The organism is Agaribacter flavus, assembly GCF_042646125.1.
Taxonomy (GTDB): domain Bacteria; phylum Pseudomonadota; class Gammaproteobacteria; order Enterobacterales; family Alteromonadaceae; genus Glaciecola; species Glaciecola flavus.
The window spans coordinates 115344-173014 of sequence record NZ_JBHRSW010000018.1 but is presented as its reverse complement, the minus strand read 5'-3'; the positions used below and the strand labels follow the sequence as shown (position 1 = coordinate 173014).

Here is a 57671-nt window from a genome sequence, read left to right as displayed (position 1 = left end):
AACAAGGGGGGAAAAGATCAGGGACCACCTGATTTAGATGATGTGCTTAAGAATATTTTCGGTAAATTTGGTAAAGGCGGAAATAGTGGCTCATCAAATGGTTTAAGCGGCAAAGGACTTGGATTTGCCGTTATCGTCGCGCTTGTTGTTTATGCCTTAAGCGGTTTTTATACGATAAAAGAAGCAGAGCGAGGCGTATTGTTGCGCTTTGGTGAATACAACGGTCTAGCAAACCCAGGTCTTCAGTGGAAGTTTACGTTTATTGACCAAGTTATACCCGTAAACATTCAGGCAATTAACTCTCTTCCTTCAAGAGGCGCCATGCTTACCGAAGACGAAAACATGGTCGGCGTTGAAATGGAAGTCCAGTATCGTGTTATTGACCCGCAACAATGGGTATTTGCGGTTGTCGACCCTGAAAAAAGCTTGAATCAAGCTTTCGACAGTGCCATCCGGTATGTGATTGGTCACTCAAAAATGGACGATATTCTGACTGGCGGTAGAGAGATAATTCGAGCTAGAGTACTAGAAGAGCTGCAAAGTATTGTTTCACCCTACGAGATGGGTGTTTCGGTCATCGACCTTAACTTTACTAATGCGCGCCCACCAGAAGAAGTACGCGACGCGTTTGACGACGCGATTGCGGCGCAAGAGGACCAAGAGCGGTTTATTCGAGAAGCCGAAGCTTATGCGAAAGCCAGAGAGCCTGAAGCGCGCGGTGTTGTCAATCGTATGAATGAGGAAGCCCAAGCCTACAAGGAGCGCGTTATTCTTGAAGCACAGGGTGAGGTGGCTAGGTTTGAAGCACTGTTACCTCAGTATGCAGCAGCACCCGATGTAACACGACAAAGAATATATCTCGAAACAATGGAGCAGGTCTTTAGTAATACCAGTAAAGTGATGGTCGACACTGAAGGCAATGGCAACATGATGTATTTGCCACTGGATAGAATTATGCAGCAACAGGCACCAGTGAGAGACAATCAAGTGCGGATTGACCCAAACCAGTTTCAAGGTATCGCTAACGGTTTGAGTTCGAATCGCAGACAAGATTCATCTCGTAATACGTCTTCAAGACAAGGGAGAAACTAAACTGTGAAACCAATTTATGCGATTTTTATAGCCGTTTTGCTTGTACTTGGTTACAACTCTCTATTTGTTGTCTCAGAGGGCACGCGTGCCATTGTGATTACCTTTGGAAAGGTAAAAATGGACGAGACAGAAACCCCTGTTGTTTATGATCCCGGTTTACACGGTAAGATACCTTTTTTCGCTCGTGTACAACGCTTAGATGCGCGTATTCAAACCTTGGATGAACGCGCTGACCGATTTGTTACGAGTGAAAAAGAAGATCTGATTGTTGATTCGTACGTCAAATGGCGGATCACCGATTTTGCACGTTATTATCTGTCCACTGGCGGCAATATATTACAAGCAGAAACCCTACTTAAACAAAAAGTCACTAACGGTCTACGTTCTGAATTTGGTACGCGCACTATACAACAGATTGTATCTGGTGAGCGCAGTGAATTGATGGACGATGCTTTAACACAGACGGCAGACAGTTCTGATGAGTTAGGTGTAGAAATCATTGATGTTCGTGTAAAACAAATTAACCTACCTGTCGAAATCAGTAATTCAATTTTTGATCGGATGCGTGCAGAGCGTGCTGCAGCTGCAAGAGAATACCGTTCAAAAGGTCAGGAGCAGGGTGAAATTATTCGAGCCAATATTGATGCAAAGGTGACCATCATGTTAGCCGACGCAGAACGTAATGCACGTCAACTGCGCGGTGAAGGTGATGCCTTAGCGGCGGAAATATATGCACAGACGTACAACAAAAGCCCAGAGTTTTACAGTTTCTTGCGAAGTATGGATGCCTATCGTCAAAGCTTCAATAGTAAGTCTGACATATTGGTTATCGAGCCAGATAGTGATTTCTTCAAATACATGAATCAAAGTTCAGGCGCTAAATAAGCAATACTCCACGTTTTGTATTGTAGAAGCCCAATATAGATATACAGCCTCTATATTGGGTTTTTTATTTGTGCTAAAAATTGCTTGATAGCTTTTGGTTTGCCATACATAAAACCCTGAGCAATATGGCATTTTTGCTCGGTTAAACAAGACTGCTGTTCTTTTGTTTCTACACCTTCTGCTATGACCGTCAAATTAAGACTTTTTGCCATTGCAATGATTGCGCTGACAATGGCTTTGTCGTCCTCGTTTTCATTAATACCTTCAATAAAAGACCGATCTATTTTAAGCGTGTCGATAGGTAAGTGTTTTAAGTAGGACAACGAACAATAACCTGTTCCAAAATCGTCTACTGAGATGCGAATACCAATATCGCGAATCTCCTGAAGGAACATTTTTACTTTGTTGTAATTGTTAATAAGTACGCCTTCTGTCACTTCTAATTCGAGTAGAGTGGGTTGTATTTCATATTTTTCTATTTGCTGCCTGAAAAAGTTGATTAAATGCAAGTCATAGATTTGTTTGGGGGAAAAATTGATTGAAATAGGTAACTGTATCCCTTGTTTTGAGAATTCTGCTTGAATACTGCATACTTCTGCGAACACCCAGCGACCAATTATATTTATTAGATCGCTGCGTTCTGCGATCGGAATAAATTCGACGGGTGAAATGAGTTCGTCATCTAGTCGCCACCTTAATAACGCTTCTGCTTTTATCACCTGTTGATCGTTGAGGTCGCAGATAGCTTGTAAATGCACTTCAAGCTGCTGTTTTTCAATTGCGCTCTTGAGCTCATTTTCAAGGAATAGTCGTCTTTGTGAGTCTGTTCTGAGCTTTTCTGAGTAGATGATCACATCTTTTGATATCGATTCTTTGGCCTTGTTTAAGGCAAGCTCTGCACAACTGATTAACTCTTCTGCGTTAATTGCATTTAAGGGGAAATGGGATATACCGATTTTTACTGGGAGGACGCATTTTCTGTTGCTTTTAGTAAACAAACTTTGCTTTGCCATAGCACATATTTCGTCAGACAACCTTAGTATTGCGTGTTCTGTCTCTTGAGCCGTTTGGTTTTTCGCATGTTTCCTTAGAATCATGAATTCGTCCGCACCCACACGAGTCATAAAATCATTCTTAGAAAGTAGAGAAGATATGCGTTTAACCACTTGATTCAACAAGTCATCACCCTCTAAATAGCCATATAGCTCGTTTATGCTGCGAAAGCTAACAATATCGATACTAAGCAAACTCACTGCTTGACGCTCATTGACTTGTTTTTGCAACTCTTGCCAAAAATACTGTCTATTAGGCAAACCTGTGAGAGTATCGTGTAAGGTAAGTTCTTCGTTAGTCTGCAATAAGTACTTAAGACGTGTGATGTCACTAATCGTAAAAATCCAATACGACACTTTGCCAGCATCAGAAAATACAGGGTTAAGGTTTACTTTTAACCATTTGTGTGGCGAAGGAGGGCCATGCCAGTATAGTTCTCCAGACCATTCTCTTAATTGAGAAAAAACGTCTTGAATGTCGTGATGTTGTCGCTCAAATAGAGACTTTAATATACCCAATATTTTATGCGGGTTTTTGTCTTTTGTGCTATCAAAGATCTGCCAGACCATGGGATTGAGTTCGATTGGCTCAAGGCGATCGTCAGTAATTATGACACCAATATCGGCGTGTTTGATTGCGTGAATGAGAGGTAAGCCTATACCGGAGTCTGAACTTTGAATAAGAATTGAGCGAACCCGTTCACTCAGGTAATCGTGTCGCTCTACGACTTCATCATTCGAAATGAGCAGCTCTCTTGCAATCTGCAATGTTTCTCGCTGTTGGCTGTAATAGTCGGCAACATTGGTGAGAACTAATAAAGGCTGTTCGTCAATTTTGGCTGCAATAGCTTCTAAATGTAGTTCGCCATTTTCGGTTGATTCAGTCCAGATCCCACTGCGTATTTGACCGCCTTCGCAGTGTTCCCAAAATGCATTTGCATCAATGATAAAGTCATCAAGAAAAACCGACTGATTATCCACACTGAATTCACTGTAGTTGTGTATATTATGGAACAGACTATCGATCCAGTCTGTGCTGCCTTCTAACAAGCAAAAAATGTCGTCGTCCAAGCGTTTTAGAACGATGCAATCAATCAGTCCCAGCGTGTGAATGAGTGAAGTGTACATGGTCATCCCTGACTAACAAGTTTGCCGATGAATTCAAACATGGCCTGTACACCGTTGCCAGTCTTAGCACTAGTTTTAAATATTTTCGCAAAGCAGTGTTGGTTTTCCGTTAAAATCGCCTCATTCCAATTTATAGACGCGTTTAAGTCTTCTTTGTTAACGGCGAGTACAACGGGGCTGTCAGTATGCTCTTGGGTAGAGTTGTAGAGTTCAATTGCCTCGCTCAGCGTGTTAAAGCGGCTAATATCAGCGACTATAATTAGCCCTGAACAGCCTCGCAAATAGCGCGGATTAAAACCGCTGTACCGATCAACGCCTTCTATGTCCCATAACAGTAACTGTACAGGGCTAAAGCCAGCGTTGACTATTTTTTTGTCTACTTTTACGCCAATAGAGGTCAAGTATTTTTCGGAAAAAATGCCCTCGATAAATTGCTTTATGAGACTTGTTTTTCCAACGCCGCTCGATCCTAAAATACAAATTTTTTTTTGTAGCATACTTTTATTTACACACGTCGAATTCCATTTGGTTACTTTGTATAAGTAAGGTAAAGCTCCCTCTCTGGCGCGTTTACCTTCTAAACCTCGTAAACAGCCTCTAATACATTATCGAAAAAATAGCCTTCCTTGCGCTCGAACTCAGTCTATCACTTTCGATTTGTCCCGCAGCAAACGCTTGTAAGTAACGCTCATCAATTCCTTGTTGCATAAGCATAGTCTTCACGTTTTCTGCTCGTTCAATACTCAATATTTGATTTCGAGTTTGTGTGCCTTGGGTATCGCTGGTACCCAAAATTAATAATAGCGGAGTTTTATTCATTCGTTCAGTAATAATTTTGATTTTGTTCAACTTTTGTGCAATCAAACTGATCTTGGTCAATTCAGAAGGGCTTACTTCACTCTTGTTTATACTGAATTCGATTTGTATCGAAGAGATTTCGCCAATTAGTTGACCGAGAACTTTTTCTGTTACTTCGGCATTTGTTTTTTGAGCGAAAGTAGTGATTTGTCGTTTAATTGAAAAAAGATCTTCACTTAAGGTCGTTAACTCTACACCCGGTATATTTTGAAGCGAGGTTTCAAACTCAATAAACTGGTGTAAGCTCAGTGCGTTTTGTTTTTCGGGTAACAGCGACAATTTACCGTTTTCAAATAGGATATTAGGGAAGCGCTCACTCAGCGCTGCTACTTTTCGATAGATCACGGTTTTCGAGAATGAAATTGTCGGTCGCTCGGCGATATGAAGCCAATCCTGCTCAATTGATGTTTGCTTTAACCAGTCAGTCAATGAAATCGCCGACGGGTCTCGGAGCACGGTAAGATGGATATTATGTATGCCTTTTATCTCAAGCTGTTTTAACTCTATCCCATTCACTCCCGTCAACATTTGCTGTAATTGTGTGCTTGCAGAAGCGGTTTGCCAATACAAAAATCCCCACCACCCGACAAGTAGGGCAACGCCAGCAATTGCAGTCGAGGCGAGCCATGTACTTTTTTCTTTTTCAGCTCGTTTTTGTTCAGACATTAAGCAGGAGAATAAGGCGCTGTCTGTGTCACTGAAAGCCTGTGTATCGCCGTCAAAACTCGTCAATTTATCAGCGTGTAGTTTGTGTATATGCTCAAGGGTTGTTTGTAGCTGATGTTTAGCGGCTGGGGAAAGAAGCCCTGTCACCGAGACAACAATTAAGGCCGACGGTCCCTGTTTTAGATACAATGAAAACTCTTTCGTTTTAATTTCTGACAGTGTTTGCTCTTCATTGGAAAGATGATCTGAAAATGAATCTGCAACAAAGTCATTGATTGCTGTCAACATTGAGGACACAAGAACTGAATTATCATCGGCGACACCTTCAGCTGATACTGAATTTAGCAGTATTCCTGTTTCCTTGTGGATTAACAGTACTTGGTGAATCTTAAATATATGGGTTTTGGCAATGATGTACTTGGCGAACGACATACCAGAACGCCAAGCTTCATAGCGCCACTTCAAACCCTTTGGCGACAAAGAGTGTTCTATTAGCTCATTTGTCTTGTCAATAAACTCTCGTAGACTTGAGGCTATATACTTCCTTGCTAATTCCCCTACTAAGGGAAAAACGTAGTCAACAATTTCCTTTCTCTGTTGCTTAAAGGATTGTTGAATTGAGCGCTCAACCACAGGCATTAATACTTGGGATACACTCTTGTCCAGCTTCTCTCTGTCGTTAATGGCCTCGGCAACGACTTCACTGACCATTTGTCGTGCATTCCGTTGGATTTCAGCTCGCTGTTCATTGAGCGGTGTGCTCAATAATAACTCGCGCAACTTGTCGAGATCCTCTTTGGCACGTTGGACGGCATCAACTTTTTTGTTTTCTGAAACTAATTGCTCAGATGGTTCGCTCGGCATGACCTCTACTACCTAGTCGTCCGCATCTAAATTGGTGGCGACGTCAGTTAGCAATTGTGCCAAGGTCTTGCGATCGGTTTTACTATTTGACAGATTATCTGATACAGCGTCGAGTTTTGTCATTAACTGCTCGACGGCCTGTTGCAAGTCTGCTTGTAGCTTGTTTACTTCACTATCTAGGCGTTCATGGAGCTTTTGCGTATCGTCTTGACTGGCGCTCTCAGCTATTTCAATTTGTGCACTCAGGCTTTCAGTGATCTCAAGAAGTTTATGTTGATTGTTTTCTTGAGTGTTGTCTGTTTCACTGAGTTTGTTGAGTAAATGTGTTTGATTTTCGGCAATGGTTTTTTGTATTTCCGTATACTGTTTAGATATATCCGATTGCAATTGCTGCATTTCGGCAGAAAAGCGTTGATTGAGGTTTTCAATCTTATCCTCTAATTCTTGTTTGGCAGCACCAAAAACAATCATTCTCAGTTGTTCTAGTTCGCCAAGCACTTCGTTAGATGCCTGAGTTGTCGCTTTTGTAGCCATATCACAATCCTTGCTTTTGAAATGCCGTGCTAAAACTTTTGACAATGAGCTTGTGTCGTCACGGCAAGGTTTTGCTCGTTAACTATCACATTAGGTCAGTTAGTATAATCTCTCCGCATACTATTTGTACAATAAAGCTGGGGTCTATTGCACTTTTCTGTACAATTTTTCTGCAAATATCACCAACCCCCAATTATTTATGAAAACCCAGATAAATTTGGTTAGTATAATTTTCTGGGTCAGCTAAGTTTCCCATAAACAGACCCTATTCTAACTATAAAAGACAGGATCAGCGTGTGACGACAGATTCGCAAACTAAAAAAAATAAAATTGAACTTGAACAAACTGGGTGGTTTTCAAAATTTCTCTCTACCGTCGAGTGGCTTGGAAATTTACTTCCGCATCCCATTACACTTTTTGCTTCACTCGCGCTTTTCATTGTTTTGCTAAGCGGTGTACTTGGGTATTTTGATATTTCAGTGCTTGACCCCCGCCCTGAAGGCGCAAAAGGTAGAGCGGAAGATGGTGTGATTTCTGTTGTCTCGCTTTTAAATGCAGAAGGCCTGCAGAGAATAGTGACTGGTTTAGTCACCAACTTTACAGGCTTTGCACCATTGGGCACGGTCTTGGTCGCACTACTTGGCGTCTCAGTTGCCGAGCATTCTGGTTTGCTGAGCACAATGATGCGAGCAATGGTAATGAATGCATCTAAAACCGGTGTTACGGTTGTGGTCGTGTTTGCCGGTGTGATTTCAAATACTGCTTCAGAGCTTGGTTATGTGGTCTTAGTGCCTTTAGCCGCGATGATATTTCACTCTCTAGGGCGTCATCCTCTAGCTGGTCTTGCTGCCGCTTTCGCGGGTGTATCCGCTGGCTACAGTGCTAATTTATTCATTGGTACGGTGGATCCCCTTTTGTCTGGTATTACTCAGGATGCGGCGAGAATAATCGACCCAGATTACGTGGTCGGCCCAGAGGTCAATTGGTTTTTTATGGCTATTAGTACTTTTGCAGTGGCGATTATGGGCGCAGTGGTGACAGCTAAAATAGTTGAACCAAGATTGGGGGAGTACGACCCAAAAGAAGCCGCTATCGATTTGGGAGAACAAAAAATCGACGCGCCAACAGCATTGGAAATTCGCGCAATGAAATGGGCTGGTGTGTCCTTTGTCATTTTGTGCGCCTTGCTTGCTTTAACGGTGGTACCAGAAAATGGCATCTTACGACATCCAGAAACAGGAAAAGTGGCGGGAAGCCCATTTTTAAAAGGTATTGTCGCTTTCATATTTATCACTTTTGCCGTGCCTGGTTTTGTGTACGGGCGGATAGCGGGTACGATGAAAAACGACCGAGACGTTATTGACGCGATGTCCAAAAGTATGGGGTCAATGGGTTTGTACATTGTTTTGGTGTTTTTTGCTGCGCAATTTGTCGCATTTTTTAAATGGACAAACTTAGGCACTGTGTTAGCGGTTAAAGGCGCTGCTTTTTTGCAAGCAACAGGACTTGATGGCCCCGAAGTCTTTGCGTTGTTTATCATCATGTGCGGCATTGTCAATTTGTCTTTGGGCAGTGCTTCGGCACAATGGGCGGTGACGGCACCCATTTTTGTCCCTATGCTGATGCTGATTGGTTACGCCCCAGAAACTATTCAAGCGGCTTATCGCATCGGTGATTCTGTTACCAATGTTATCTCACCGATGATGAGTTATTTTGGTTTAATCTTGGCTGTCGCTGCGCGCTATAAAAAAGATATAGGTATGGGAACCTTAATTGCCACGATGCTACCTTATTCGATGGTGTTTATTGTTGGTTGGACAATATTGTTCTACCTATGGGTTTTTCTGTTTGGTTTGCCAGTAGGGCCGGGCGCCGCCACATACTATGCACCATAAGTGAAAAACATTTTTTCTGCGCTTATGGTCTTCATAGGGTCATTGTTTCGTAGTTAAATCATTGCAATACAATTGGATAAGTATGAAGTACCGTTCTCAAGAAAATTTTACTCACGCACAGGCTGATAAAGTAGGTGTGTTAATAACTAATTTGGGCACACCAGAAGCGCCAACAAAGCAAGCGCTGCGCCCCTATTTAAAACAGTTTTTGTCTGACCCACGTGTGGTCGAAGTACCCAAGTTAATTTGGTGGTTTGTATTAAATGGTATCATTTTAAATATTCGTCCAAAGCGCTCAGCTCATGCTTATAGCACGGTGTGGACTGAAGATGGCTCGCCTTTACTCACGCATACCAAAGCACAAGCTACGGGGATAGCATCGCGTATTAAGCTTTTATATGGTGACAGCGTGGTTGTTGATTTTGCAATGCGATATGGACAGCCTTCGATTGAAAATGCCATAGATAGTATGCTTTCTGGCGGTGTCCGAAAGCTGTTTGTTTTGCCCTTGTACCCGCAATATTGTGCCTCAACTTCAGGCTCGACGTTTGATGCAGTGGCAAACGATTTTTTACGCCGCAGGTGGTTACCTGAGCTGCGTTTCTTAAACCAATATCACGATGAACAGGCGTATATTGAATGTGTTGCGGCAAAAATAAAAGCGCATTGGGACGAGCATGGTAGAGCGGATAAGCTGATTTTTTCATATCACGGCATACCAAAGCGTTATTTAGTTAACGGTGACCCTTATCATTGCCAGTGCCACAAGACTTCACGTTTGATCGCGACGTATTTAGATTTGGGCAAGAATGATTATATGACGACGTTTCAGTCGCGCTTTGGCCGAGAAGAGTGGCTGAAGCCCTATACTGATGAAACGCTTAAGCAATTGCCAAGTAGCGGCGTAAAGTCGATTCAAGTCGTTTGTCCAGGATTTTCATCGGATTGTTTGGAAACCATAGAAGAAATAGGCGTAGAAAATAGAGATTATTTTTTACAGGCGGGCGGTGAGCGATATGAATATATTGAGGCACTTAACAGTGACGACAATCATTTGGATATGCTGACAAGTATTATTCAAGCACAAATAGGTGATTGGGTAACGGTAATCAATAAAGGCAATCAAGATAAGCACAATAGCAACGCACGCGCCAAACTCTTAGGGGCAAAAAAGTGACTAGTAAGCCGAGCACAGGTCACAAAGTGCAGCTCGATAAACCGCAAGATCAAGCATCTGTGAATGATGAGCTGCAAGAGGGACAAACGACCTCAGAAGTAGACAATATCAAAAGCGATTTCGAACCTGATGATAGTTTTCGTGCACCTGATGCCCTACTAAAAGCACAAGCTCTTGCAAATCTGCTTGATACAGCAGTAAGGGTGCCTTTCATTGGCATTCGTGTAGGCTTGGACTTTTTGATCGGTTTGATTCCAGGTATTGGCGATACTTTGATGTTACTAGCATCTTTACGCATAGTGTATTTAGGCAAAAAAATGAATCTACCTAAACCGCTAATGGCAAAGATGATTCGAAACGCCGTTATAGACTATGGCTTGGGTTTTATTCCTATTGTAGGTGATATTATCGATTTGTTTTTTAAAGCCAATCAGCGCAACGTAAGGATAATGGAACAATATTGGGTAGCAGAGAACAAGGACATCATTGACGCGATTGCCAAACGCAAATACGAAGAGTGGGAAAAATCAACGCAAAACAATAGGATGTAGTCCATCGCTATTAGTTAGGGTCAACAGACCCTCATCATTCATAAGGTTCGTGATGTTAGATAAGAGTGAAATAAAAAAAATAGATAAGGTTGATGCATCTGTCTCACCGGAGCAGATAGCGCGATTTGACGCGTTGGCCGAAGAATGGTGGAGCCCAAAAGGGAAGTATAAGCTGGCGCTTGATTTTAATGAGGCTCGTGTCGATTATTTTGTTGACAAAATTGCGCGTCACTTTGGACAGCACCCCGATAAAATAAGCGGTTTAGAGGGGCTGCGTATCCTCGATTTAGGGTGCGGTGGTGGTTTAGTGAGTGAAGCGCTCGCTAAACGCGGTGCGATGGTAGTGGGTATTGATGCCAGTGAATTAAGTGTGCAAGTGGCCAAACAGCATGCGATAAAGTCAGGTTTAGATATTGACTACCGAAATGTGCTTGCAAAAGACTTGATTGACGACGGAGAAATGTTCGATGTAGTGATTAACGCAGAAGTGATTGAACACGTATCAGACCAGAAAGGCTTAGTAAAACACTGCTCACAACTCACTCGAGAAAATGGGGTGGTGGTGCTTGCCACACTCAATCGAACTATAAAATCTTTCATATTTGGCATTATTGGTGCTGAGTATATTATGCGTTATCTACCCGCAGGTACGCATAGCTGGGGCTTGTTTGTGACTCCCTTGGAGCTAAATAGTTGGGCATCCTTAAGCCGTCTTCAGCTGATTGAGGAAAAAGGCATGAAGTACAATCCGTTTGTGAAGCAATGGAAGTTGAGCAAGGATCTCAAAGTTAACTACGTACAAGTTTACAAAAAACGTGCTAAATAACCTTAACTCCGGATAACTTAACATCCATCTAAATGTCGCTATGCGCTAGAGACTTGGTTTCTGCCTTGGGTTTTTGAACTGTATAGCGCTCTATCCACTCTCTTGAATATGCTATCAGGTGTGTCTTCTTGAATAAATTGGCTCACTCCAAAACTTACGGTAAATGACGGTAAAGTTTGGCTATCAATTTTTTCTATTAAACGGCGCAGTTTTTCGGCTACCTGTTTAGCTTGGTTAAGATCTAAATCTCTCACAAGTATCGCAAACTCTTCACCACCCAATCGAAATAGTGGATCGGTTTTTCTTATGTTTTGTTGAATTAGAAAAGTCAGGTATTTAAGCACTTTGTCACCGACATCATGGCCGTGAGTGTCATTAATTTTTTTGAAATGATCCACATCAAATAGTATGAGACTGACCGGCAGGTCTTGTTTTGCGTGCTCAATTTCCTGAACTAACGCATCTTCCCAATTGTGGCGATTAAAAGCACCTGTTAGTTTATCGGTAGTGGCGAGCTTGATTAGTTGATTTTCGAACTCGTATCGATTTGACCTCTGCTCATCATACTTTTGCATAAGTTGATGGATATCATTTGCTAACTCAGAAAGCTCGTCATTGCTGGTAGATAGCGGTGTTTCAGTCGTGTCGATAGGAGATTGGTTGACGATAGAGCGTTGGAGTGTTTCGATCTGACCATGAATATGTCCCATGCGTTGTCTAAACGAATGGATGATATACGCAGTTATATGTACGCCGATAAACAGCGCACTCAGCCCGAGTGCCGCATTAACGAACAAAAATTCTCTTTCGTGTTTTTCTGTGTTTTTAGCAATTTCTTCGGTTAGGCTTTCTACTCGTTTTAACAATGTGATTGTTTGTGTATCTAGCGCAGCGTTATGTTTTTCTAGATCCATCCAGTATTCATCCCTCAAGTCTATAGACTTAGCCACGCTGGAAAATACATGTTCTACTTTGTCTTGAAATTTATCATGGGCATTTTTGTATACTTGTATTTCACTCAATGCTTGTTGGTGCTCCGCTACTTTACTTGTGATGAGTGTTTGTGCGATGCCCTCTTTAATGATTGTTGAGGCGCTAGCTAACTGCTCATTCAGTGCCGTATTCAAACGGATAAATTCTTTTTGCAAAGGCTCGAAGGAAGCAGATTTGTCAAGTTTGATATGTAACTGCCTGATGAGTAAGTGTTGCTGGAGTTGAAGTATCTCAATTTCTGCAATTACTTCAGTAAGCGGTATATCAATTTCTGCAACTTCCCGCATTTCTTTGTTGATTGCGAGAAGTTTAATAATCGAATAAACAATGACGACGAGGATGAAAGATAGCAATATTGTCGACAGGCTACCTATTTTTCGGGTGAGTGATTCAGAAAGCCATTGAAAAGATAAACGCATGAATGTGTTTTTCCAGTTTGGGAGTAATTACAAAAAACAACTCGGCTGAACTTAGCCTTTATGATGCATCAATATATCGGCCAATATAATTGGATGTTGAGAGTAACGATACTCAATTTAGTGATTGCGCATGGATTACATGAGCGCATGTCGCGACTATGCAAAGCCAGTTGTAGTAAGTACTTGTCTATAAACAAGAAAGCGATATGATGAACATATGAGTCATAGCTTGTGAGAAGTCCTTAAATGAAAAACAAATTAAGTTGTTACCTAATGGTAATCAAGAGTTGCGTGTTGCTCTCACTTACTGCTTGCACAGGTGTCACTGATCAATCTGCAAGAGATCGTATTGCAGAAAAAGAGGATTTAACGAGCAAAAACATCACTCAACAAAGGGCATGGCCAGACCTAATCAATCTTGCCGACTTTATTGAAGACAAAGCTGACCGCACTGCGGGTACACAACTTGAGCGGCAGATGGCTGCTTGGATCGCAGAACAATGGACGCGCCAAGGTCACAAGGTGGAGCATTTACCTTTTAACTTCGAGCTAGAAGAGCAAGCCTTGCGTTCACAAAATTTGTATATCGACATCCAAGGTCAAAGTGATGAAATAATCGTTGTTGGCGCTCATTACGATGCGGTAGGTATCGACACTGGTTCGCACGGGCTTATCGATAACGGATCGGGTGTCGCGGCTTTGATTAGCCTAGGAGAATTGCTAAAAGACAAAACTCTGCCTTTTACCGTTCGATTGTTGGCGTTTGGTGCAGAAGAACGGGGTCTTTTAGGCGCTAAAAACTATGTACAGCGCAAGGACGTCAAAATGCATAAAACGATCGGTATGATTAATTTGGACACTATTATTGGTGGCGACAAACTTTATGTACATAGTGCACACTCTACACCTTACACTTGTGATTTTGTTACAGAGCCCACCTACGCGCACGGTGTAAAGCTGAGAGACGCGATTAAAAAAGTATCTGTTGAGCTATATCCTAGCTCGCCGCACTTGCTGCATCCGGCTGTGGCTGGTTACCCCGAAGGAGAAACAGGCTCATGGTCAGATCACTCTCCCTTTGCTTGCAGTGGAATTGATATCGCTTACCTTGAAGCAACTAATTTTGCTATCAACGGCAAAAATGGTTTCGACGGTTACTCCCAAGTCGCTGATGAGAAGTATTGGGATTGCTTTGATGAAAACAATTCAACTGCCTGCAATCGAGAGCGAGAAAAAGCTTGGGGTGAAATTTGGCATACTAAGTTTGATCGGCGTAGTGCATTGTTTCCGCATATGCAGGTAAGGCTCCAAAAACAGCAAGAACAAAATGTGCATACACTTTATGTTTTTCTCCGCAATGTACCTAAATATATGGAAGGAAAGTAATGAAAGCAGTCGGTTATTTGTCATCCTTACCACTCGATGCACAAGGTGCATTGGTCGATATAGAGTTACCTCGCCCCGTCCCCAGTGGGCGTGACTTACTGGTGAAAATATCGGCTATATCGGTCAACCCCGTCGATTGTAAAGTACGCAAACGGGCACAAGGCGAAAACGGCAATTACAAAGTGTTGGGGTGGGATGCAGTAGGGGAAGTAGTTGAAGTTGGCGACGAGGCGCAATTATTTAAAGTGGGTGATGTTGTGTACTACGCGGGTGACATCACTAGGCAAGGCTGCAATAGCGAGTATCATTTGGTTGACGAAAGGATCGTCGGGCTAAAACCGAATAGCTTGTCAAATGCTGAAGCGGCAGCCATACCCCTAACCGCTATTACTGCTTGGGAGCTATTGTTTGAGCGCTTACAACTTGCCGAAGGTGACTTATCAGCTAAGGATACTTTACTGATTACGGGAGCAGCCGGAGGCGTCGGCTCACTGCTAATACAGTTGGCTAAACATTTAACTCAGGCAACGATTATCGCTACTGCATCGCGACCGCAATCCCAAGCTTGGGTTAAAAGTTTAGGCGCAGACTATGTCGTTGATCACGCCAAAGCATTAGCTCCTCAGCTTGAGGCTTTTGGCTTAACAAATGTGACACATGTGGCTAGCTTAAATGCGACTGATAGCTATTTTGAACAATTTGTAGCCTTGCTCGCTCCTTTCGGGAAGCTTGCGTTGATAGATGATCCAAGTGCGATACCAATAAACAGTTTAAAACAAAAAAGTATATCTCTGCACTGGGAACTCATGTTTACCCGCTCCATGTTCAAAACCGACGATATGATCTCGCAACATCATCTGCTGAATAAGGTTTCTGCACTGATAGATAGTGGCGCGATAAAAACAACGATGGGCAAAAACCTTGGGGCTATAAACGCCAAAAACTTAATTGCCGCGCAGCGCGAACTTGAGGAAGGAAAAGCAATCGGTAAGATTGTGTTGGAGGGGTTTTAGTTGGCAGTGCCTGTGCGTACTAATTTTTCCCTAAGTGGAAATGTTGCCAAATTGAATGTTGATTGTCACTATCATTGAGTATGCCCAGTTGAGGCTGAACCTCCAAATATAATCGCACCTTGCTCACGCTATTGAGTTGTACTACTTAAGTTTTCGCTATCGTCGCCGTTAACCAATCTAAGTTCTACCAAGTTGAAAAAAGAGTGGCTGATGATTGTGAGTAAGAGCCTTGCCCGACTGTCCGCAGTGAGTTTTATTATTATTGCTTTTTGCAATACTGCACGTGCAGAAGAAGTCTTGATAACTTTAAAAGACGCAAATGGTCAAGTAGTGAAAAACACGGTTGTTACTGTGTTTGGGCAGGATCTCACGGCCATGCCAGCCGAAGCAGAGCCGACAATAAAACAAGAAAACAAGCAGTTTACGCCCCATATCAAAATCGTTCCGATTGGTGCAGAAGTCAATTTCCCTAACCTAGATAGTGTTCAGCATCACGTATACAGTTTTTCTGAGGCAAAAACATTTGAGCTTGCTCTCTATGATAACTCAAGTAAGTCTACTGTTGTGTTTGACACGGGCGGAATAGTCGAAATGGGGTGTAATGTACACGATTGGATGCTCGGTTACGTGTACGTAACTGACGCACCGGTATACGGCAAAACAGACGACGATGGCCAGCTACGACTTTCTTTGCCATTGGGGAGTTACAGCTTAAAAACCTGGCATCCTCGACTTAAAAATGAAGATATTGACCGAGTGATCGATTTGTCTGTCAAGGAACCTTCGCAGGAAGTAGTGGTAATGTTGAAAAATGAGTTATTACCTGACGAGTTGAAATACGAAGAAGATTACGATTTTGACGATTACGAATGAGTGGCTGGCAAGTGGTGAGTAAATGGACAGAGTGAAATTTAGTAAAATTCTCGCGGCTAGCTTCAATACATTTTTATTCACGCTGGTTACCGCGATTGTAGTACCCCAGAAAAGCTATGCGGCAGGAATAAGTGGGCGGATTGAAGCCGCAATAATTAATTCTGATGACCCCGTCACTTGGCAAAAGAATGGAACAGGTATACTGCGTGCAGAAGATAACGGAGTAAACATTACCCAAACTTTCCTGAAATATCAAAGCAAGGCGTGGAATGGCTGGTCCTTCAAAAGTGTTTTAAACGCCTATGCTGATGGTGAAAAAAACGTAGGGATAACCCAAGCATATGTTACTTATAAACCCTTGTCCGCATCTAAGATAAAGCACAAAGCACGCATTGGATTCTTTTATCCTGAATTTTCTGTGGAAAATACCGCTGCTGGCTGGTTGTCGCCTTATTTTTTTACACAATCAGCCATCAATAGTTGGTACGGAGAAGAACTACGTACAGCAGGTGCTGAATTCAGTTGGTACTCACTCGGTCGACAGCGTAAAAGTCCATGGACTTGGGAATTTATTGCCGCGGCGTACAAGGGCAATGACACATTAGCGACTATTCTTCCGTGGCGAGGTTTTGCGTTTCACGATAGACAAAGTCTGCATCACGATAGAATATTGTTTGCGCCAATTCCCGGTGTCATTAGCGAAGAAGGTGTAAATGGCCCCGCGTGGACAGAACCCTTTAAGGAGCTAGATGGGCGAGTAGGATTCTACCTTGGTGCTCATTTTAAGTATTTGCGCAAAACAGATATCCGATATTATTTCTACGATAATCAAGCTGACCCCAATGTGGTCAATGAGCAGCGTTTGTACGGCTGGCGAACGAAATTTCATAGCCTAGCTTTACAACACAATCTAAATAAAGAACTGCGGGTGTTTTTTCAGCTATTAGATGGTTCAACCGATATGGGAAAACGCGTGGTATCTGCCGACTTCTCTTCATATTTCATTGGGTTTTCTTGGCGCCCTCCAGCATACAGGAGTCATCGTTTATCGGCTCGTTATGACTGGTTTGACGTAGATGAAACAGACAATGTTCGGATCGATCCCAACAACAGTGATGGTCAGGCGCTAACGCTGGCTTGGCGATACTCCCTCAGCAAACGCATTGAAATAGGTCTTGAATGGCATCTTAATCAAAGTGATGTCGAAAATAGAGTATTTTTTGGACAAGAACAAGAGCAAACCCAAACGCAGAGTATGGTGGTAGTCAGCCACCTATTCTAAAAGGTAGGTACTTATTCAAATTTTTTAGACGTTTTTGTTGCGATCAGTTTTTCGTGATGCTGCGTAGAATTAGATTATTAGTCAAAGCGGAGCTATTCTATTTTGGGAACAAGCAAACAAATGGTCATCCCTTGTGGATTTCAAAAATGGTTTGCTGGCAAGGAATGGGTAATACGGCGTCATCAGAAAGAAATGCTTGCGCGTTTTGCCAACCGAGAGTCCTGCTTACTCATTGCGCCTACAGGCGCAGGTAAAACGCTTTCAGGTTTTTTACCCAGTCTCATAGATTTGTCTGAACGAGACAAACAGACTAAAAAGTCACTCCACACATTGTATATCTCTCCTCTCAAAGCCCTGACCCACGACATTGAGCGAAATTTACGTCAGCCAATTTCTGAAATCGGTCTAGACATTGAAGTTGCCTCGCGAACAGGGGATACCTCTGCTTACCAGAGACAAAAGCAAAGAAAAAGTCCACCTGACATATTATTGACAACGCCAGAATCGCTCATGTTGATGCTGTCATACGCTGATGCACCGAATATTTTTTCTGGGCTGAAATGCATAATTTTGGATGAAGTACATAGTTTTGCGAACACAAAGCGGGGAGATTTTACCGCTTTGGCAATGGCACGCTTACATGCTTTAAACCCGCATGCTATTCGCTTTGGTTTGTCCGCTACCGTTGCCTATCCAGACGATTTGGCAAAGTGGTTAGGTGTAACGGGTAAACCTTGCAAATTGATAGTGGTAAGCAATAAAGTTAAGCCTGAACTGACCATTCTACGAAGTAAAAGTCGCATGCCCTTTGGGGGATTTACAGCTAAATATGCGATAAAAGAAATATATGCAGAGATTGAAAAGGCAGACACGAGTTTAGTTTTTGTTAATACACGTGCCCAAGCAGAATTGATTTTTCAGTTGTTATGGGAAGAAAATGTCAGTGCTCTACCCATCGCTATTTATCACGGAGCCTTATCAAAAGAACAAAGAATAAAAGCTGAAAGCTTAATGGCAAAAAATCAGCTTAAAGCCATAGTGGCTACCTCAGCACTAGAATTGGGAATTGACTGGGGTAATGTTGATTTGGTCATTCAAGTCGGAGCTCCAAAAGGGATTTGTCGCTTGTTACAGCGTATCGGTCGGTCAAATCACACACTTGACAAGCCATCCAGAGCAATACTTGTACCAGCTAACAGATTTGAGGCATTGGAGTGCCTTTGTGCAATTGACGCAATCAACAATGAAAAGCTAGACGGCGAAAAAGCCCTGGATGGGTCGCTAGACATCATTCCGCAATTTATTCTAAATTGTTTGTGCAGTCAAAAAGCCACTCAAGAAGAAATTTACCAGCAAATACGTAATGCACCTCCCTATCAACACTTGGAAAGAGAAAGCTTTCAAAAGCTATGGGAGTATACTGAAGACGGTGGATATGCATTAAAAGCTTACGATAGATATAAGCGAATTCAGTTGATATTACCTAATTTATACGAGCCTGCTAATAAACGTGTTATTGCCCGTCATCGCCAGAACATCGGGACTATTGTAGAGGCTGGCCGGATGCGTGTTAAGCGCTTGAGGCGAAAACACCAAGGCAAGATAATTGGTGAGGTAGAGGAGTATTTTGCGCAACAACTTGTCAAAGGAGACACCTTCTACTTTGCTGGGGAGGTTTTGCAATTTGAATGTATCAAAGATTTGATAGTTGAGGCTAGATCAGGAAAGGCGAAAGAGCCTAAGATTCCTAGTTATGTTGGGGGGCAAATGCCTTTGTCTACAGACTTAGGTGAAGCTGTTCGACATTTGTTAAATACCCCTGAACAATGGCAGCGACTACCAGCAACTGTGCGTGAATGGCTCGCTCTACAACAGGCTTATTCCGTGTTGCCTTGTTCGAATAAAGTACTTATTGAACAGTTCTCGTATCGGCAGGCAGAGTATACTTTGTATTACACGTTTGAAGGACGAAAAGCCAACCAAACTCTAGGCATGTTGATTACTAAACGCATGGAAAAAATGGGATTAAAACCTTTGAGTTTTTCAGTCACTGACTACGGCTTATCGATTGCTAGTATTCAACCAGTCCTACACAAACACATCGCAAAAGTTTTTGCGCCAGATATATTGGGTGATGAATTAGAAAATTGGATGTTAGAAGCCGCTATGTTAAAGCGAGCTTTTCGGCAAGTTGCCATTGTAAGCGGGCTTATTGAACAACAATATCACAGCAGCAAAAAAACAATAAAGCAGGTGACTTTCTCTAGTGACCTGCTCTACGACACATTGAAAAAATATGACCCGGATCACGTATTGTTGAAAGTCACTCGGCAAGAGGCAGAACGAGAACTACTAGACCTTACTCGTACTGCCAATCTCCTCATTCGCTTTGAGCGGGCATATACCTTCAAAAGTCTATCTAAACCCTCTCCACTTGCTATTCCTATTGTATTGGGTGTGCGTAGTGAACGTATTTCAGGCAATGGGCAGCAGGCATTACTTGAGCAAGCCAACTTGTACAAAGAAGCAGAAGATATGATGCAAGACATACGACAACTACTAGAAAATAGTGAGGTACAGTGATTGACGCTAAAGAACTAGAGCTGAAAATCAAGCAGAACAAGGCGATCCCAGTAAAGTTTTGTGGTCAACATCTGATATTGGACAGTGATGGCATCATTTTTTGGCCTGCATGCAATACACTAATAATTTCCGATTTACATCTTGAGAAAGGCAGTTTTCTCAATCAGTTTGGCAACACTCTACCGACTATTGATACACACGACACACTCGTGAGAATGCAAGTTGCGATCGAAAGATACAAGCCTGCTTGTGTGATTTGTTTGGGCGATAGCTTTCATGACCGAAATGCTGTTAAGCGCATGCATGAAAATGACCTAAATTTTCTGAACAGCACGATTTCAGGGCTTAAAAAATGGATTTGGATATTGGGGAATCATGACCCAGTTATTCCAGATAATATACTTGGTTTGCGTATGAAACGTACTACCTTATTTTCAATTGAGTTGTGTCATGAGCCCAGTGATATTTGTATACCAAAGTCGCATGAAGGACAAATTTTCGGGCACTTTCATCCAAAGATATCGACATATATTTCGCGACAGAAATTCACTGGTAAGTCCTTTTTACTGGACAAAAATCTTCTATTGATGCCTGCTTTCGGCAGTTATACAGGTGGTTTGTCAGTTGACGATAAAGCGATAGCAACACTATTTTGTAAACAATCAACAAAAACGTACTTGCTATACGACAAAAAACTCATTATGTTATAAAAATATATACTAATGTATAGTAGACAGTCCTAAATGTCTGTTTTAGTTTAGATTCTATAGTGCCGCTGTGTCACGACAACGGTTTACCAACTTGGCTCGTAAGGTATTACGAGTCATACAAATAATAATTAAATTGGTGTCCAAAATGAGGCTTGTTGTAAACATAGTATTTTTTATACTATCGGTGCCCTTCGCGCTAGCCTCAGACGACCTCGTCATTCACACTACACCGGTTAATCCCCAACATGCTGATTTACATCAAATACTAGTCAAATCATATCAGTCACTCGATGTGCCAGTAGTCTTTACGACGCTCCCTTATACCCGGGGCGCGATTAGTGCAAACTATGGTGTGATCGATGGCCTTGATTTGCGGCTCGAATCTCATGCAAAAGAGTACAAAAATCTTGTTAAAGTTAACTACCCCGTTTATATAAGCAATATCGTGTTGGTGGTAGATAAACAGCAATGTATCTCTTGCTCAACATCTAAGATTTCGTCTATTGCTAGCGTGAGTGGTTACAATTTTCAGTCTCATTTTGATAGTGAGGTATTGCTAAACTCAAAATCTGTGGAGTTTGCAGATCACGGTAAATTGTTTAAGTTTTTTGATGGCGAGAGGGTAGAAGGCATTGTGGTCGGAGATATCTTTTTACCACAAAAGTATTTGGATAATCCTCGATACCAGGTTTATCGTTTGGGTAGTCAGAAAGTGTTTCACTATTTAAATGAAAAGCACCGTGAACTGGCAAAAAAATTAGCCTCAAATTTTAAACGCTTAAATGAGCTTATCCCTGCCGGTTCTGCGACTAGCAGAAGCAATACCCCTAAAGCACAAACTGCAGGTATGACTTTTAGCGGCAATATTTCGCTAGATCATAGTCAAGAGTTGAGTCAGTAACGCTGAGTTAAAGCAACAGCCCCTAGCTACCCCAGCGCTTGTTTATTTCATTGTAAGCGTCTATGCGTCGGTCTCTAAAGTATGGCCAGATCCGTTTTACATCTTCTGTTCTTGTCATGTCGATGTCGACAATGAGTTGCGCTTCTTCCGCATCACTTGCCATCGCTAGGATCTCTCCTTGAGGACCAGCGACAAAGCTGTGACCCCAAAAATTTATGCCGGGATCGCCCGATATTGGTGAGGCTTCAAAACCAACACGATTAGCTACGACCACAGGGACAGAATTCGCTACAGCATGTGCGCGCTGAATGGTCTCCCATGCACCTTGTTGACGTTGCTTTTCATCAGCTGAATCTCGCTCATCCCAGCCAATTGCCGTTGGGTAAAATAAAATGTCCGCTCCGTTCATCGCCATCAGTCTAGCGGCTTCGGGATACCATTGATCCCAACACACCAATACCCCTAGGTTACCAATGCTGGTTTTTATTGGCTCAAAGCCCAAGTCCCCTGGTGTGAAATAGAATTTTTCATAAAAGCCTGGGTCATCGGGAATGTGCATTTTTCTATACATGCCGGCAATTTCGGTACTCTTATCGAAAACTACGGCAGTGTTGTGGTACAGACCTGAGGCTCTCTTTTCAAACAAAGACGTGATCAATACCACCCCACATTCGGCGGCGAGTGAGCCAAAAAATGCGGTAGCTTCTCCAGGAATAGGCTCGGCTAAGTCAAAAGTATCAACGTTTTCTTCTTGGCAAAAATACAGCGTCGAATGCAATTCTTGTAAGAGGATACATTCGACGCCTTGCTGAGCCAATAACCTCACTTCCTCAGCTGAACGCTGCCAATTGAGGTGTTTATCGTTGCTACTGACTGATGCCTGAACCAAGCCTACTTTAAGAATATGTTTGTTGTTTTGCATATACGATCTCTATAAAAAACCTTTTACTCACAGAATTTGGCTTATACCAAGCTCAGCTTGGGAGAGGATGTCAGGCCTTAGCGTATTTTCCGGTATTTGCATCGTAATGCAATGCAAACTGCCAAATTGTTGCACGAGCACAGAGCAGTCAATGGCTACGATTTTGTAATTCGGAAAAGCCTTTGCAAGTACCTCAAGTGCTTCTTTATCTTCTTCTTGCTGGTAAACCGGCGCTATAACCGTCCGGTTGCATATTAAGAAATTGGCATAGGAAGCGGGCAGACGTTCACCATGCTTATTGGTGAGTGCTGGAAGCGGCAACTCGTATAAGACGTAGTCAGGAAATTTACTTTGCACTTCTTGCTTTAGTTTAAACAAGCCTTCAAAGTGCGGGTCTGTTGGACGATTGTAAGCACTTTGTATGACTAAGCCTCTTAAAGGGGTATATCTTACTAGCGTGTCGATATGTCCATCGGTATCGTCACCAATAAGATGACCATGTTGAAATATATGGGTTTGTTCGCTACCCAAATAAGTTTTGAAACAGTCTCTGTAGGCTTGTTCAGGCATGTCCCCGTTTCGTTCGGGGTTAAATAAACAGGAAGCGGTAGTTAGCAATTCGTGATTTTGGTCGACTTCAATAGCACCGCCTTCTAATACCGTGTTACAAGAAATCAACGGATTCTGGCACAAGCTAGCGAGTGTTTTATTTACTTGATTGTCTAAATTTGCATTAAATTTATTGCCCCACCCGTTAAAAACAAATTCAACTGGTACATTCCCATTACTGCTTTCACAGGTTAAAAATACATAGTCTCTCGTCCACGTATCGTTGTATGACGTAACAACAATGAGCACTTTACTATGCATGGGTACCATTGATTTTACCAAACCAAGTTCGTCCTCATGACAGAGCAGTAGTACTGTGGCGCCCGTACTATTAATTGAAGAGATCAATTGTACATAGGTACGTCTGGCGTCGTCTAGCCAAGGAGACCAGTCAGAGTTTGCATGCGGCCAAGCGAGGACGACGGCTTCAATGTCTGCCCATTCCGGCATTAAATATAGTGGAAGCGTGGGTGATGCTATTCTCATTCGTTGTATTACCCTTTAGAGCACCGTTGACTGCAATGGCCAACAGCCCTTAATCATAGTTGTAGCGAATAGACACAAATAGGCGTCTGGGTTGACCAACAAAGTAACGGTAGTTGCCAAAACCGAAATCGGCACGCTCTGCATAATCTTCATTGAGTAGGTTAAACACATTCGCTTGTATGCTCAGAGCCTTTGTTATCTGGTGACGAAACCCGAAATCAAGTAATTTGTGACCTTCATATTCTGCTGTATTTTCAGGGTTTAAATAGTAGTTGTCGAGTAAATTGAATGACAGTGTGGCAAAGTTACTTTCGTCAAAACGCCACTGCAGTTGAGTATTAAATAGAGTATCGGGTGCGGTATCTATTCGGTTTCCCGCAATGGATGCACGAGATATGAGGATATCGTTGACGTACTCATGTTTTTGTCGCGTGTAAGCGCTTTTTAACGCCAGCGAGTCGTTGACATCCCAGGCCCATGTAAACTCCAATCCCTGATGGCGGGTGTCACCGCCAGCTATGCTTTGACGGTCAGTACTTAAAATAATGACATCTCGCTTTCGCATGTCAAACAAAGATACATAGAGTTTGTGACGACGGCTAGTAAAGCGCCAAGCAAATTCATAGGCATCTAATTTTACTTCATCAAAATCGGTGATTGTCTGGTTGTTTTGCAGTCTAAATAACTCGGTGGCTTCCGGCGCTCTGAAACCTTGCGAAAACTTAAAGTATACAGTTTGCGCCTTTGATAATGCGTAACTAAGAGAGGCCGAGGGAGCAAAAGAGGTGAACGATACCTTTTTGTCCGCAGGACGAGAAAATCGGCACAGTGTTACATCAGGTGCGCAAGCACTGCCGTCACTCAGGCGGTTGTCGTAATTGTAACGGATGTTCTCAATACGACCACCTATTACGAGCTTCCAATCAGACCAAGCCCATATTCCTTGTAAATAAGCGGCTAGACGACTAGCATTCACACGGTAGTCGTAATGTTCTCCTTGTGGGATAGTCGGCGAAAACGGCTGTGCTTGTGTCTCTTTTAGATGACCACGGCTAAAATCACCATCGATGCCACTTACCCACTGAGTATTTGATGATGAAAAGGCGTATTGCGCTTGTAAGCCAAGGCTATGATGCCCGTTTTCTTCCAAGCCTTGCCAAGGCAAAAAATGCTGTAGAAATCGCATTTTATTCCAGCGGATGTATGGGGTAACACTTAGGCCATTAAGACTAAAATTACTGTAAGCACGAAGCGAACTGGCATCTCTAAAGGCCTCTGGATTAGGGTTTTCTCTTCGGGCACTTCGATCTTTGAACACTTCAAAGCCCTGAACGAATCCTGCGGTTTCTTGATTCAGGTGACTAATATCTACGACGGTTTTGTTTTGCCATTGCGCCACACTTTTTTGACTAATTAAAGTGAGTTTTTGTTGATCATAACCGCTATCTGCTTGATATCCGCCATCATCCGTTATATTGAAAAGTAAGCGTAGGTCGCCGTCTCTGCCGATTTGCCAACTATTGTCTGTTTCTAGACGCAGAAAATCATTTGCGCCCAATGTGGCTTCTAAACTGTTATTACTCGAACTAGCTTCGGGAGTGATTATGTTGATAACACCATGCAATGCATTTGTGCCATAAAGTGTACTCGCGGGACCTTTGAGCACTTCAATACGCCCAGCTTGTTCAGTATTGGTATCGAATAACTGGTTGGTATTGCAAAAGCCTGGTGCGCGCAAACTAATACCATCAAGCGCCATTAAAAATGCTCCACAACTGCCTGCGCCGGTGAGTACGGGCGATCGAATTGCAGTCAGGTGTTCCTGACCATTACCTCGGCTAATCCAAGTACTCGGCGAACTCAATAAGGCTTGTTGGATATGTTGTGCATTAATAGCGTGTAACTCATTAGATGAAACCTGAGTAATACTTGCACTTACACCATTAATAGCTTCTAAAGTTCTATTGGCGGTAACGGTGAGTACTTCGATGTTGTTGTTTGTTTGTTCTTGTGTGGATTGAGCAAGCACAACTTGTGATAATATACTAGTACTGAACAATCCTGCTGCAAGTATAGAATATTTCATTACTTCAAGTGTCTCCCACCATTCAAATGCAGCACCTGTCCAGTCACATAGTCACTATTAAGTATAAAATTGACCGCATTGACGGCTTCTTTGGCACCAGGGCAGTTTTGTAGCAGCGATTTTTTTAGTGCTCGTTGTCGGTAATTTTGATCGTCCCATTCGTTGAACATAAGCAAAGCTGGAGCAATGCTGTTTACTTTTACTTTTGGCGCTAAAAGCGCGCTAAAAGAAAGCGTTAAATTGTGCAACGCCGCTTTGCTGGCTGCATAAGCAATGTGTTTTTGACTACCTTTTTCTTGTACAAAATCTGTCATATGGATAATGTCAGCAAAATTGCCGTTGTTTTCTAGCATGTTTTGACAGGCCAAGTTGATTTGATAAGGCGCATTTACATGCACATTCATCATGTTTAATAGCAGAGCATTATAGTCACTGTCGGGTTTTTCTTTCGCCCAGTCCGAAGCATTATGAATAATACCTCGTAAACGATCGGTCTCTTCTTTCAAGGCGCCTATAAACTTAGCTATACCGTCTGCGTGTGCAAAATTTGCTTGAATAAGTATTGCTCCCTTTTCATTTAGTATATCTAGTGATGGTTTTTTGCTCCGGTATGTTACAATTACAGGCTGATTCTTTAAAAGAAGATCATCGGCAATGGCTAAGCCAAGTCGTTGGGCGCCACCGGTAATAAGTATTGGTGCTGTCATGTAAGACGTGATTCCTTGCGTTGTGGTCTTTTATGAGAGTTTGTTTCGCTTAGCATTGTGTACAAACACAATCTACAAACAGAGATTGATAAGTGGTCTGTTATACGCGAAGCTTATTCACTCAGATCGCTAAATGTATCATAAGCTTGGGAATATCTTCTCGATTTATTCTTACGGCTTAAGGCTTATGGCAGAATTGCACTTGCTAGATTAATCGCCTACTAGAATCAAAATTTGTTTTTCAGGGATGAAAAACTAAAGCGTATATGGATATACTTGCCGCGTTTTTGTTCTAGTAGGCGATTAATCTAGTAAGTACAATTCTTCACCAATTCATTCTTGTTGTATGGAATGATTTTAAACCTATTTTGCACTTCGGTGCGTATATAATTGTATCAAGACAATAAATTGGATTTGGAATGCTAGCAAAATCTACCGTAACAAAAGATGCTGTACATTTGGTAGAAGGTGAATCGGGTATATCGCCTCAAGCAAAGTTGGTTAGAACGGCCTTGATTAATGCAGGGCTTGAAACACCTATGATAAAAAATACCTTGTCAGACGCTGAAAAACGTCAAAAAGTGCAAGTCGCTATGCACGACATCATGGGAGCCCTCGGGTTGGACTTGTCTGATGATAGTCTGCAAGATACGCCAAAGCGGATTGCAAAGATGTTTGTGGATGAAATATTTAGTGGCCTTGACTACAAAAATTTTCCAAAAATCACACAAATTGAAAATAAGATGTCTATAGAGGAACCGGTTCAAGTTACCGATATTAGTTTGACCTCAACTTGTGAGCATCACTTCGTAACCATTGATGGCACCGCTAGCGTCGCATACATTCCTAAGGATACGGTGATTGGTTTGAGCAAAATCAATCGTTTAGTTACTTTTTTTGCGCAAAGACCGCAAGTGCAAGAGCGTCTGACGCAGCAAGTGATGGTTGCATTGCAAGCATTAACAGGCAGCCAAGATGTCGCGGTTAGCATCAATGCCACTCACTACTGTGTAAAAGCAAGAGGTATTCGCGATACAAGCTCTTACACCAAGACGTCCTCATTGGGTGGGGTGTTCAAAACAGACCGAGAGATGAAAAGACAGTTTTTTGGCTTAAACTAAGCGATCTTTACCTACACAAAAACCTTTATGAGATGACTCAGCCATCTGAAAAATTTACGTCACCGTGTATTAGAAATTGTTGTCTTGATAACAACGATATATGCATTGGCTGCAAACGCACAATAGACGAAATTGTTGAGTGGAGCCAAGCAACAGATGAACGCAAAGCCGTGATCTTGGCCAGTGTCGCTAGGCGACGCGTCGGTCAAAAATAAGCGAGCTAAACTTGAGTCAAAGCGCAAACTAGGGCACCTCTCGCCCTCGACGCGTCTCGAGTAAATGATACCAATCGTCTCGTGACAGTAATATTTTACCCGCTTCTGCAGCCTCGACAAGACGTTTTGGCGTAGTGGTGCCGATGACGGGTTGAATCATTGCAGGGTGGCGCATCAACCATGCTAAGACGATAGCGGAAGGCGAGGTGTTGTAATTTTCTGCCAATTCGCCAACTAGTAACCTAGTATCAATTATCTCGCGCGTTACTTCGGTATTCGTATGGTTCGGGTCAAATATGCCTTGTGCTAGAGATGCCCAGGCCTGCAGTTGAATACCTTGAGGTAAACAATACTCAATTGTCCCTCTGGGAAAGCCCACTTGGCTGTTTATATCCATGTTAACAGTAATGGCATCCTCCACAAAATCTGATGCGAGTAAACTCATCTCTAGCTGATTGGCAATAACAGGCATGCTAACATTACTTTGAATGTAGGCCATTTGACCGGCGTGCATATTTGATAGTGCTAAATATTCAAACTTGTCATGCTCGTAATTTTTATTGAGGGTTGTGGCGAGTGACTCAATTTCCATCAATGGGTCGGGGCGATGTAAAAATAAGACATCGAGTTTCTCTATTCGTAAACGTTTTAGAATGGCGTCTAATCCTTTTTCAGCCCATGAGGCGGATAAATCGTATTGCTTTACTTTGGCATCATGGGTGAGTTTGATACCAAGTTTGCTTTGAATGATAAGTTTGTCTATTAAATGTGGCGCTTTTTTGAAAACTCGCCCAATCACTTCTTCGGCTTTCCCAAACGTGTAAATGTCCGCTAAGTCTAGCGTATTAATGCCATTAGCAAGTGCGGTTTCAAGTAAATCTTGCGCCTGAATCTCATCGTCTTTACTAATTGGGTTTTTATTCCATCCTCCGCCTAAGTGCATGCCGCCGTATACGATTCTGGAGGCATGAGGAATGTGTTTGTGAATCGGTAGTTTGCCATTGTTGCTGGTCATTTTAGTCAACAGATCCTAGTCGAAAGTGGTATGATTGACCTTTATACAGCCTCTAATCGACCAAATGAAATTTTTTTTACTTTTTACTGGCTTGTTGTTAGTCAGCTGCACGCAAATCCCAGACGGTATTGAGCCTGTCAGTAACTTTGATAAAACACGCTACTTGGGGCGTTGGTATGAAATTGCCCGACTGGATCACCCTTTTGAGCGTGGTTTGTCAAAAATTACTGCGACTTATACTCTCAATAACGATGGTTCGATAAAAGTGGTCAACACGGGCTACAATGAGGAAGAGAACAAATGGGATGTAGCAGAAGGTAAAGCTTACTTTGTCTCAGATGAGGATGTGGGTCATCTAAAAGTATCTTTTTTCGGCCCATTTTATGCGAGTTACGTGATTGCAGATTTGGATAAAGACAACTACGATTGGGCAATTGTGACAGGACCGAGTAGAGAATATTTGTGGATTTTGTCGCGCCGCCCTATACTAGACGAGTTTAGCTTGAATCAAAGTATTGAATTCGCAAAAAGTAAGGGTTTTCCCGTGGAAGATTTGATTTTTGTCAAAAATTGACAAAAAAACATACTTTTGAAAGAAAAATACAACAGTTTAGGTCTAGCATTATCGTATAATTGTGCAATGATAATAACGGCGTAAAACACAGACGCTCACCGAGAGAAACATATAAGAAGTTGCTCTAAAGCACCGGAGAAAGGGACATTAATGTCAAATAGTTATATACAAATTGTGGAACAAGCAATTGATTTACTTGATGGCTTATCGCTAAAAGAATATCAAAGTTCTATTCAACCTCATTTTCCTAGTAGTATTGGTGCACATTTGCGTCATGTTATCGATCACTTTTTAGCTTTGATGAGTGGTTCCAATGACGGTCACGTGGACTACAATAAACGTCATCGCCACAACCAAGTGGAACAGTTTCCACACGCTGCGACAGAAATTTTAGAGTCGATTATTGATTGGTTGTCTAAACTGGATCAGAGTGATAGAGAAAAATCAATTAAGGTCACTAGTGAAATAGACATCAATGACACAAAGTCTGCGACTTGCAACTCGACAGTTGAGCGCGAGCTAGTATTTGTGACCAGCCATGCAATTCACCATTATGCGCTTATTCGTATCATCTGTGGAATGCAAAATAAGTCTATTCCAGAGTTTTTTGGCTACGCACCGGCCACAATAACGCATTTGACCCGCTCTGCTTAGTATCGGAGCAATTGTCGACAAGTAATTTACTCTTACGTATTTGTAAGTAAAAAAAGCCACGTCATTACGTGGCTTTTTTTATATGTAAATTTATTCTGCTTGGTAGTTTCTATAAGTCAGCCAACCTTCACCGGCATACAACTTGAGTAGCTTGTCGGGTGTGTTAGGAAAGTCAACACTCAGTAATAAACCGGGGGTATGATTAAAGCTTTTATCAATACCCAAAGCGTGAAAACGTGCGCCCATTTTTCGATATTGCTTGGCTAGTATAGGGATGTCTTTTCCATCACTTTCAATACTTTGCAGTAAAGCTGAAAGCTCTTCTTTACGATTTTTGCTACGGCAAAATTGATGCAACTCAGGATGGAGATCAAATTCAAAACTATTATATGGGGTCACGTCAATAGTGGCGTTGTGATCAATTAATACTTCCTCAATGAGGCGCACACTTCTTGGGTCATACAGTTTACTTATTGATACGGTACCGTAAAACGTTCGATATTGAGGGAATTTACAAACAAACGAGCCTAAACCTCGCCATAATAAAAATAGACCATGATAAGAACCTTGATACTCAGGTACAACAAACGATCTGCCCAATTCAATACTGGGCTCTCGTTGGTTAACAAAGTTTGATTTAAAATCAAACATTTTGCTTAAATACAGGCCTTTTTTACCAAACTTTTCCTGCAATAAGTCCGTACGCCCCATTCTGTATGCGCCGATAATATCGTGGTTATCCCTGTTTACAATAAATAAATGGGTATAAGTGGCGTCAAATTCGTCAGTGTCGATGGGCTCGCCACTACCCTCGTTGTGCTCTCTGAATACTATTTCACGAAGACGGGCAATTTCATTGACGATAGTGGGTGCTTGTGACTGCATCGCATAATAAACGTCATAGGATTTAAAACTCACCAAATGTTGCTCTTTTGGCAGTTGTGAGATTTCTTCAGCGATCTGCTGTTTGTTTTCCGGCGCTGCTATAGGTTTAAGCTGGATAACCTTATCTGCAGGCCATTCATAACGCCAAGCCGCATCTTGTGCATAACTGAGGGCACGGCAAAGCTCTGCTTTTTCATCATTGTTGTCAGCGGCTAAATATTTACTTGCAACAGGATACCCAGTTGAGACGCGAATTTTGTCACCGCGTTTGTTTAATATTTCTCGCCCGAGAAGAAACATGCGCAACTTAAAGTAGACTTTTTCAATGCGATAAAACCAATCAGAGTTTTTTCCGCTGACAAATACGGGTAGATACGCACAATTTGCCTGTCCTGCCAGTTTGCCAACGATTTTATTCCAGTCGTGCTCGACAATGCGTTTACCTTGATGGTCAAAGTGCGATACGCGACCAGCAGGAAAAATAAGTAGGCTGTTTCCTTCGCGCACGTGGGAAATACATTGACGTAACGAAGGTGCATTTTTGGGGTCATTGGCAGAGAGGGGATTAGTGAATATAAAATAGTCACTCAATTCAGAAAATATACCCAAGCCCTTATTTGCAAGCACTTTTAAATCGGGTCGCACCTCACTTATTGCTCGCGCCAATATCACGCCTTCTATACCACCAAAGGGGTGGTTACTGGCGATGACGACAGGGCCATCTGCAGGGACTTTGTTCTGTAAATCTTGTATACCTTCCAGTTCTAGCGACAATAATTCTACTATCTTGTCTGAAAAGGCTTCTTTACTCAGGCCATGCATGTTGTGCTGCTGGTAAAGCGCATTCATTTTCGCAATACCCATTACCTGATCCATTAGCCAGACACCAAATTTTGTCAAAGCCGAAGGCTGTTCTACTAAATTTAAAATACTAATTTGTTGATGCATGGTTCAAACTTCTTTTGTTCAACAAGGACGTTCTAGGGCAGATTATATACAAAACACCACTCACAAACCTTAAGTATGGCTAAAATTTTTGTCACGAAAGTGTGGCAGAAAACGATCTTAGCAATATTCGAGCTTAGTCATCGACCCTAGTGATGAGTGTGGGGGCTTCGGCTCGTTTATTGAGAGTTCTAAGTAAGCCGTTTTCAATCGAGCGTTTTATTCTACTAAAAAATTTGTCGGACTCTTTGTATAAGGAGATCGTGACAGCTCTCTCTTTGTTTTTGTACGATGCCAAACGTTCTTCATACTCTTTTATTAGATTCTGGTTTCTTGTACTTTCTGTATCATTTTCACTTGCTGATAATAGCAGAGCTAAGGCTCTCTCTTGTTCGGATTCTGCAAGTTCAAACTCTTCATTAGCTGCGTACGCAGCAGCCAATGTGTCTATGTATACATGATTGTCTTTGTGGTTTTCGTCATTTGTCACGCTTTTGGCAAGTGCAATGGCCTTTTGAGGCATGAGTAAGGCCTGAGAGTCTATTGTAGCAAAATACCAAGCCACATTGTTTGTGGTGATAGGGAAACGCAAATCGGCATGTTTTAGAAGCACATTGCGTGCTTTTTCGTAATTTTTTTCTACTCCGAAACCGTTGCTATACATTGCGGCTAAATCAAAGGCACTGAATAGTTCAGGGGCTTGCTCGTATGCCCGTTTAAACAACCAAATTGCACTGGATGTTTTTGCTAGGGTGTTTTGATCAAGTTTATACAGCGCGCCTAAATACGCTGCTGCGGGGCCATAATTGATGTTGGCCAGTCGCTTGATGCCTTTTTCTCCGAAGGTTTTGTCTTCTTCCGTTTGTCCTAGGCTGAGTAGCATGACATAGCGCAGTAATTCAGCGCTCTGTTCATATTTTGATAGCACAATGACCCAATCATAGGCCTTTTTCCAATCCTGAAACTCACCTTTTCTTGTGTAAGCCCACGCTACTTTCTTTTGTGCGTGAGGCCAGCCCTCTTTGGCCATTGATAGACAAGTGTTAAACGCGTCAGTCTCTTCTGCTGATTCGACATCGTTGCAAGCTAACAATCTGTCGTCCCATGGCGTTTTTTCTCCAATGGATTGGTCTGCGGATTGGCTGCCTAGAGGCCACTGCTTGTATAAACTCACACCGAATACAAGCGCAAACAAACCCAATACGAGTAGCCAGAGTTTGTTGGTCTTTCTTGCGCTTTGAGCTTGACTGTGACTGTTTTCTTGCATATTTCGATTCGAGAGTTTATTTATTGGATAGTATGTGCTTATTCTTAATAACTCGCTAAATAAATCAAGCGCTTTTAATGAGTTATTTCCAGCGATAGGGCATAATACAGGTATCTTAAGTACGTTTAACTTTACAAATGACAAATTCCATAACTATTCAAGCACCTGATGATTGGCATTTACACTTTCGTGACGGTGATCTTTTAAAAGAGACGGTTCCCGCGACTGCACGCTGTTTTAGACGCGCTATTGTCATGCCAAATCTTGTGCCACCAGTCACAACCACCGAATTAGCACTGGCTTATAAAACTCGGATTGAAGAGGCGACACCTGCAGGTGCACAATTTGAACCTTTAATGACTTTGTATTTAACTAATACAAGCTCTCCAGAAGAGATTGTCAGAGCTAAAGAGGCAGGAATTGTCGCGAGTAAACTTTATCCTGCAGGCGCAACGACTAATTCTGATGCGGCTGTAAAAGGTATTAAGTCGCTCTACCCCGTCTTTGAAAAAATGCAGGAAGTGGGCATGCTTTTGCTTATTCACGGCGAAGTTACCGACGCAGAGATAGATATTTTCGACCGAGAAAAGGCCTTTATTGATGAGTATCTCGTTGATATTGTGAGGCAGTTTCCATCTCTAAAAGTGGTGTTTGAGCATATTACAACTAAAGATGCTGTCGATTTTGTTTTCGCTTCAAGTGATAAAGTTGCGGCGACAATCACGCCACAACATCTACTGTTAAACCGCAACGATTTGCTCGTTGGCGGGGTCAAGCCGCACAACTACTGCCTACCGGTACTCAAGCGAAACACGCATCAGCAAGCACTCAGAGCTGCAGTAGCAACAGGATCTCCAAAGTTCTTTTTGGGCACTGATAGTGCGCCTCATGCGCGACATAAAAAAGAGTCCTGTTGTGGTTGTGCGGGTTGCTATAGTGCATGGAGTGCAATCGAGCTGTATGCAAAAGTGTTTGACGAGCTGGATGCAATGGACAAATTTGAAGGCTTCGCCAGCCATCACGGTCCAGATTTTTATGGCTTACCTCGCAATGAAGGCACGATAACGTTAAATCAACAAACGTGGGAGGTGCCTTCGCTTATTGAATTAGCAGATGGTGAACAAATCGTTCCGTTTTTTGCTGGCGAAACGCTTTCTTGGAAGTTAGCCAAGTAATATGCAATTTTCTCAATTAGCCCTCAGCGATGTATTGCTTCAAGCCATTTCGTCCTTAGGTTTTCATGAAGCAACCGCAACGCAAGCCAGTGCTCTGCCTACTGTATTGGCTGGTAAGGATGTCGCTGTCGAAGCAAAGACCGGGAGCGGAAAAACCTTGGCTTTTGGTTTGGGTATATTACAAAAACAAGTGAGTAAAGTTAGGGCAAATAACCCTAGCGCACTCGTGCTTTGCCCGACCCGAGAACTGGCAGAACAAGTAGCTGAACAAATACGTCTGCTTGCTAAGTTTATCCCAAACTATAAGGTACTTAGCTTGTTTGGTGGGGTAGCAATGGGACCTCAACTCTCGTCCTTGAAACACCCACCAGACACAGTGGTAGGCACGCCAGGGCGTATCATTGACATCATTGGAAAAAAAGCACTGTCGCTATCAGCAATACATACCTTGGTTTTGGACGAAGCAGACAGGATGCTTGATATGGGATTTGCTGAGCAAATGGATCACTTGTTGGCCTTGTTAAATAAGAACGCCGAAAAGCCACAAACTTTGTTATTTTCCGCGACATTTGGCGGGCGCATTCAGTCTTTGTCTGCGCAGTACCAAAACAAGGCGAAAATCATCAAAGTCGAAGATGAATCGGAAAACCCTAGGATTGTTCAGTATGCTTGGCAGTTATTGCCGGGTAAACGCGACTATGCGGTGGCAGCTCTGCTCACTGAACAACAGCCCAAATCAGCTATCGTATTTTGTAATAAGAAAGTTGATGTCAAGAATTTGGCCGATAGTTTGCGACAGATGGGTTTTAGTATTGTCGAGTTGCATGGTGACTTGGAACAGGAGCAGAGAAATCAAGCAATTCGTGCTTTTTCTAGTGATTGTGCCAATGTGCTTGTTGCAAGTGATGTGGCGGCTAGAGGTTTGGATATTCCTTCTGTTGATTTAGTTATCAATGCGGACATTAGCCCTGACGTCGACACACATACGCATCGTATTGGACGTACTGGCAGGGCAGGCAATAAAGGCCTTGCAATGACATTAATTGAAGTGCATCAATTAGCACATTTAGAAAAAATTGCGGCTTTCCTTGAACAAACGATTCCTGTGAAAAATATGCAGGCATTACGCTTTCACGCCAACCGTATTGTTCCAGCCAAGTATGAAGCAATCGAGATAAACGCAGGCAAAAAGGCAAAGATAAACAAAGGCGACATACTAGGAGCCCTGACTAAACAGGCTGAAATCAGCGGCGATGATATTGGAAAGATCCAAGTTGCAGCACAACGCTCCTTTATCGCAATTAAGTCCAGAAGCGTCAAACGTGCAATGAGCTTATTCAGAGAGCATAAGGTTAAGGGTAAGCGGGTAAGAGCGAGGAAATTTTGAAATCAGTACGAAGCAGTTATATTGTAGCGTTATGTAGTAATGTTTTTGTAAGAGTTATTGTGGTTGGAAATACGATCACCCCTTAGTTATTGTTTAAGTCAAGGATGAGCCTAGATGAACCCGTATAATGAACTACCTCCTTGTGCTTTTTGGAAGACGGCTGTCGCACAGAAAAGCATGTTTGACATAAGTGAGTTGTGGCAGCCCAAGTTTAAAATATTGCCAGAAGACAAGGTTGCGAGCTATGGTTCCTGCTTTGCGCAACATATTGGAAAGGCGCTACAAAATAGAGGTTTTTCTTGGTTTATAAGCGAGCCAGCTCCATTTGGCTTGAGTGAACAAAGCAAAACAAACTTTAATTTTGATGTTTTTTCATCTCGTACAGGTAATATTTATACTACGTCCCTTCTCAATCAATGGGTACGTTGGTCAGTGCAGCCGGATACTATACCTTGCGAATCTTGGTGTATTAGCAATAGATATTATGACCCTTTTCGTCCCGCTATCGAGCCAAATGGTTTTCTAAGTCATGAAGAAATGGAGAGTAGTCGTAAACAGACTTTACGCGCGTTTTACGAAAGTATCGCTAAAGCCGACTATTTTGTTTTTACGCTTGGGTTGACTGAAAGCTGGTTCAACAGTGTCGAGGGGTATGAATACCCAATGTGTCCTGGCACAGTTGCAGGAACATTTGATGACAACACACATGGTTTTAGGAATCAGCAATTCAATTTTGTCCTCAAACAATTAGTAGAGGCGCTAGAATTGATGCGAACTTTCAATTCAAATTTAAAGTTCATTCTTACCGTTTCGCCGGTACCGTTAACGGCAACGAAATCAGGCAAACATGTACTAACGGCGACTATGCAGTCTAAATCTATTCTTAGAGCTGTTGCCGGCCAACTCGCCGATAACAGAGCTTATGTCGATTATTTTCCATCTTATGAGATTGTGAATAGCCCTGTATTTAAAGGTTCTTTTTTTGAGCCCAATTTAAGAAGTGTCAACCCATACGGTGTGAACTTTGTCATGGACATGTTTTTTTCATGTTTGCGAGCCAAATTTGGCGATTATGCGCGCTTTGACGCAAAAAATAGTGTTTTGGCGAATCAAAAAAATGCCTGCGAAGAAGAGTTACTTGATGCATTTGGAGGCTCAGCAAAATGAGACTATGCGTTATTGGTGACAGTCATACTGCAGCCTTGAAAAGGAGTTGGGATGATATTGGGTCGAATAGAAAAGACGTTTCGATACGGTTTTTCGCGAGCCGTGGCGTAACAATAAGTAATCTAAAAATCGAAAGTGGCGCTTTAGTACCACACAAAAAGTTTATTGAGAAACAAATGGAACTAAGCTCGGGTGGTTCTAGCAGAATTGTTGAAGAAGACTATGATACTTTTTTGGTCTATGGTTTGAAGTGTAAACCTTGTTTCATTGACCCAAACTATTTTTATTCTGATCAGCTATTGATGCAGATACTGAGCGACACTGTTGATACTGCTTCTCTTAAGTTGATTAAAAAAATAAGGCAAATCAGCGGTAAAAAAATTTGGGTCGGGCATACTCCGTTGGAAGCCGCATTTGAAGATACAAGTCAAGTTATTCCAAATGAATATCTCATGGGAATAAAGCATTTAAATGAAAGTTACTATAGGCCTTTGAATGCCGAGTTGGTTACTCAACCATCGGAAACCATTGCAGGTGGGTACTATACGCTCGAAAAGTATACCAAAGGTTCTAAGCGATTAGATATCGGACTAAAAGATGAATCTGAATTCCATGAAGTAGAAGATAGAGAACATATGAACGACGAGTTTGGACGACTTTGGTTAGAATCGTTCATACGCATGCTGACAAAGTAAAACCTTTCATATTTTTAGTATGAAGCTCGCTTTTGCTTACAGTACTTGTATTGATAGTTTAGCGGCTTATATGATTTTTCGAATAAAAACTAGGTATAGAATGAAGTGATAAGATATTTTAGATATAGCAGCGCTAACAACAACCCTCTTGCCAACAATCCTAGGCATAAGTTAGCTAACAGTCATGCATTAAACATTTATTTGGCTGATGCAATTTATTCTTTTATTCCCAAAAATGCATGTAGCACGATGCGCACGAGTATTGCTTTGGCAAATGGCTGTATAAAAGATCCGTCCCAATTTAATTGGATACACAAAAATAATTTTACGTTTTCAGCAAATTTATCTGAGCTGCTTAAAGCAAAGTATACTTTTACCATATTGCGATGCCCTTATTCTCGTCTTGCAAGTGCTTACTTAGATAAAATTGTCAATAGGGATAATGTTGCGTGGGGATATTATGAATTACGAGGGCGCAAAGTTGATCTTGAAGATGTAAGTTTTTCGTCATTCGTAAAAAGTATGGCAGAGCCTCGTATCAGGGCTGGTAACCCTCATTGGCGTCCTCAAGTGGATTTTTTAGTATATGAAAATTACGATGATATCTTTGCAATGGAAAACTTCTCACAGGTCGCTTCTACGCTTAAAAATAAAATTAATTTAGAGGTCGTTGATGCGAGAAAACTGACTAATCACGGTGTAGATAGCCTGACTTTGATTGGTGACAAAAACTATTCAGATACAAAACCACTTGAATTCTTAAAAATGAAAGCGAAAGGTAAATATCCCACTGCTAAGGCACTTTATTCTCCGGAATTGGTCAAGGTTGTAAATTCAGCTTTCAAGGCTGATTTGGATTTGTACAAACGAATGTTTGGGACAGATAATTTACTGTTTAAATAAGTAATAAACCTGAATTGCTATCCCGAATTTAGGTTGACGAATGCAAAGAGTATTGGGAAGTTAGCTGACTTCCCCAATTTTTGATTACCTATTCCAAGGCATAATCGCGAGCAGTCTAGCAAGGCCACAAAAGCCTGTACTGCCAGCAATCAACAGACCTGCTCCAATAAACATTATCGCCCAAGTAAATGAGCTTGAGATCGACAAAGATAAACCGGAAAACAGAATGAGCAATATGCCGATAAACAACTGCACTTGTCTATCAAGCGAGAGTGTATTGGTAGCCGGCTTGTCAATCGAGAGCTGGGCGGATTGCCAAGATTCTATACCCCCTTCAATGTTTAGTAAACTGAGAGAAGCATTTTCATTAATAAGTTTTTGACAAGCTTTTTGGCCTCTCAGTCCCTTCTGACAATAAACAATTATCTCCTTGTTCGACTTGGGGAGTGCAGCATTGTTGATTTTACTCAGCGGCAACAGCAATGAGCCAGATATATGTCCTTGCTGGTGTTCCGCTGGTTCACGCACATCAATCAAGATTGCTTCGTTATTTTGGTATTTAGCAAATGCTTCAAGAGCACTAATGTTTTGATACGTCATGTGTTTAAAATTTTATTTATGTTGAGGCGATGAATGCATATCACGATGCGGTTATACTGGGAAATTGCCCCCCCTTTTTGTCGCAAAATTTATTTTTCATGGATGAAAAATCAAAGCGTATATGGATATACTCTCAGCGGTTTTGCGACAAAAGAAGGGGGAATTTCTAAATATAATCCCACCGTGGAACTCTTTTTAGTAACATAGCCTGTTTAGATTGCGAAAAACATTCAAGGCATACATACTTCAAAAAGATTAATAAATGCGTAATTGTTTGTCCGTTGTCCAGTATAATGAAGGATGAGTTTGATAACAAACAAGTAAAAAGTGTTAAAAAAGGGAGTGATAAATGAATGCAACAATATTAGCCCTTGGCGGTTACATTTTTTGGCTAATGGTATTATTGCTCTCTTTGGCAGTAATACGGACAATAGAGAGTAAAAAGCGAAGCGACAAATCGCTCAAGTTTGATCCAAATGGAGCGGATCTTGGAAATTTGGGGCAACGCCTTACACGCGCTCATTTGAATACTGTTGAGTCCTTTCCTTTTGTGTGTGGTGTAATGCTGCTTGCATTAGCAACAGATTCCAGCGCCATAAGCAATGGTCTAGCATTTGTGGTGTTGGGTGCCAGAATCATACAAAGCAGCGTTCATATTCTGTCTGTATCGAATAATGCGATTACCTTGCGATTTGTTTTCTTTTTAATACAATTTGGTATTGCTGGCTATTGGCTTTGTTTAATCATTTATAAATTCTTGTAGTAGAGCGTCTTGTTCATTGTCTTTTTACGCATTTAGCTAGCTCGGGATCTCGCTTTCTTGTGGTTCAGTTCAGGGAACCTCGCCTAAATGTAATTTAATCATCTATTGAGTTTTTTCATGTTTTCTTTTTTTGAACGATTAACTAAGCCCTTCCCAAGTGAGTTGCCCAAGCAACCCCCAAAAAGTTTATTTGCATTTTTGCTTTATTTCTCAAAGGGCATGTTACCCGTGCTCATTTCCGTATCCTTGTTGAGCGCCTTAGTCGCAGTACTGGAAGTATCCTTGTTTGGATTTATGGGGCAACTGGTTGATTGGTTTGCCGAGCGTGATCCGAGTACATTTGTGCAAGAAGAAAAATCTCGCCTTCTGTTTATGGGGGCGCTTGTACTGGTTATTCTGCCAAGCTTTGTCGTATTAGAATCTTTGATCACCCATCAATCCATCATGGGTAATTTCCCAATGTGTATTCGTTGGTTGGCGCATCGCTATTTGCTGGGTCAAAGCTTGTCTTTTTACCAAGATGAGTTTGCTGGGCGAGTTGCAACAAAAGTTATGCAAACTGCGCTATCGGTAAGAGAAACCGTTACAAAAATACTCAACCTAGCAGTGTACGTTATCGTATATTTCTTATCCGTAGTCATTTTGGTTTTCTCCACTGATTGGCGTTTGGCTTTGCCTTTAATCATTTGGTTAGTGGTTTATGTATTTGTATTGAAAATTATGCTACCTAAGCTCAAGCGCGTTTCTCAAGAACAGGCTGATGCTCGCTCACTAATGACTGGTAGAATAGTCGATAGCTATACAAATATAATGACGGTAAAGCTTTTCTCGCATCACAAGCGAGAAGAAGCGTACGCAAAAGAAGGGATGACGCAGTTTCTGCAATCAGTGTATCCACAAATGCGTTTGGTCACTGTCTTACAGGCTTGCGTATGGTTTAGTAACGCTTTGCTTGTTTTCAGTATTTCTGCCGTCGCTATATATTTGTGGACAAATGGCATTGTGTCACCGGGTGATATCGCGATTGCAGTCAGCTTGAGTCTGCGTCTCAATGGTATGTCGCAGTGGATAATGTGGGAAGTTTCATCTTTGTTTGAAAACATTGGTACAGTGCAAGATGGGATAGACACATTGGCCGTTCCCGCGGCGATACAAGACAAAAAAAATGCAGAGGAGCTCGAGATCTCTGGCGGAGAGTTAGTTTTTAAAGAGGTCAATTTTGCCTATAAAACACAAGCTAATTTAGATATTCCTGTTTTTTCAAACTTAGATCTGCAGATTAAGGCAGGAGAAAAAGTGGGGCTAGTTGGTCGCTCGGGTGCAGGTAAATCTACCTTGGTCAATTTGTTACTGCGCTTCTATGACGTAGACAGTGGCACGATCCAAATCGATAGCCAGGCCATCACCGATATAAGGCAAGAGAGCTTACGAAGTAAAATCAGCATGGTGACACAAGATACCTCGCTCATGCATCGCTCTGTACGTGACAACATAATGTATGGTCGCTCTGATGCTTCAGAAGAAGAAATGATCGCTGCGGCAAAAAGTGCAGAGGCGCACGAATTTATTTTAAATCTGTCCGATGCAAAAGGACGAACTGGCTATGATGCGCATGTAGGTGAACGAGGGGTAAAGCTTTCAGGTGGACAAAGGCAACGGATTGCCATTGCGCGAGTCATGCTCAAAGATGCGCCAATTTTATTGTTGGATGAAGCAACATCAGCATTGGACTCTGAAGTAGAAGCGGCTATTCAAGAGGGGCTCTCGCAAATAATGCAAAACAAAACAGTACTCGCGATTGCCCATCGTTTATCTACCATTGCGCAGATGGATAGGCTTTTGGTACTCGACAATGGCAGAATCATCGAGTCTGGCAGCCACGACGCCCTGCTTTCGCAAGGCGGAGTGTATGCTAAATTGTGGGCACATCAAACTGGGGGCTTTATTGGTTTAGATTAAATATTGCTATTTGTTTATCCACTTTTCAGACTTAGCCAAGCTTTTTTGCAAACCTTTTTTAGACGCTTCAACAGCTGATATCGGCGTGTAGCCTTCAGGGTATTCCTCTTGCTCAACGACAAGCCATTGCGTCCCACCATGTTTACGCATATCTGCGATAAGCTTAGACCAGTCAAAATTATCGCTGCCAATGATAGTGTTTACGCCAGTTGATCCTTCGGTTCTAATTTTAATATGTGTTGTTAGTGTTCTATTGGGGTACGCTTTGATAATGGTGCTGGCATCTTTTCCTGCTAAGTTGGACCAACCAATATCCATTTGCATGACAACGTCTTCGGGAGTCTTGGCAGTCAAGTATTCCCAATAGGTCATAAGTTTGCCATCAGCGGTTTCAAAGTCCTCAAATTCAAAGGCATGATTGTGATAGCCAACTTTCAGCTTATACTTTGCCAACTTTTCAGAAAACTGGTGAAGATCCTTTGCTAGTTCATCAATTTTTTTAGGGTCTCCCGCGCGCTTGTCCATAGGGATAATGGCATAAGGCGCGCCTAAATCGGAAAGGAATTGTAGGAGTTTGTCGGAATTATCATTTTTTAGTAGATGAGTTTGCACATGTGCACCACTTGCCTCAAGCCCTAAACTGTTTAAAAATTGTTTAAGGCCTTTGGCGTCATTCACATATGGCCCGTAGTCACCCGCAAATTCAACCCCGTCGAACCCCATATCTGCAAGCTTGCTGAGTGTGCCTTTAAAATCATTTTTCACGTCGTTTTTTATAGACCATAACTGCACACTTATTTTGGGCGAGCTGACTTCATGTTCTTTATTACTTTTTGCGTGTGCGAGTTGAACATTTACAGTCAGAATTATTAAGCTGATACATAGCCCAACAAATTGTCTAAATTTAATATTAATGCACATCTTCTATTTTTTCCTTTTGTAAGCTTGATAAATACGACAAGACATCTCGTATTTCTTCAGTTGATAGCAACAAATTCATGGGGGGCATGCCCGACGCAGAAAGTTTTATTTCGCTTATCTCTGATTTTTGGTAAGTAAGTACTTGCTCTTTTGATATTCTAACGCTTGTGTCATCTTCACCCATATAGGTGCCAGTTGTGCTTTCTCCATTTTTCATAACAAGCGTAACGCTGCCATAGCCAGGGGCAATATCTGCACTTGGGTCAACCAGTGCACGCAATAAGTAGTCCTTCGATTGTTGTCCAATACCGGTTAATTGAGGACCAACTCGACTGGAACCAATGCCATTTACTTGGTGACAACGCATACATCCTGCTGCACCATTGTTGAAAAAGATGTCTTCACCCGTTTTGACATCACCGCCAGATAGCGCAACAGCGTAGATTTCCGCAGGCGACTTACCTTTTAATTCAGCCTCGTATTGATTGACGAGCGCTTGAATGGCTGGTGTTTTACTTTCCTTCGCTGCATTGACTACCTCCAGTGCTAGCTCGTTGTTGAGGGAGCCGCTTAATAAATCTTTCATATACTTGCTCAGTATGCCGTTCAAGGCTGGATTTTCGACGGATGGTAATTGCGGCAGTACCGCTTTTTTAGCAGCCACACTGCCATGCCTTAGAATGTCTTCTGCAATTTGTTGTGCTTTTGGCTTGTCTGTTTTGATGATTGTGCTAAATGCTGCTTTCGCCATAAAAGCGGATGGGTCGTTTGTCAGTGGCGCTGCAATCTCGGCGGCATCTAAATCACCTTGTGTGACTATAAGCTCCAAAGCCTGCGCCCTAATGCGATCGTTTGCACGTTTGTCGTTAACAATTGCCAAAAGAACATCGCTTTCTAGGGTATATTCATATTTTTCAGCTAAGCGCATACCTTGCACTAAGGCAGAGCCTTTTACTGATTTTAATACTGCAGCAATATGTTCAGTGACCACTGCATTTATTTCTTCCCGAACCTTATTCGCTTTTGTTGCATGGCCAGTAATAGGGTCAATCGGATTCACATCATGCCAGCCTTCAATGGCGGCTAAGGCATCAGCCGCTAACTTGTCTGCAAGTCCTTTCGTCGAGGCATAGTTCAATAATCGTTTGGCGTTCTCCCTTTTCCCTTCATTGTAATTTGCGTTTATCATCCGATGATGGGTATACCGCTCTGCATCACTATTGGCAGGTAATGAAGCATCTAAACGCGCTGCAAGTGCTGGTCTAAGTGTCAACATCTCTTTGTCGTCAATGGCAAACGCCGCTTCCGCAACTAATTTAGGATCTTTATCTTTTAAAAACATGCCTAGGTCATCGTCGTTTAGCATTCGTAGTGCAAGTAATACGGCCATTCTTACATCACTATTCTTGTTTTTGGCATACTTGATCCAAGCTGATTTATTGATGCCTTTTAATGCCATCACATACGCATGACGCAGCCACAGGTCGACATCACCATTTTGTTTAACAAGTCTAATTATCTTTTTAGTTGCAGGTTTGTAAGCAATACGCCCAAGCCCAATCGCGGCATACATCACAACTTGAGGGTTGTTGTCGTCTAGTGCTTTTACTAGGGCTTTGGCTGCAAATTCAGCATTGTGGTCGCCTAATACTCTTGCAGCCTGAATGCGTACTTGTTCATTTTTATCTTTTAGCAAAGGCAATAAGACTGACAGTTTTTTGCTTGGCCATACCTCGTCAAACACTGCTTGACTTAAACCCCATATTCCATGAATTCGAGCTAGCGTACTTTGTGATTTATCCAAGGCTTGGTTTTTAAGCGCGTCAACACCTGGTTGGCCGCGTTTTACGAGCTCAAATTGTGCACGTTGCCTGATTTTCATATGATCTTCTGACAATAAGGCGCTGAGCTTAGCAATGTTGAACTTGGCGAAATCCTGTTTAAGCGTGGATTCTAATGCTGCGATTTTTTCTACATAGTCAGCGCTTGGACTCTCTGGAGAGATAGCAAATACACCACCTTCATCGGCGTCTTTCCAACCTCCATAGTTAAATTCAGATAAATACAGTCGTCCATCAGGGCCGAATTCAATGTCGGGCGAGTTGATGCCTTGAATAATCGTTTCGATTGGGGTGGTTAAGAACGAAGCACCATTTGGCGTGGTTTTATAACTGGATACAAATGAGCTTGTCGTAGCGCCCACCATATGAGCAATGAAAAAGCTATCTCGCCACGTTTCTCCCCAATACATACTGGGGTTATATGTAAATCCCGAAGGCCCAGTGAAAAGTTGCGCTATACCAGGCAGCATAAATGCAGGCTGATCTTCCATACGCGGTTTAGACATGTTGTTAACTAACCAAGCAGTGTGAACATCTGGATCGCCGGTGTAACGAAAAGGCCGTAACTGAAGTTTGTCGACAAAACTCATAATACTCTGATGACCACCGCGCCATCCAGAGTCTCCACCCTCAACAATGTGGTTCACACGTTCAGTATCGGTGCGATCACCGTCGTTATCAGCAGTAAAGAGATTGCCATATTTGTCAAAGGCAAGCTCTTGAGGGTTACGCAGGCCGCTATAAAACAATTCGAGGTTACTACCGTCGGCTTCCATTCTGAATACGCCACCCATGTTGGGGCCATGCAGCAATTCCCCTTCTTTATTGGTTACAGAATACCCTCTGTCCCCAAGAGAAAAATACAAACGACCGTCCGGCCCCCAAACTAAACCATGTAAGTCATGGCCTAAAAAACTCATGCGCGTGCCAAATCCAGTATGCATTACTTCTTTTTCGTCTGCTTTGTCATCGCCATCTGTATCTTTTAACCGCCATAAATTTGGGATATTGGTGAGATACACATCTTCATCTCGTGTTATTAAGCCCACTGCAATACCGTCAAGAGGCGCGTTAAATGGACCCGCAAATTGCACGGCTTTGTCGGCTTGTCCGTTGCCATTCGTGTCTTCTAACAATTTTACGTAATCGGAATGTGAGGTGTAGCTTTCCCAAGGAAACTTATCGAAGTTTTTGGGATCTTTCATCATTACTAAACGATCATCCATGGTTTCGATAGAGATATCCTGAATGCTCATATATTTAGACATTCTGCGAATATCGTTAGTACCTTTATCTATGCGACCAATCTCAGTGACTAGCATTCTGCCTTGGTCGTCGAAAGTAAAAAATCCGGTATTTTTTGTTTGAGTTTCATCGGCCCACAATTCGATTTTCATGTCGTTGGGGATTTTTGCTGCCGACACTCTAGATTTCGCATTTGCCAAGACTTGGTTTTGTTTTAGCGGTTTTATTTTGATTTCTTTGAACTGAATGGGATGTGTTTCGGCTTGGATAGATATGTAGCCAGAGCGCAAGTTTTTGCCGCCATATAAAGGCGAGTATTTTTCAACATCCTCTGCTGATAACTGAGGGTATTCATATTCTAGGACGATTTCGCCATCGACCTTATGTTTTATATATTCGCCGCCAAATACTTCAACCTCGACTGTTACCCATTGGTCGCCACCATAAGTTTTTGAGTTTGAATTGATGCAGTGGGACGTGATTAGCTCACCATTCATTACCACGTCAGTGTTTGGGGTGCACAGGTTGAGTGTAGAGCGAGGGGTGTCGTCAATACCACCCAATAGTTGGACTTCGATGCTCACTGGAAACTCTTGGTCTTTTTCCATCGTTTCTGGCGCTTGGCTGTGTAACATTAAGCCATTATTTTTGTATGCCCAACGCATGGCTTTAGTGATTGGCATTTCGGCTTCGGTAAAGCGATAAGTAGCACTAATAATGTAGTGAGAATAGGGGGTTTTATAAAACAAATGACCAAATTCACGATTAAAAGATGGCCATTGGGTGTAGTCGACGGTTAAATAGCCGTCTTTCACAGTAAATGTATCTCGGTAGTTTTCACCAAGAGGGAAGCCCGTAAACTTGGGTGTCCAGCCATCCAATGATTTACCGTCAAACAGCTGAATCCATTCTTCAGTCTTTGGTTCATTTGCTGAAGCGAATGTGAATGAGAGGGTAAAAGCAAACGCGGCGAGAAGTTTTGTATTCACGACAGAAAAATTTTTGTACTTCAACATATCTACATACTTTTCCTAAAATAGTGGCGAGCTTAAACGAGCAAAAGAAGCTGGTTCGTACCCAGTACATTACCGGTAAAATTTATACATTATTTTAACATTTTTAGTAAACACAAGTTCCAATTATCTAATAAAATGTGAAAAAACATACATACATAACTAAATATCAGAGTGGGCTTATTGAAGTGATATGTTGACTAATTTTGCGGGAGAAAATGCTAATTTTTCTTGTGTAAACCAATATGTCCCTTCGTCCGCACAAACAGCCTCTACCTGCATGTAGCCCTTTAATTTGGCGATCTTGGATACAGTAAAATCTTGTTGCAATAGAGCGATATAAGGCACAACACTTAGGGTATTCACTTTGTAGCCTACAACGACAAAATGTTGGGTCGTCTCATCCCAATCTGCACCCGTAATTAAAAAGGGCAAAGGTTCGGACACATTCTTAACTGCTAATTTACTTGTGCTACCGTCTATGGGCAATTCATACATTTTGGCTCGATGACTACGCCAACTTTTGGAAAATATGGTGAGTAAACCATCTTTGTAAACCATCGCTTCTGCGTCTTTATCGTGTTGCATCGCGCTACTCTGTTTGTTCGTTGAGCTGCTGTCGTTTTGCTGAACAGCATATTGAAAGTTGAGTTTTTGAGCAGAACCCGCGCGGTCAACCTTCAGTACATGTAAGTCTTTTCTGTTTCCCGTGTTATTACCTATATCCCCGATGTAAAAATTCTCTGAGTCTGAGGTAATCGATTCCCAATCAATGTTCTTAGCACTTACAGTGGTTTGTTCAGTGACATGACCGCTTTTATTCAAGCGATAAATGACAGGCGCGTTGCCTGAGTCATTGATGGTATATAAGCCGTTACTTGTGCAATGCAAACCCGAGCTTTCATTCAAATGGGGTGGGAGAACTATATCTTTATGCACCAAAATTTGGGCTTCAATATGCTTGGTTGGCGAAATATCAACATATTCAGACGGCGCTGACGAACAAGCACTTAGACAGCCGAAAACAAAGAGCAAAATGGCAAAGTGTTTCAACATCGACGATACAAGCAAGTAGTGTTTTTTCCATTTAACACCATTTGGCATATATCATGTCAAGCCAATATTGGTTACTTGCCCTAATCCTTGTATCCTTAGTAACAATTAATTAACACTATGGATTCAACAGACTTGGCTGCCAATACTGTTATCCATAAGCAAACGGGACTTATATGCAACCAAGTATCAAACCTGCCAACCCTAATTTTTCTTCTGGACCTTGCGCCAAACGCCCTGGTTACGACGTCAGTAAACTGGACTTATCTTTACTAGGCCGTTCCCATCGTGCAGAAATTGGTAAACAAGCACTCAAGAGCGCGTGCGTAGATACTGCCAGAATTCTTGGTTTGCCTGAGGGCTACAAAGTGGCTGTCGTACCCGCATCTGATACAGGCGCAATGGAGATGGCTATGTGGTCGATGCTCGGAGAGCGGCCTGTTGATGTATTGTATTGGGAGTCATTTGGGCAAGGTTGGGCGACCGATATAACCAAACAATTGCAGCTAGAAAGCACTCGAGTGCTGAGTGCCGACTATGGAAAGCTCCCCTCGCTTAAAGATGTTAATTGTGACCATGATGTTGTCTTTACTTGGAATGGCACAACTTCCGGCGTTTGCGTACCCAATGCCGATTGGATAAAAGATGATAGAAAGGGCTTAACATTTTGTGATGCGACATCTGCGGTATTTGCACAAGAACTCGATTGGGAAAAACTCGATGTTGTTACTTACAGTTGGCAAAAAGTATTGGGTGGGGAAGGTGGCCACGGTATGTTGATTCTCAGTCCAAGAGCAGTTGAGCGCTTAGAGACTTTTACGCCTCCTAGGCCCTTGCCGAAAATCTTTAGAATGACAAAGGGGGGGAAGCTTATCGAGAGTTTGTTTGTTGGTGCGACGATCAACACACCGTCAATGCTATGTGTGGTTGACTATTTAGATGCACTGTCGTGGGTTGAGTCAATTGGTGGTTTGGAAGCGGCGATTGAACGATGTAACAACAATCTCGCGACTGTTGCTGAATTTGTTGAAAGCCATACTTGGATAGATTTTTTAGCAGAAGACGCGAGTACGCGCTCAAACACCAGTGTTTGTCTAAGTTTGGCTTTACCCGCTGAAAAAGTATCTGCGCTTGTCGACTTACTCGCTCAACACAAGGTTGCCTACGACATTGGTGCTTATCGCGATGCGCCGGCTGGTTTGCGTATTTGGTGTGGGGCAACTATCGAAAACCAAGATTTACAAGCATTGATGCCTTGGCTCGCTTGGGCATACGGCGAACTCACTGGCGCGTAAACGAAGGAATAGTATGTACAAAATTAAAACATTTAACCAGATATCGTCGAAGGGTTTAGAGCGTTTTCCCAGAAGCAATTATGAGGTGAGTTCCGATGCAAGTAGTCCAAACGCAATTTTGCTAAGAAGTCATAAACTGCATAACGAAGTATTGGATGAATCAGTACTTGCTATTGCAAGGGCTGGGGCGGGAGTAAACAATGTACCCGTGGACGATTGCAGTAAGCAAGGTGTGGTTGTTTTCAATACGCCAGGCGCAAATGCCAACGCGGTAAAAGAACTTGTATTGGCAGGAATGCTGCTAAGTTCTCGTGGCATTAAGGCAGGTATTGACCATGTTTCTACATTACACAACATTACCGATGCTAGCGAGTTACATAAAACCTTAGAAGCACAAAAAAAACAATTTGCGGGCAGCGAGTTAAAGGGCAAAACGCTCGGTATCATTGGCCTAGGTGCGATCGGCTCCCTAGTTGCCGATATGGCATTGGCTCTGGGTATGAAGGTCGTTGGCTTTGATCCCGCCTTGTCGATTGAAGCTGCTTGGCGCTTGTCTAGTGAAGTACAACGTGCCGAAAACATGCATGCTCTGCTGGCTAAGTGTGATTTTGTAAGCTTACACGTTCCGGCAATAAAACCAACCTATCACATGATAAACGCCGAGGCCTTGTCACAAGCAAAACGAGGCATGGTGTTGGTTAACTTTGCTCGTGAGTCAATTGTCGATCCAGAGGCTGTCGCAAAAGCATTAGATATTGGGACATTGGCGACCTATGTATGTGATTTCCCAGAACCTGTTTTTTATGGAAGAAAAGACGTCATTGCCATGCCGCATATTGGCGCGTCTACCGCAGAAGCTGAGGAAAACTGCGCAATGATGGCGGCAGACCAATTGATGGATTTTCTAGAAAACGGCAATATTAAAAATTCGGTCAATTTTCCCAATGTTTCGTTGGCAAGAGTTGATGGGCAAAGGATTATTTTCACAAATGAAAATGTGCCAAAAGTACTGGGTAATGTTTTGTCTGTTTTGGCTGACCATGAGGTCAACGTAATTGACATGGTAAATAAAAGTCGCGGTGACCTTGCATACAATATTATTGATGTTGAAAAGATGAATAATGGTGATGTCATCGATGCTATTAACAGCATCGAGCATGTAACTAGTGTACGATTGATTCCGTAGACCCTAGGGTCTGTTGACCTTTGGTGTGCAATTTTGCAGCGGTTTGTGCTTCATTTATACAATGCAGAGCGACTGCCGTGTAGTTGTTCTACATCAAGGAGCGATAAAGCAGTAGAAATGAAGCACAAGCCCTGCCCAGAAGGGTTCAATTATAGTCTATCTGTTCCTTGTTGCAGCCTTTTGACTTAACCCATTAGGCCTGCAAGTCTGCGCCGCGATCAGATAGACTATAATTGAACAAAACTTGTACACCAAAGGTTAACAGGCCCTAGAGATTTCAGGAATAAACCGATTAAAGCCTGCGCCTTATAGCTCTTTGATTTGAATGCTCCTGAAATCGATGGCTTGCCCTTCGCTTTGCAGCGCAATGTAGCCTTTTTCTAGTACTTGGCCTTCTGACCATCTATCTTCTTCTATTCCCTTGATTGTGCCGGTAAAACCTATCTCTGGGTAGGCGTATTCCAAAACCGTTTTACCGTTAATGATGTGTTTTACAGAATCTTGTTGAACAATGAGCTCTGCCATTACCCATTCATCTCGGTAATAAGTATCGGAGTTAGAGCGAATACAATGTGTTGTAGTTAATTGATCTTTTATACGTATGTGTGTGCCCGGCGTACAGACATTACCGGTCGAAATAGGCGTATTCGGATCGTCTGATGCTAAAAATTGCATTTCTACAGACAAGGGCCAGTTTTGATCTTGTAAAATACTTTCGGGAGCTTGTGCGTAAAACATCACCCCGCTATTTAGGTTTGCAAAGTGAGGAGCGCCATCATAGAGTTGTCCTCTAAAGCGATACTCCAATTTTAGATGGAAATATTGGAAAGCTTGTTTGTAATACAGGTGAGAAAATCGTTGATTAAACTTACCTTCGTAATTTTTGTAGTCAACGCGAATTGTACCGTCATGGACAGTAAAAGTGCCATCAGGATCTTCTCCTAACGCATATCTATGTGTTTTAACTACCCAATCTGATAAGTCCTTGCCATTAAACAAGGGGCGAAAACTTGGGTGGTCTTGTTGAATCTTCATGCATGCTGACACACTTAGTAGTGCAAGAACTATTGATATTGCCAGTGACTTTTTGGTTGTTCGCATGTTGGCTTTCAATTCATATGAGAAATATCTGCATTGTATATAAAATTTATCTAAAATTTTCAATAATTTGTATGATCAAATTTGTGTAAAAAACATCTGCGTTTTCGCAAGAATTGACTAAACTTGCCGTTAAGCTGTTATGGTCAACGCATTTCAATAAGTATGAGTAATAAAGAAACAACAGACAAACTAAAGCGCATAAATATACTTGTTGTCGATGACATGGAGTCAATGGTAAATTTGGTCAAGAGTTGTTTGCTGTCTCTGGGCGCTGAAAAAATTACCACGGCGACAAATGGTGCAAATGCTTGGTCTATTCTGAATAAAAAAGATATTGACTTAATAATTTGCGACTGGGACATGCCAAAGATGACTGGATTTGGGCTGTTGAAGTTGGTGCGCGAATCTGAAATGCACAAACATATCCCTTTTCTATTGCTGACTGCTGCACGTGAAAAAAAGTTGGTAATGGATGCATTGGAAGCTGGGGTAAGTGATTATTTAGCAAAGCCTTTTCAGCCAAAAGAATTGTCGTTTAGAGTCGTTAAGTTACTGAGAAAAATTCCTTGAAACCCTGCCTTAGTCTCCTCTTTTGAGTGAGCAGCCTTCATCTAACTTTAATTTTGGCGTGTAAGTCACCGCTTATCAATTCAACAATCAGAAAAAACAGCCCTGCGGATAGCGCATTGCCTGATACCTTGTTTCTCAAATTGCTAGAACTCAGTATCACTCCTTGTTTTTCAAGCAATGCGACAATTTCATCGTAGGTGACTTCGTGTTCGACCATGAGCCTTTTGATAAAAAGACTCGCGCCTTTTGCATACGGCAAAATTGACTTCTTGTTGTTGACGCTTATATTAACTTGTGTGTGATTATCAGTTTGCATGCCAGAACGCTCCTACGACTGTTCGGGGTTAGTATAGCTAACATTGCAATGCATTTAAAGCGAAAGCAAATTAATACACACATATGCAATTAATAAGATTTATTTGCAACATATATGTTGCAATTTTATCTAAACTCACTATTATGTATATCAAAGGCGCGTAAGCTTGAATATCTAGCAATGATAAAGTCGCTTTTAACATGGAGATTAAAATGACGATGAAGCGAGACCAGATACTAGCTCTAATGAATGAGCAAATTAATTTTACTGCAGAACTCGAAGGAGATTGTATCAGCATTTCGAACGATGAAGGACTGGATGCCTTTTTGGTTGTGGGTGAACAACAAATCGTTGTGGAGTCTGTTTTGTTTTCAGTTGATGCGGTTAAAGATTGTGCTGCGCTAGACCACGCAATTTTGCGCACTCATCGCTTAGTGCCACTGTCGACGCTGGCGGTTTCAGTAATTGGTGGAGAAGAATACTACGTAGCATTTGGCGCCTTGTCAGTAGACAGTAAGGACGAAGTGATTGTAGAAGAAGTTGAAGCTCTGTTCGCGAATGTTCCAGAGTTTCTTGAATTGTATTCAGAATATTTGAAATAGTAGGAGTCATATATGAGTTTAGGTAGACTTTGGTCAGCATTGAAAGGCCATACAAACAAAGTTTTAGAAGACGCAGCAGATTCGCAGGCTATTACAATACTGGATCAGCAAATTCGTGAAGCAAAACAAGAAATTCAGCAGTGTGGACAAAGCCTACATTCCATTGCGGCAAAACGAAAGTTGAGTCAGAACAAGGTAGATGCATTGCAAGCAGATATTGAAAAATACAGTCAAAGTGCGGCAGAACATGCAGAAACCAATCGCGAGTTGGCATTAGAATGTGCCCAACGAGTTGGCGAGCTTGAGCAACTAAAAGCTAGTGAGCAAAGTATCACTGACAGTTACATCAAGAACGAAAGCACACTTAAGTCAAACTTGGCTACGGCAAAGAATAATTTGCGATTGTTAGAGCAACAAGTCGATCAGGTAAAAGCCACGCAGTCTGTTCAAAAAGCGCAAGTGGCGGCCTCTACGCACTTTGATGGTGGTAACAGTAAGGTTAAGACTGCACTGGATAGTTTAGAGAGGATCAAACAAAAACAAGCCGAGAAAGACGCTGCACTTGAGGCTGCATCTGAGCTAGCTGAATTAGAAACCGGTTCAGATTTAGATGCAAAGTTACGCAAAGCTAGTGGTGGCAGTAACTCCAGCGAAGACATGTTAGCTAAAATTTTAGCAGGCAAAAAGTAAGTAGTAATCAAACAAGAAGCGCTCATCGGGAGCGCTTCTTTTGGTCTGTTGCGTATTAAATTAAGGAGTTGTACGTGTTTAGTTTTTTTAAAAAAAAGCAAAGCGTTAGCTCAAGTCTTAAAAAACCAGAGGTAATGGGCTTGTGCATAGGATCAAGCTTTGACATTGACAAACTCTCTTTTCAACTCATTCTCGATCAATTAGTGATAAAAGATGTAGCCGACACACAGTTGATTCAAGCAGCGGGTATAGTAGAGTTAGGCTCTAGTACCTTACTGCGTTTTTACACAGATGACGAGGCATGGTTACAAGTTGTTTGTGAAGGTGGCGTGTCTGAAGAGAATATCGTCGACGTTACCTTGTTTCATTACTATGACACCTTGCATGTCAATGCCAATGAATGGGATGAACTTCTAACGCGTAAGATTGGTGTGCCGGTCTATACCTTTGAGGGGCACGAATACCAACGAGTATGGACCAGCACGAGTGAATACCATCCACCCGTAGCCATGCAAGAGCAAACGTATGATGAAAGTGAAGAGGTGTCTAACACTGATCAATTTGTTATGCTTTTTGAGCGTCAGTTAAGTGATGGTTCGTATGAACAGCTTTATTTATCAGGGGAAGAAACCTTGAACGACAATAATTTGTTAGAGCATTGTTTTGTTATTAGTACGGGAATTAAATTGTCGCCTACTCAAATACGAGTAAATGGCTGAGTTAGAGCATAATGAGCAGAATTCCTAACGGAGTTATGCTCAAACAAACTATAAACTTCAGAGAGAATACAGATGGACAACTATGATCTAGTGACAGGAATACTGCATTTTGTACTTTATTTTGGTATCGCCATTTTATTTTTGGTTATATTCAAAGGCGTATACGGTCTTGCTACCCCCCACGCTGAGTGGAAGCTAATCAAGGAAGAAAAAAATTCAGCGGCAGCGATTGGTTTTGGTGGGGCAATCATTGGATTCGCAACGGCTTTAGCAGGGGCAGTGAGTAACTCCGGCGGATTAGTTGATTTTGCCGTGTGGGGTGTAATTGCACTTGTGGCGCAGTTGATCGCGTACTCAATTGTGCGCTTTGTATTTATGCCAAAAATTACAGAAAGAATTGAAAATAACGAAGTAAGTGCAGGAATAGTCTTGGGCGCGACAGGTGTTGCAGTGGGTTTGATCAATGCTGCATGTATGACTTACTAAAGGGAGCATGATCATGAAAAGAACATCGTTTCTTGATCTCAGTCTAATGAGAAAGCGCGCTCGCGCATTTGCTTTAGCACCTTTGTCACTGGCGGTAATTAGTGGTTGTTCTAATGGTTCGGGAGGCGAGGAAGTCAAATTTGTTCGCTCGGTGGCTGAATGTACTGATACTACTTCGTTGACAGAGTCTCAATGTCAAGCCGCCTATGAACAAGCCTTACTCGATGCAGAGTCAACGGCACCGCGTTACCAATACGAAAGGGATTGCATGAATGAGTTTGGCTCTTGTGAACGTCAAGGCAGCTTTTTTGTCCCTTTTATGACCGGTTATATTGTTTCAGAAATCATCGATGAAGTCGGTGATGCCTTCGAGCGAAAGCATCGCTACAAACATTCTTACCCAGCTTATTTGTATTCTGGAAGTGGTCGGTATCGCAACCAGATCATGACCAGTGACGGTTACGTCATAGGCTCACCGGGTCAGCGCTCATACCGAGTTTCAAGAGAAGTGCTCAAGCCAAAGCCTAAAGTTACTCGCACCATTTCGCGGGGCGGCTTTGGTGCCACGGCATCAGCAAAAAGTAATTGGGGCAGTAGCAAATCCTCAGGAAAGAGCGGCTGGGGAGGATAAGTGCTTCGTATTCCTTGCGAGGAGAGGGCAAACTGGGAAGCCATGGCTGAAGAATTCGGCTTTAAGTTTCATACGATGTATGGTGAAAAATACTGGGATGAATCGGCTTACTATCAATTTACGCTTGAGCAAATTGAGCAAGGGATAGAAGCGCCCACTGAAGAAATACACCAGATGTGCTTGTCGGTCGTGCAAGCAGTATTAAACGATGACAATTTGCTACGAAAATTTGCTATCCCTGAGACACAGTGGGCGTTTATTCGAAAAAGTTGGGAAAATGGCGACCCATCTTTGTATTCGCGTTTAGATTTTGCCCACGATGGTATGGGCGTAGCTAAGCTATACGAAAACAATGCGGATACGCCAACATCAATATACGAAACGGGGTTTTGGCAATGGATGTGGCTCGAAAACCAAGTCGATAATCAACAAGTGAATAGGCAGGCTGACCAGTTTAACTCAGTCCAAGAAAAATTAGTTAATCGTTTTAAAGAATTGCATGCTCTAAACCCAGAGAGAACGCTGCACTTTGCATGTTGTAAGGGCACTGAAGAGGATAGAGGCACCGTCCAGTATCTCGAAGATTGTGCTATTGCGGCAGGGATCGAGACCAAATTTGTTTTCATAGAAGATATCGGTATTGATAGTAACAACAATTTTACCGATTTGGACAACGTGATTATCCATTGGATGTTCAAACTGTACCCTTGGGAGTTTATGTTTGAAGACGAGTATGGGGGCTTACTCGGCCAACAAAATATTCGGTGGCTTGAGCCGCCATGGAAAGCCATACTCTCCAATAAAGCCTTGTTACCAATGCTATGGAAAATGTTTCCTGATCATCCCAATTTACTCCCCGCTTACTTTGAAGATGAGCTAATGCTCGTGCCAGAAGGCATGAATTTAGTGAAAAAACCGCTTTTTTCGCGTGAAGGCGCAAATATTTCTTTTACTGATCACTTGGGGAAGGTCGTTGGCGACGAAGCTGGGTTGGCGAAATCTGATGGCCCCTACGGCGCGGAAGGCTACATATACCAGCAAAGACATACATTGCCAACATTTCATGGCAACCATACCTTGATTGGCAGTTGGTTGATTGATGATCAAGCTGCGGGTATTTCTATTCGAGAAGACAGCCAAGCTATTACGCAAGACATGAGCCGTTACTTACCACACGTTATCCTATAAAAATGAATACTCACCGCTTGACGGCAAATCCTTGTTTAGACGCTTACCCATTCACTCGTTCAGATGTCATTATGATTTTTTAAGGTTTAGCGCAAAGCGCACTTCGCTTCCATGCATGGGTGTATTAGGAATGTTTAATGCGAGTAGCAGAGAACAAAGCGCGAAAATAGCACCGATAACAAACACTGCGCTGGGTGAACTCAGCCACAAAACGCCCAGTAATGCAGGAATAACTACTGCAGCGATGTGGTTAATGGTAAAAGCGACACCCGCAGTTGAGGCGATATCTTTTGGATCGGCAATCTTCTGAAAATAGGTTTTCATTGCTATTGCCATTGCAAAAAACAAATGGTCGATGACAAATAGTACAGCAGCAAAAGTCGCATTTGTCACGAGTGCATATGAGATAAAAACTACCGTTAAGCCAATATATTCAATACTTAAGGCTCGACGCTCTCCTACTTTTGCAATCCATTGCCCAATTTTGGGAGCGAAGGCTAAATTGAATAGGTAATTGATAATGAATAGCAGACTTATTTGACCGACAGAATAAGAAAATTTTTCAACCATCATAAAAGAAGCAAAAACTAAAAATATCTGACGCCGCGCACCACTAAAAAAAGTCAGGGCATAGTACAACCAGTATCGCTTGCGCAATACCATGTGTTTGTGTTGTGGCGAGGCTTGTTCAAAACGTTTAAAAAACAGCCACATAGATACCACTAAAATAAGGCCAAAACCGCCAGCTAACATATACATAGCCGTATAGTCGATACCAAACCACTCCATCAGTAGCCAAATTGAGCCGTAGGCAAACAACGATGCAAAGCTTTTCACCGCAAGTTGTTGCCCCATAAAATGCGCGGTTTTATCTTTGTGCAACCATTGTAGAGTCAATGATTGGTTGATGGTTTCAAAGTAGTGAAAACCGATAGACATAAACACTGTTGTGCAATATAGGCCTATTTCAAAGGGCAGGAACCCAGTGATC

At 42.2% G+C, this 57671-nt stretch carries 52 protein-coding genes (2 of these 52 cut by a window edge); 33 read left to right on the top strand and 19 right to left on the bottom strand.

The window, feature by feature from the left end; genetic code table 11:
* Window positions 1-1092: the 3' portion of an FtsH protease activity modulator HflK gene (gene hflK / locus ACFOHL_RS11800; protein WP_376920434.1), read on the top strand. It extends 51 nt beyond the left edge of the window; the window shows 1092 of its 1143 coding nt (coding positions 52-1143); its start codon lies off the left edge, out of view; it ends in the stop codon at window positions 1090-1092.
* Window positions 1093-1095: 3 nt separating this feature from the next.
* Window positions 1096-1977, top strand: coding sequence for a protease modulator HflC (gene hflC, locus ACFOHL_RS11795; RefSeq protein ID WP_376920433.1), 882 nt, complete (start codon window positions 1096-1098; stop codon window positions 1975-1977).
* A gap of 50 nt (window positions 1978-2027) precedes the next feature.
* Here hflC and ACFOHL_RS11790 read toward each other — a convergent pair whose 3' ends face one another.
* The 4 genes from ACFOHL_RS11790 to ACFOHL_RS11775 all read right to left on the bottom strand — a co-directional run bounded on the left by ACFOHL_RS11790 (window position 2028) and on the right by ACFOHL_RS11775 (window position 7079).
* Window positions 2028-4157, bottom strand: a complete 2130-nt coding sequence (locus tag ACFOHL_RS11790) for a putative bifunctional diguanylate cyclase/phosphodiesterase (protein WP_376920432.1) — start codon at window positions 4155-4157, stop codon at window positions 2028-2030.
* Window positions 4158-4159: 2 nt separating this feature from the next.
* Window positions 4160-4654 carry a Rab family GTPase gene (locus ACFOHL_RS11785; RefSeq protein WP_376920431.1) on the bottom strand — a complete coding sequence of 165 codons (495 nt, stop codon included), beginning with the start codon at window positions 4652-4654 and terminating at the stop codon, window positions 4160-4162.
* 100 nt (window positions 4655-4754) lie between these two features.
* Window positions 4755-6545 carry an OmpA family protein gene (locus ACFOHL_RS11780; RefSeq protein WP_376920430.1) on the bottom strand — a complete coding sequence of 597 codons (1791 nt, stop codon included), beginning with the start codon at window positions 6543-6545 and terminating at the stop codon, window positions 4755-4757.
* Between the two features lie 12 nt (window positions 6546-6557).
* Complete coding sequence (locus ACFOHL_RS11775; protein WP_376920429.1) at window positions 6558-7079, bottom strand: hypothetical protein; 522 nt, start codon at window positions 7077-7079, stop codon at window positions 6558-6560.
* Between the two features lie 296 nt (window positions 7080-7375).
* On the opposite strand from ACFOHL_RS11775, the gene ACFOHL_RS11770 reads away from it, so the two are divergent.
* The 4 genes from ACFOHL_RS11770 to ubiG all read left to right on the top strand — a co-directional run bounded on the left by ACFOHL_RS11770 (window position 7376) and on the right by ubiG (window position 11528).
* Window positions 7376-8974: an AbgT family transporter gene (locus ACFOHL_RS11770; RefSeq protein ID WP_376920428.1), complete on the top strand. Its 1599-nt coding sequence runs from the start codon at window positions 7376-7378 to the stop codon at window positions 8972-8974.
* A gap of 82 nt (window positions 8975-9056) precedes the next feature.
* Window positions 9057-10151 carry a ferrochelatase gene (gene hemH / locus ACFOHL_RS11765; protein WP_376920427.1) on the top strand — a complete coding sequence of 365 codons (1095 nt, stop codon included), beginning with the start codon at window positions 9057-9059 and terminating at the stop codon, window positions 10149-10151.
* Window positions 10152-10258: 107 nt separating this feature from the next.
* Complete coding sequence (locus ACFOHL_RS11760) at window positions 10259-10702, top strand: DUF4112 domain-containing protein (RefSeq protein ID WP_376920462.1); 444 nt, start codon at window positions 10259-10261, stop codon at window positions 10700-10702.
* Between the two features lie 52 nt (window positions 10703-10754).
* A complete protein-coding gene (gene ubiG, locus ACFOHL_RS11755; RefSeq protein ID WP_376920426.1) occupies window positions 10755-11528 on the top strand; it encodes a bifunctional 2-polyprenyl-6-hydroxyphenol methylase/3-demethylubiquinol 3-O-methyltransferase UbiG in 774 nt (257 codons plus the stop codon).
* Between the two features lie 38 nt (window positions 11529-11566).
* Here the strand turns inward: ubiG and ACFOHL_RS11750 are convergent, their stop codons facing one another.
* Window positions 11567-12940 (bottom strand): GGDEF domain-containing protein, encoded by a 1374-nt coding sequence (locus ACFOHL_RS11750; protein ID WP_376920425.1) that lies wholly within the window; start codon window positions 12938-12940, stop codon window positions 11567-11569.
* A gap of 246 nt (window positions 12941-13186) precedes the next feature.
* Here ACFOHL_RS11750 and ACFOHL_RS11745 point away from each other — a divergent pair, with 246 nt between their 5' ends.
* The 7 genes from ACFOHL_RS11745 to ACFOHL_RS11715 all read left to right on the top strand — a co-directional run bounded on the left by ACFOHL_RS11745 (window position 13187) and on the right by ACFOHL_RS11715 (window position 21688).
* Complete coding sequence (locus ACFOHL_RS11745) at window positions 13187-14326, top strand: M28 family metallopeptidase (protein ID WP_376920424.1); 1140 nt, start codon at window positions 13187-13189, stop codon at window positions 14324-14326.
* Complete coding sequence (locus ACFOHL_RS11740; protein ID WP_376920423.1) at window positions 14326-15339, top strand: zinc-binding alcohol dehydrogenase family protein; 1014 nt, start codon at window positions 14326-14328, stop codon at window positions 15337-15339. Before ACFOHL_RS11745 ends, ACFOHL_RS11740 begins: the two co-directional genes overlap by 1 nt.
* 210 nt (window positions 15340-15549) lie before the next feature.
* Window positions 15550-16212 (top strand): methylamine utilization protein, encoded by a 663-nt coding sequence (locus ACFOHL_RS11735; RefSeq protein WP_376920422.1) that lies wholly within the window; start codon window positions 15550-15552, stop codon window positions 16210-16212.
* Window positions 16213-16234: 22 nt separating this feature from the next.
* Window positions 16235-17494 carry a hypothetical protein gene (locus ACFOHL_RS11730; RefSeq protein ID WP_376920421.1) on the top strand — a complete coding sequence of 420 codons (1260 nt, stop codon included), beginning with the start codon at window positions 16235-16237 and terminating at the stop codon, window positions 17492-17494.
* A gap of 120 nt (window positions 17495-17614) precedes the next feature.
* Window positions 17615-20077, top strand: coding sequence for a ligase-associated DNA damage response DEXH box helicase (locus tag ACFOHL_RS11725; RefSeq protein WP_376920461.1), 2463 nt, complete (start codon window positions 17615-17617; stop codon window positions 20075-20077).
* The gene (pdeM, locus tag ACFOHL_RS11720) at window positions 20074-20787 is read left to right on the top strand and encodes a ligase-associated DNA damage response endonuclease PdeM (RefSeq protein WP_376920420.1); all 714 of its coding nucleotides are present in this window, start codon (window positions 20074-20076) and stop codon (window positions 20785-20787) included. Before ACFOHL_RS11725 ends, pdeM begins: the two co-directional genes overlap by 4 nt.
* A gap of 145 nt (window positions 20788-20932) precedes the next feature.
* On the top strand, window positions 20933-21688 hold the full coding sequence (locus ACFOHL_RS11715; RefSeq protein WP_376920419.1) for a hypothetical protein: 756 nt from the start codon (window positions 20933-20935) through the stop codon (window positions 21686-21688).
* 22 nt (window positions 21689-21710) lie between these two features.
* Here ACFOHL_RS11715 and ACFOHL_RS11710 read toward each other — a convergent pair whose 3' ends face one another.
* Genes ACFOHL_RS11710 through folM form a run of 4 tightly spaced genes read right to left on the bottom strand, consistent with a single transcriptional unit; the run spans window position 21711 to window position 26498 of the window.
* The gene (locus tag ACFOHL_RS11710) at window positions 21711-22610 is read right to left on the bottom strand and encodes a carbon-nitrogen hydrolase (protein WP_376920418.1); all 900 of its coding nucleotides are present in this window, start codon (window positions 22608-22610) and stop codon (window positions 21711-21713) included.
* A 27-nt stretch (window positions 22611-22637) separates the two neighbouring features.
* On the bottom strand, window positions 22638-23705 hold the full coding sequence (locus tag ACFOHL_RS11705) for an agmatine deiminase family protein (RefSeq protein WP_376920417.1): 1068 nt from the start codon (window positions 23703-23705) through the stop codon (window positions 22638-22640).
* Between the two features lie 49 nt (window positions 23706-23754).
* Entirely contained in the window at window positions 23755-25791 is a 2037-nt protein-coding gene (locus ACFOHL_RS11700; protein ID WP_376920416.1) for a TonB-dependent receptor, read from the bottom strand.
* Window positions 25791-26498 carry a dihydromonapterin reductase gene (gene folM / locus ACFOHL_RS11695; protein WP_376920415.1) on the bottom strand — a complete coding sequence of 236 codons (708 nt, stop codon included), beginning with the start codon at window positions 26496-26498 and terminating at the stop codon, window positions 25791-25793. Before folM ends, ACFOHL_RS11700 begins: the two co-directional genes overlap by 1 nt.
* 419 nt (window positions 26499-26917) lie before the next feature.
* On the opposite strand from folM, the gene folE reads away from it, so the two are divergent.
* Together folE and ACFOHL_RS11685 are read left to right on the top strand one after the other, a co-directional pair.
* Window positions 26918-27619 (top strand): GTP cyclohydrolase I FolE, encoded by a 702-nt coding sequence (folE, locus tag ACFOHL_RS11690; protein ID WP_376920414.1) that lies wholly within the window; start codon window positions 26918-26920, stop codon window positions 27617-27619.
* 32 nt (window positions 27620-27651) lie between these two features.
* Window positions 27652-27834 (top strand): DUF1289 domain-containing protein, encoded by a 183-nt coding sequence (locus tag ACFOHL_RS11685; protein WP_376920413.1) that lies wholly within the window; start codon window positions 27652-27654, stop codon window positions 27832-27834.
* A gap of 28 nt (window positions 27835-27862) precedes the next feature.
* Here the strand turns inward: ACFOHL_RS11685 and ACFOHL_RS11680 are convergent, their stop codons facing one another.
* Window positions 27863-28849: an aldo/keto reductase gene (locus ACFOHL_RS11680; RefSeq protein WP_376920412.1), complete on the bottom strand. Its 987-nt coding sequence runs from the start codon at window positions 28847-28849 to the stop codon at window positions 27863-27865.
* 64 nt (window positions 28850-28913) lie between these two features.
* Between ACFOHL_RS11680 and ACFOHL_RS11675 the strand changes: the two genes are divergently transcribed.
* Together ACFOHL_RS11675 and ACFOHL_RS11670 are read left to right on the top strand one after the other, a co-directional pair.
* On the top strand, window positions 28914-29423 hold the full coding sequence (locus tag ACFOHL_RS11675) for a lipocalin family protein (RefSeq protein ID WP_376920411.1): 510 nt from the start codon (window positions 28914-28916) through the stop codon (window positions 29421-29423).
* 150 nt (window positions 29424-29573) lie between these two features.
* Window positions 29574-30077, top strand: coding sequence for a DinB family protein (locus ACFOHL_RS11670; protein ID WP_376920410.1), 504 nt, complete (start codon window positions 29574-29576; stop codon window positions 30075-30077).
* Between the two features lie 90 nt (window positions 30078-30167).
* Here the strand turns inward: ACFOHL_RS11670 and ACFOHL_RS11665 are convergent, their stop codons facing one another.
* Both ACFOHL_RS11665 and ACFOHL_RS11660 read right to left on the bottom strand, forming a co-directional pair.
* Entirely contained in the window at window positions 30168-31910 is a 1743-nt protein-coding gene (locus tag ACFOHL_RS11665) for a lysophospholipid acyltransferase family protein (RefSeq protein ID WP_376920409.1), read from the bottom strand.
* A gap of 133 nt (window positions 31911-32043) precedes the next feature.
* A complete protein-coding gene (locus ACFOHL_RS11660; protein WP_376920408.1) occupies window positions 32044-33174 on the bottom strand; it encodes a hypothetical protein in 1131 nt (376 codons plus the stop codon).
* A gap of 137 nt (window positions 33175-33311) precedes the next feature.
* On the opposite strand from ACFOHL_RS11660, the gene pyrC reads away from it, so the two are divergent.
* The 5 genes from pyrC (at window position 33312) to ACFOHL_RS11635 (ending at window position 38501) form a co-directional block, all read left to right on the top strand.
* Window positions 33312-34349: a dihydroorotase gene (gene pyrC, locus ACFOHL_RS11655; protein WP_376920407.1), complete on the top strand. Its 1038-nt coding sequence runs from the start codon at window positions 33312-33314 to the stop codon at window positions 34347-34349.
* Between the two features lies 1 nt (window position 34350).
* A complete protein-coding gene (gene dbpA, locus ACFOHL_RS11650; protein ID WP_376920406.1) occupies window positions 34351-35736 on the top strand; it encodes an ATP-dependent RNA helicase DbpA in 1386 nt (461 codons plus the stop codon).
* 114 nt (window positions 35737-35850) lie between these two features.
* Window positions 35851-36903 carry a GSCFA domain-containing protein gene (locus tag ACFOHL_RS11645; protein ID WP_376920405.1) on the top strand — a complete coding sequence of 351 codons (1053 nt, stop codon included), beginning with the start codon at window positions 35851-35853 and terminating at the stop codon, window positions 36901-36903.
* A complete protein-coding gene (locus ACFOHL_RS11640; RefSeq protein ID WP_376920404.1) occupies window positions 36900-37598 on the top strand; it encodes a hypothetical protein in 699 nt (232 codons plus the stop codon). Before ACFOHL_RS11645 ends, ACFOHL_RS11640 begins: the two co-directional genes overlap by 4 nt.
* A gap of 105 nt (window positions 37599-37703) precedes the next feature.
* Window positions 37704-38501 (top strand): sulfotransferase family 2 domain-containing protein, encoded by a 798-nt coding sequence (locus tag ACFOHL_RS11635; protein WP_376920403.1) that lies wholly within the window; start codon window positions 37704-37706, stop codon window positions 38499-38501.
* Between the two features lie 84 nt (window positions 38502-38585).
* On the opposite strand, the gene ACFOHL_RS11630 is transcribed toward ACFOHL_RS11635, so the two are convergent.
* Window positions 38586-39101, bottom strand: coding sequence for a rhodanese-like domain-containing protein (locus ACFOHL_RS11630; RefSeq protein WP_376920402.1), 516 nt, complete (start codon window positions 39099-39101; stop codon window positions 38586-38588).
* A gap of 349 nt (window positions 39102-39450) precedes the next feature.
* Between ACFOHL_RS11630 and ACFOHL_RS11625 the strand changes: the two genes are divergently transcribed.
* Window positions 39451-39864 (top strand): MAPEG family protein, encoded by a 414-nt coding sequence (locus ACFOHL_RS11625; protein WP_376920401.1) that lies wholly within the window; start codon window positions 39451-39453, stop codon window positions 39862-39864.
* A gap of 117 nt (window positions 39865-39981) precedes the next feature.
* Window positions 39982-41823, top strand: coding sequence for an ABC transporter ATP-binding protein (locus ACFOHL_RS11620; RefSeq protein ID WP_376920400.1), 1842 nt, complete (start codon window positions 39982-39984; stop codon window positions 41821-41823).
* A 6-nt stretch (window positions 41824-41829) separates the two neighbouring features.
* On the opposite strand, the gene ACFOHL_RS11615 is transcribed toward ACFOHL_RS11620, so the two are convergent.
* From ACFOHL_RS11615 to ACFOHL_RS11605, 3 genes are all read right to left on the bottom strand, one after another.
* Window positions 41830-42744 carry a sugar phosphate isomerase/epimerase family protein gene (locus tag ACFOHL_RS11615; protein ID WP_376920399.1) on the bottom strand — a complete coding sequence of 305 codons (915 nt, stop codon included), beginning with the start codon at window positions 42742-42744 and terminating at the stop codon, window positions 41830-41832.
* Window positions 42734-46846, bottom strand: a complete 4113-nt coding sequence (locus tag ACFOHL_RS11610; RefSeq protein ID WP_376920398.1) for a DUF7133 domain-containing protein — start codon at window positions 46844-46846, stop codon at window positions 42734-42736. Before ACFOHL_RS11610 ends, ACFOHL_RS11615 begins: the two co-directional genes overlap by 11 nt.
* Window positions 46847-47023: 177 nt before the next feature.
* Window positions 47024-47947: a hypothetical protein gene (locus ACFOHL_RS11605; RefSeq protein ID WP_376920397.1), complete on the bottom strand. Its 924-nt coding sequence runs from the start codon at window positions 47945-47947 to the stop codon at window positions 47024-47026.
* Window positions 47948-48072: 125 nt separating this feature from the next.
* On the opposite strand from ACFOHL_RS11605, the gene ACFOHL_RS11600 reads away from it, so the two are divergent.
* Both ACFOHL_RS11600 and ACFOHL_RS11595 read left to right on the top strand, forming a co-directional pair.
* Window positions 48073-49191, top strand: a complete 1119-nt coding sequence (locus ACFOHL_RS11600) for a phosphoserine transaminase (RefSeq protein WP_376920396.1) — start codon at window positions 48073-48075, stop codon at window positions 49189-49191.
* Between the two features lie 13 nt (window positions 49192-49204).
* Window positions 49205-50377, top strand: coding sequence for a phosphoglycerate dehydrogenase (locus tag ACFOHL_RS11595; protein WP_376920395.1), 1173 nt, complete (start codon window positions 49205-49207; stop codon window positions 50375-50377).
* 306 nt (window positions 50378-50683) lie between these two features.
* Here the strand turns inward: ACFOHL_RS11595 and ACFOHL_RS11590 are convergent, their stop codons facing one another.
* Window positions 50684-51478, bottom strand: coding sequence for a 3-keto-disaccharide hydrolase (locus ACFOHL_RS11590; RefSeq protein WP_376920394.1), 795 nt, complete (start codon window positions 51476-51478; stop codon window positions 50684-50686).
* 162 nt (window positions 51479-51640) lie between these two features.
* On the opposite strand from ACFOHL_RS11590, the gene ACFOHL_RS11585 reads away from it, so the two are divergent.
* Complete coding sequence (locus ACFOHL_RS11585) at window positions 51641-52048, top strand: response regulator (RefSeq protein WP_376920393.1); 408 nt, start codon at window positions 51641-51643, stop codon at window positions 52046-52048.
* Window positions 52049-52085: 37 nt separating this feature from the next.
* Here ACFOHL_RS11585 and ACFOHL_RS11580 read toward each other — a convergent pair whose 3' ends face one another.
* Window positions 52086-52364, bottom strand: a complete 279-nt coding sequence (locus ACFOHL_RS11580) for a DUF6471 domain-containing protein (protein WP_376920392.1) — start codon at window positions 52362-52364, stop codon at window positions 52086-52088.
* 212 nt (window positions 52365-52576) lie between these two features.
* Here ACFOHL_RS11580 and ACFOHL_RS11575 point away from each other — a divergent pair, with 212 nt between their 5' ends.
* The 6 genes from ACFOHL_RS11575 (at window position 52577) to ACFOHL_RS11550 (ending at window position 56680) form a co-directional block, all read left to right on the top strand.
* Window positions 52577-52966, top strand: coding sequence for a DUF2170 family protein (locus tag ACFOHL_RS11575; protein WP_376920391.1), 390 nt, complete (start codon window positions 52577-52579; stop codon window positions 52964-52966).
* 12 nt (window positions 52967-52978) lie between these two features.
* Complete coding sequence (locus ACFOHL_RS11570) at window positions 52979-53656, top strand: PspA/IM30 family protein (RefSeq protein ID WP_376920390.1); 678 nt, start codon at window positions 52979-52981, stop codon at window positions 53654-53656.
* Window positions 53657-53730: 74 nt separating this feature from the next.
* Window positions 53731-54375 carry a YjfK family protein gene (locus ACFOHL_RS11565; protein ID WP_376920389.1) on the top strand — a complete coding sequence of 215 codons (645 nt, stop codon included), beginning with the start codon at window positions 53731-53733 and terminating at the stop codon, window positions 54373-54375.
* A 72-nt stretch (window positions 54376-54447) separates the two neighbouring features.
* Window positions 54448-54861 carry a DUF350 domain-containing protein gene (locus ACFOHL_RS11560; protein ID WP_376920388.1) on the top strand — a complete coding sequence of 138 codons (414 nt, stop codon included), beginning with the start codon at window positions 54448-54450 and terminating at the stop codon, window positions 54859-54861.
* A 13-nt stretch (window positions 54862-54874) separates the two neighbouring features.
* Complete coding sequence (locus ACFOHL_RS11555) at window positions 54875-55492, top strand: DUF1190 domain-containing protein (RefSeq protein ID WP_376920387.1); 618 nt, start codon at window positions 54875-54877, stop codon at window positions 55490-55492.
* On the top strand, window positions 55493-56680 hold the full coding sequence (locus ACFOHL_RS11550) for a glutathionylspermidine synthase family protein (RefSeq protein ID WP_376920386.1): 1188 nt from the start codon (window positions 55493-55495) through the stop codon (window positions 56678-56680).
* A gap of 69 nt (window positions 56681-56749) precedes the next feature.
* Here ACFOHL_RS11550 and ACFOHL_RS11545 read toward each other — a convergent pair whose 3' ends face one another.
* On the bottom strand, window positions 56750-57671 hold the 3' portion of the coding sequence (locus ACFOHL_RS11545) for an MFS transporter (protein ID WP_376920460.1). Its footprint extends 269 nt past the window's final position; the window shows 922 of its 1191 coding nt (coding positions 270-1191); its start codon lies off the right edge, out of view; its stop codon occupies window positions 56750-56752.

What these genes read in the sequence shown, in the direction of transcription:
- ACFOHL_RS11790 (WP_376920432.1), bottom strand. Translation starts at nt 4,157, where the DNA reads ATGTACACTTCACTCATTCACACGCTGGGACTGATTGATTGCATCGTT.
- ACFOHL_RS11785 (WP_376920431.1), bottom strand. Translation starts at nt 4,654, where the DNA reads ATGCTACAAAAAAAAATTTGTATTTTAGGATCGAGCGGCGTTGGAAAA.
- ACFOHL_RS11780 (WP_376920430.1), bottom strand. Translation starts at nt 6,545, where the DNA reads ATGCCGAGCGAACCATCTGAGCAATTAGTTTCAGAAAACAAAAAAGTT.
- ACFOHL_RS11775 (WP_376920429.1), bottom strand. Translation starts at nt 7,079, where the DNA reads ATGGCTACAAAAGCGACAACTCAGGCATCTAACGAAGTGCTTGGCGAA.
- hemH (WP_376920427.1), top strand. Translation starts at nt 9,057, where the DNA reads ATGAAGTACCGTTCTCAAGAAAATTTTACTCACGCACAGGCTGATAAA.
- ubiG (WP_376920426.1), top strand. Translation starts at nt 10,755, where the DNA reads ATGTTAGATAAGAGTGAAATAAAAAAAATAGATAAGGTTGATGCATCT.
- ACFOHL_RS11750 (WP_376920425.1), bottom strand. Translation starts at nt 12,940, where the DNA reads ATGCGTTTATCTTTTCAATGGCTTTCTGAATCACTCACCCGAAAAATA.
- ACFOHL_RS11745 (WP_376920424.1), top strand. Translation starts at nt 13,187, where the DNA reads ATGAAAAACAAATTAAGTTGTTACCTAATGGTAATCAAGAGTTGCGTG.
- ACFOHL_RS11740 (WP_376920423.1), top strand. Translation starts at nt 14,326, where the DNA reads ATGAAAGCAGTCGGTTATTTGTCATCCTTACCACTCGATGCACAAGGT.
- ACFOHL_RS11735 (WP_376920422.1), top strand. Translation starts at nt 15,550, where the DNA reads ATGATTGTGAGTAAGAGCCTTGCCCGACTGTCCGCAGTGAGTTTTATT.
- ACFOHL_RS11730 (WP_376920421.1), top strand. Translation starts at nt 16,235, where the DNA reads ATGGACAGAGTGAAATTTAGTAAAATTCTCGCGGCTAGCTTCAATACA.
- ACFOHL_RS11725 (WP_376920461.1), top strand. Translation starts at nt 17,615, where the DNA reads ATGGTCATCCCTTGTGGATTTCAAAAATGGTTTGCTGGCAAGGAATGG.
- ACFOHL_RS11715 (WP_376920419.1), top strand. Translation starts at nt 20,933, where the DNA reads ATGAGGCTTGTTGTAAACATAGTATTTTTTATACTATCGGTGCCCTTC.
- ACFOHL_RS11710 (WP_376920418.1), bottom strand. Translation starts at nt 22,610, where the DNA reads ATGCAAAACAACAAACATATTCTTAAAGTAGGCTTGGTTCAGGCATCA.
- ACFOHL_RS11705 (WP_376920417.1), bottom strand. Translation starts at nt 23,705, where the DNA reads ATGAGAATAGCATCACCCACGCTTCCACTATATTTAATGCCGGAATGG.
- ACFOHL_RS11700 (WP_376920416.1), bottom strand. Translation starts at nt 25,791, where the DNA reads ATGAAATATTCTATACTTGCAGCAGGATTGTTCAGTACTAGTATATTA.
- folM (WP_376920415.1), bottom strand. Translation starts at nt 26,498, where the DNA reads ATGACAGCACCAATACTTATTACCGGTGGCGCCCAACGACTTGGCTTA.
- folE (WP_376920414.1), top strand. Translation starts at nt 26,918, where the DNA reads ATGCTAGCAAAATCTACCGTAACAAAAGATGCTGTACATTTGGTAGAA.
- ACFOHL_RS11685 (WP_376920413.1), top strand. Translation starts at nt 27,652, where the DNA reads ATGACTCAGCCATCTGAAAAATTTACGTCACCGTGTATTAGAAATTGT.
- ACFOHL_RS11680 (WP_376920412.1), bottom strand. Translation starts at nt 28,849, where the DNA reads ATGACCAGCAACAATGGCAAACTACCGATTCACAAACACATTCCTCAT.
- ACFOHL_RS11675 (WP_376920411.1), top strand. Translation starts at nt 28,914, where the DNA reads ATGAAATTTTTTTTACTTTTTACTGGCTTGTTGTTAGTCAGCTGCACG.
- ACFOHL_RS11670 (WP_376920410.1), top strand. Translation starts at nt 29,574, where the DNA reads ATGTCAAATAGTTATATACAAATTGTGGAACAAGCAATTGATTTACTT.
- ACFOHL_RS11665 (WP_376920409.1), bottom strand. Translation starts at nt 31,910, where the DNA reads ATGCATCAACAAATTAGTATTTTAAATTTAGTAGAACAGCCTTCGGCT.
- ACFOHL_RS11660 (WP_376920408.1), bottom strand. Translation starts at nt 33,174, where the DNA reads ATGCAAGAAAACAGTCACAGTCAAGCTCAAAGCGCAAGAAAGACCAAC.
- pyrC (WP_376920407.1), top strand. Translation starts at nt 33,312, where the DNA reads ATGACAAATTCCATAACTATTCAAGCACCTGATGATTGGCATTTACAC.
- dbpA (WP_376920406.1), top strand. Translation starts at nt 34,351, where the DNA reads ATGCAATTTTCTCAATTAGCCCTCAGCGATGTATTGCTTCAAGCCATT.
- ACFOHL_RS11645 (WP_376920405.1), top strand. Translation starts at nt 35,851, where the DNA reads ATGAACCCGTATAATGAACTACCTCCTTGTGCTTTTTGGAAGACGGCT.
- ACFOHL_RS11640 (WP_376920404.1), top strand. Translation starts at nt 36,900, where the DNA reads ATGAGACTATGCGTTATTGGTGACAGTCATACTGCAGCCTTGAAAAGG.
- ACFOHL_RS11630 (WP_376920402.1), bottom strand. Translation starts at nt 39,101, where the DNA reads ATGACGTATCAAAACATTAGTGCTCTTGAAGCATTTGCTAAATACCAA.
- ACFOHL_RS11625 (WP_376920401.1), top strand. Translation starts at nt 39,451, where the DNA reads ATGAATGCAACAATATTAGCCCTTGGCGGTTACATTTTTTGGCTAATG.
- ACFOHL_RS11620 (WP_376920400.1), top strand. Translation starts at nt 39,982, where the DNA reads ATGTTTTCTTTTTTTGAACGATTAACTAAGCCCTTCCCAAGTGAGTTG.
- ACFOHL_RS11615 (WP_376920399.1), bottom strand. Translation starts at nt 42,744, where the DNA reads ATGTGCATTAATATTAAATTTAGACAATTTGTTGGGCTATGTATCAGC.
- ACFOHL_RS11610 (WP_376920398.1), bottom strand. Translation starts at nt 46,846, where the DNA reads ATGTTGAAGTACAAAAATTTTTCTGTCGTGAATACAAAACTTCTCGCC.
- ACFOHL_RS11605 (WP_376920397.1), bottom strand. Translation starts at nt 47,947, where the DNA reads ATGCCAAATGGTGTTAAATGGAAAAAACACTACTTGCTTGTATCGTCG.
- ACFOHL_RS11600 (WP_376920396.1), top strand. Translation starts at nt 48,073, where the DNA reads ATGCAACCAAGTATCAAACCTGCCAACCCTAATTTTTCTTCTGGACCT.
- ACFOHL_RS11595 (WP_376920395.1), top strand. Translation starts at nt 49,205, where the DNA reads ATGTACAAAATTAAAACATTTAACCAGATATCGTCGAAGGGTTTAGAG.
- ACFOHL_RS11590 (WP_376920394.1), bottom strand. Translation starts at nt 51,478, where the DNA reads ATGCGAACAACCAAAAAGTCACTGGCAATATCAATAGTTCTTGCACTA.
- ACFOHL_RS11585 (WP_376920393.1), top strand. Translation starts at nt 51,641, where the DNA reads ATGAGTAATAAAGAAACAACAGACAAACTAAAGCGCATAAATATACTT.
- ACFOHL_RS11580 (WP_376920392.1), bottom strand. Translation starts at nt 52,364, where the DNA reads ATGCAAACTGATAATCACACACAAGTTAATATAAGCGTCAACAACAAG.
- ACFOHL_RS11575 (WP_376920391.1), top strand. Translation starts at nt 52,577, where the DNA reads ATGACGATGAAGCGAGACCAGATACTAGCTCTAATGAATGAGCAAATT.
- ACFOHL_RS11570 (WP_376920390.1), top strand. Translation starts at nt 52,979, where the DNA reads ATGAGTTTAGGTAGACTTTGGTCAGCATTGAAAGGCCATACAAACAAA.
- ACFOHL_RS11560 (WP_376920388.1), top strand. Translation starts at nt 54,448, where the DNA reads ATGGACAACTATGATCTAGTGACAGGAATACTGCATTTTGTACTTTAT.
- ACFOHL_RS11555 (WP_376920387.1), top strand. Translation starts at nt 54,875, where the DNA reads ATGAAAAGAACATCGTTTCTTGATCTCAGTCTAATGAGAAAGCGCGCT.